The sequence below is a fragment of the Marinobacter sp. genome (genome assembly GCF_041984545.1).
Lineage (GTDB): Bacteria > Pseudomonadota > Gammaproteobacteria > Pseudomonadales > Oleiphilaceae > Marinobacter.
Genome location: NZ_JBHIXV010000029.1, coordinates 1 through 53,156, shown reverse-complemented (window position 1 = coordinate 53,156; position 53,156 = coordinate 1). Strand labels below are relative to the sequence as shown.

The 53,156-nt window shown below is 59.8% G+C and carries 45 protein-coding genes and 1 tRNA gene; 27 read left to right on the top strand and 19 right to left on the bottom strand.

Annotation, left to right across the window (positions count from 1 at the left end; all coding sequences use genetic code 11):
- Both ACFC20_RS13540 and ACFC20_RS13535 read left to right on the top strand, forming a co-directional pair.
- On the top strand, nt 1-789 hold a 789-nt coding region (locus ACFC20_RS13540; protein ID WP_375193480.1), incomplete at its 5' end, for an RHS repeat domain-containing protein.
- Complete coding sequence (locus ACFC20_RS13535; protein WP_036207232.1) at nt 779-1,012, top strand: Imm32 family immunity protein; 234 nt, start codon at nt 779-781, stop codon at nt 1,010-1,012. The genes ACFC20_RS13540 and ACFC20_RS13535, both read left to right, overlap by 11 nt.
- A 267-nt stretch (nt 1,013-1,279) precedes the next feature.
- Here the strand turns inward: ACFC20_RS13535 and glgP (ACFC20_RS13530) are convergent, their stop codons facing one another.
- The 5 genes from glgP (ACFC20_RS13530) to glgC all read right to left on the bottom strand — a co-directional run bounded on the left by glgP (ACFC20_RS13530) (nt 1,280) and on the right by glgC (nt 8,773).
- Entirely contained in the window at nt 1,280-3,817 is a 2,538-nt protein-coding gene (gene glgP / locus ACFC20_RS13530) for an alpha-glucan family phosphorylase (RefSeq protein ID WP_375193479.1), read from the bottom strand.
- A gap of 27 nt (nt 3,818-3,844) precedes the next feature.
- Nucleotides 3,845-4,207: a PilZ domain-containing protein gene (locus ACFC20_RS13525; RefSeq protein WP_375193478.1), complete on the bottom strand. Its 363-nt coding sequence runs from the start codon at nt 4,205-4,207 to the stop codon at nt 3,845-3,847.
- 99 nt (nt 4,208-4,306) lie between these two features.
- Entirely contained in the window at nt 4,307-5,788 is a 1,482-nt protein-coding gene (gene malQ, locus ACFC20_RS13520; protein WP_375193477.1) for a 4-alpha-glucanotransferase, read from the bottom strand.
- Between the two features lie 2 nt (nt 5,789-5,790).
- On the bottom strand, nt 5,791-7,518 hold the full coding sequence (locus ACFC20_RS13515) for a glycoside hydrolase (RefSeq protein WP_375193476.1): 1,728 nt from the start codon (nt 7,516-7,518) through the stop codon (nt 5,791-5,793).
- Nucleotides 7,508-8,773 (bottom strand): glucose-1-phosphate adenylyltransferase, encoded by a 1,266-nt coding sequence (gene glgC / locus ACFC20_RS13510; protein ID WP_375193475.1) that lies wholly within the window; start codon nt 8,771-8,773, stop codon nt 7,508-7,510. The genes ACFC20_RS13515 and glgC overlap by 11 nt, the downstream gene beginning before the upstream one ends.
- Before the next feature lie 202 nt (nt 8,774-8,975).
- Here glgC and glgB point away from each other — a divergent pair, with 202 nt between their 5' ends.
- Genes glgB through glgP (ACFC20_RS13495) form a run of 3 tightly spaced genes read left to right on the top strand, consistent with a single transcriptional unit; the run spans nt 8,976 to nt 14,907 of the window.
- Nucleotides 8,976-10,862, top strand: a complete 1,887-nt coding sequence (glgB, locus tag ACFC20_RS13505) for a 1,4-alpha-glucan branching protein GlgB (RefSeq protein ID WP_375193474.1) — start codon at nt 8,976-8,978, stop codon at nt 10,860-10,862.
- Nucleotides 10,859-12,322: a glycogen synthase GlgA gene (glgA, locus tag ACFC20_RS13500; protein WP_375193473.1), complete on the top strand. Its 1,464-nt coding sequence runs from the start codon at nt 10,859-10,861 to the stop codon at nt 12,320-12,322. The genes glgB and glgA overlap by 4 nt, the downstream gene beginning before the upstream one ends.
- A 32-nt stretch (nt 12,323-12,354) precedes the next feature.
- Complete coding sequence (gene glgP / locus ACFC20_RS13495) at nt 12,355-14,907, top strand: alpha-glucan family phosphorylase (RefSeq protein ID WP_375193472.1); 2,553 nt, start codon at nt 12,355-12,357, stop codon at nt 14,905-14,907.
- Between the two features lie 18 nt (nt 14,908-14,925).
- Here glgP (ACFC20_RS13495) and ACFC20_RS13490 read toward each other — a convergent pair whose 3' ends face one another.
- Both ACFC20_RS13490 and ACFC20_RS13485 read right to left on the bottom strand, forming a co-directional pair.
- The gene (locus tag ACFC20_RS13490) at nt 14,926-15,585 is read right to left on the bottom strand and encodes an alpha/beta hydrolase (RefSeq protein WP_375193482.1); all 660 of its coding nucleotides are present in this window, start codon (nt 15,583-15,585) and stop codon (nt 14,926-14,928) included.
- A gap of 46 nt (nt 15,586-15,631) precedes the next feature.
- Nucleotides 15,632-16,819, bottom strand: coding sequence for a 1-acyl-sn-glycerol-3-phosphate acyltransferase (locus ACFC20_RS13485; protein WP_375193471.1), 1,188 nt, complete (start codon nt 16,817-16,819; stop codon nt 15,632-15,634).
- A 281-nt stretch (nt 16,820-17,100) separates the two neighbouring features.
- Here ACFC20_RS13485 and recQ point away from each other — a divergent pair, with 281 nt between their 5' ends.
- Nucleotides 17,101-18,981, top strand: coding sequence for a DNA helicase RecQ (gene recQ / locus ACFC20_RS13480; RefSeq protein WP_375193470.1), 1,881 nt, complete (start codon nt 17,101-17,103; stop codon nt 18,979-18,981).
- Between the two features lie 3 nt (nt 18,982-18,984).
- Here recQ and ACFC20_RS13475 read toward each other — a convergent pair whose 3' ends face one another.
- Nucleotides 18,985-19,539, bottom strand: coding sequence for a PaaI family thioesterase (locus ACFC20_RS13475; RefSeq protein ID WP_375193469.1), 555 nt, complete (start codon nt 19,537-19,539; stop codon nt 18,985-18,987).
- Between the two features lie 283 nt (nt 19,540-19,822).
- Here ACFC20_RS13475 and ACFC20_RS13470 point away from each other — a divergent pair, with 283 nt between their 5' ends.
- Entirely contained in the window at nt 19,823-20,701 is an 879-nt protein-coding gene (locus ACFC20_RS13470; protein WP_375193481.1) for a hypothetical protein, read from the top strand.
- 10 nt (nt 20,702-20,711) lie between these two features.
- Here ACFC20_RS13470 and ACFC20_RS13465 read toward each other — a convergent pair whose 3' ends face one another.
- Nucleotides 20,712-22,598, bottom strand: a complete 1,887-nt coding sequence (locus ACFC20_RS13465; protein ID WP_375193468.1) for a methyl-accepting chemotaxis protein — start codon at nt 22,596-22,598, stop codon at nt 20,712-20,714.
- A gap of 151 nt (nt 22,599-22,749) precedes the next feature.
- Here ACFC20_RS13465 and ACFC20_RS13460 point away from each other — a divergent pair, with 151 nt between their 5' ends.
- The 4 genes from ACFC20_RS13460 to selD all read left to right on the top strand — a co-directional run bounded on the left by ACFC20_RS13460 (nt 22,750) and on the right by selD (nt 27,885).
- Nucleotides 22,750-24,270: a carbon-nitrogen hydrolase family protein gene (locus ACFC20_RS13460; protein WP_091985295.1), complete on the top strand. Its 1,521-nt coding sequence runs from the start codon at nt 22,750-22,752 to the stop codon at nt 24,268-24,270.
- A gap of 167 nt (nt 24,271-24,437) precedes the next feature.
- Nucleotides 24,438-24,836: a hypothetical protein gene (locus ACFC20_RS13455; protein ID WP_375193467.1), complete on the top strand. Its 399-nt coding sequence runs from the start codon at nt 24,438-24,440 to the stop codon at nt 24,834-24,836.
- Between the two features lie 41 nt (nt 24,837-24,877).
- Nucleotides 24,878-25,609, top strand: a complete 732-nt coding sequence (locus ACFC20_RS13450) for a helix-hairpin-helix domain-containing protein (RefSeq protein ID WP_375193466.1) — start codon at nt 24,878-24,880, stop codon at nt 25,607-25,609.
- Complete coding sequence (selD, locus tag ACFC20_RS13445; protein WP_375193465.1) at nt 25,609-27,885, top strand: selenide, water dikinase SelD; 2,277 nt, start codon at nt 25,609-25,611, stop codon at nt 27,883-27,885. The genes ACFC20_RS13450 and selD overlap by 1 nt, the downstream gene beginning before the upstream one ends.
- On the opposite strand, the gene senB is transcribed toward selD, so the two are convergent.
- Nucleotides 27,882-28,856 carry a selenoneine biosynthesis selenosugar synthase SenB gene (gene senB, locus ACFC20_RS13440; protein WP_375193464.1) on the bottom strand — a complete coding sequence of 325 codons (975 nt, stop codon included), beginning with the start codon at nt 28,854-28,856 and terminating at the stop codon, nt 27,882-27,884. The genes selD and senB overlap by 4 nt on opposite strands.
- A gap of 213 nt (nt 28,857-29,069) precedes the next feature.
- On the opposite strand from senB, the gene ACFC20_RS13435 reads away from it, so the two are divergent.
- The 4 genes from ACFC20_RS13435 (at nt 29,070) to ACFC20_RS13420 (ending at nt 32,769) form a co-directional block, all read left to right on the top strand.
- Complete coding sequence (locus ACFC20_RS13435) at nt 29,070-29,918, top strand: putative selenate ABC transporter substrate-binding protein (protein WP_375193463.1); 849 nt, start codon at nt 29,070-29,072, stop codon at nt 29,916-29,918.
- On the top strand, nt 29,918-30,568 hold the full coding sequence (locus tag ACFC20_RS13430) for a phosphonate ABC transporter ATP-binding protein (protein WP_375193462.1): 651 nt from the start codon (nt 29,918-29,920) through the stop codon (nt 30,566-30,568). Before ACFC20_RS13435 ends, ACFC20_RS13430 begins: the two co-directional genes overlap by 1 nt.
- A gap of 16 nt (nt 30,569-30,584) precedes the next feature.
- Complete coding sequence (locus ACFC20_RS13425; protein WP_375193461.1) at nt 30,585-32,051, top strand: PhnE/PtxC family ABC transporter permease; 1,467 nt, start codon at nt 30,585-30,587, stop codon at nt 32,049-32,051.
- A gap of 154 nt (nt 32,052-32,205) precedes the next feature.
- On the top strand, nt 32,206-32,769 hold the full coding sequence (locus tag ACFC20_RS13420; protein WP_375193460.1) for a hypothetical protein: 564 nt from the start codon (nt 32,206-32,208) through the stop codon (nt 32,767-32,769).
- A 31-nt stretch (nt 32,770-32,800) separates the two neighbouring features.
- On the opposite strand, the gene ACFC20_RS13415 is transcribed toward ACFC20_RS13420, so the two are convergent.
- Both ACFC20_RS13415 and ACFC20_RS13410 read right to left on the bottom strand, forming a co-directional pair.
- Entirely contained in the window at nt 32,801-33,106 is a 306-nt protein-coding gene (locus tag ACFC20_RS13415; protein WP_091985310.1) for a hypothetical protein, read from the bottom strand.
- Nucleotides 33,107-33,221: 115 nt separating this feature from the next.
- Nucleotides 33,222-33,698, bottom strand: coding sequence for a hypothetical protein (locus tag ACFC20_RS13410; protein ID WP_375193459.1), 477 nt, complete (start codon nt 33,696-33,698; stop codon nt 33,222-33,224).
- A 133-nt stretch (nt 33,699-33,831) separates the two neighbouring features.
- Between ACFC20_RS13410 and ACFC20_RS13405 the strand changes: the two genes are divergently transcribed.
- Genes ACFC20_RS13405 through ACFC20_RS13395 form a run of 3 tightly spaced genes read left to right on the top strand, consistent with a single transcriptional unit; the run spans nt 33,832 to nt 36,063 of the window.
- Nucleotides 33,832-34,752 carry an ABC transporter ATP-binding protein gene (locus ACFC20_RS13405; RefSeq protein WP_375193458.1) on the top strand — a complete coding sequence of 307 codons (921 nt, stop codon included), beginning with the start codon at nt 33,832-33,834 and terminating at the stop codon, nt 34,750-34,752.
- 34 nt (nt 34,753-34,786) lie between these two features.
- Nucleotides 34,787-35,548, top strand: a complete 762-nt coding sequence (locus ACFC20_RS13400; RefSeq protein WP_091985314.1) for an ABC transporter permease — start codon at nt 34,787-34,789, stop codon at nt 35,546-35,548.
- Nucleotides 35,512-36,063, top strand: coding sequence for a DUF192 domain-containing protein (locus tag ACFC20_RS13395; RefSeq protein ID WP_375193457.1), 552 nt, complete (start codon nt 35,512-35,514; stop codon nt 36,061-36,063). The genes ACFC20_RS13400 and ACFC20_RS13395 overlap by 37 nt, the downstream gene beginning before the upstream one ends.
- Nucleotides 36,064-36,081: 18 nt before the next feature.
- Here the strand turns inward: ACFC20_RS13395 and ACFC20_RS13390 are convergent, their stop codons facing one another.
- Nucleotides 36,082-36,873 carry an enoyl-CoA hydratase gene (locus tag ACFC20_RS13390; protein WP_375193456.1) on the bottom strand — a complete coding sequence of 264 codons (792 nt, stop codon included), beginning with the start codon at nt 36,871-36,873 and terminating at the stop codon, nt 36,082-36,084.
- A 203-nt stretch (nt 36,874-37,076) separates the two neighbouring features.
- Here ACFC20_RS13390 and ACFC20_RS13385 point away from each other — a divergent pair, with 203 nt between their 5' ends.
- Together ACFC20_RS13385 and ACFC20_RS13380 are read left to right on the top strand one after the other, a co-directional pair.
- Nucleotides 37,077-37,220: a hypothetical protein gene (locus ACFC20_RS13385; RefSeq protein WP_375193455.1), complete on the top strand. Its 144-nt coding sequence runs from the start codon at nt 37,077-37,079 to the stop codon at nt 37,218-37,220.
- 41 nt (nt 37,221-37,261) lie between these two features.
- A complete protein-coding gene (locus tag ACFC20_RS13380; RefSeq protein WP_375193454.1) occupies nt 37,262-38,161 on the top strand; it encodes a DMT family transporter in 900 nt (299 codons plus the stop codon).
- Here ACFC20_RS13380 and ACFC20_RS13375 read toward each other — a convergent pair.
- Complete coding sequence (locus tag ACFC20_RS13375) at nt 38,135-41,593, bottom strand: EAL domain-containing protein (RefSeq protein WP_375193453.1); 3,459 nt, start codon at nt 41,591-41,593, stop codon at nt 38,135-38,137. The two genes, ACFC20_RS13380 and ACFC20_RS13375, sit on opposite strands and share 27 nt — an antisense overlap.
- Before the next feature lie 349 nt (nt 41,594-41,942).
- Between ACFC20_RS13375 and ACFC20_RS13370 the strand changes: the two genes are divergently transcribed.
- Nucleotides 41,943-42,746: an enoyl-CoA hydratase-related protein gene (locus ACFC20_RS13370; RefSeq protein WP_375193452.1), complete on the top strand. Its 804-nt coding sequence runs from the start codon at nt 41,943-41,945 to the stop codon at nt 42,744-42,746.
- On the opposite strand, the gene ACFC20_RS13365 is transcribed toward ACFC20_RS13370, so the two are convergent.
- Together ACFC20_RS13365 and ACFC20_RS13360 are read right to left on the bottom strand one after the other, a co-directional pair.
- A tRNA-Leu gene (locus ACFC20_RS13365) sits at nt 42,747-42,833 on the bottom strand.
- A gap of 98 nt (nt 42,834-42,931) precedes the next feature.
- On the bottom strand, nt 42,932-43,561 hold the full coding sequence (locus ACFC20_RS13360) for a class I SAM-dependent methyltransferase (RefSeq protein ID WP_375193451.1): 630 nt from the start codon (nt 43,559-43,561) through the stop codon (nt 42,932-42,934).
- A 182-nt stretch (nt 43,562-43,743) separates the two neighbouring features.
- Here ACFC20_RS13360 and ACFC20_RS13355 point away from each other — a divergent pair, with 182 nt between their 5' ends.
- The 4 genes from ACFC20_RS13355 to cydC are packed head-to-tail and all read left to right on the top strand — an operon-like array spanning nt 43,744 to nt 49,464.
- On the top strand, nt 43,744-45,174 hold the full coding sequence (locus ACFC20_RS13355; RefSeq protein ID WP_375193450.1) for a cytochrome ubiquinol oxidase subunit I: 1,431 nt from the start codon (nt 43,744-43,746) through the stop codon (nt 45,172-45,174).
- Nucleotides 45,175-45,176: 2 nt separating this feature from the next.
- Nucleotides 45,177-46,178, top strand: coding sequence for a cytochrome d ubiquinol oxidase subunit II (cydB, locus tag ACFC20_RS13350; RefSeq protein ID WP_375193449.1), 1,002 nt, complete (start codon nt 45,177-45,179; stop codon nt 46,176-46,178).
- Nucleotides 46,179-47,855 (top strand): thiol reductant ABC exporter subunit CydD, encoded by a 1,677-nt coding sequence (gene cydD / locus ACFC20_RS13345; RefSeq protein WP_375193448.1) that lies wholly within the window; start codon nt 46,179-46,181, stop codon nt 47,853-47,855.
- Entirely contained in the window at nt 47,848-49,464 is a 1,617-nt protein-coding gene (gene cydC / locus ACFC20_RS13340; RefSeq protein ID WP_375193447.1) for a thiol reductant ABC exporter subunit CydC, read from the top strand. Before cydD ends, cydC begins: the two co-directional genes overlap by 8 nt.
- Nucleotides 49,465-49,473: 9 nt before the next feature.
- Here cydC and ACFC20_RS13335 read toward each other — a convergent pair whose 3' ends face one another.
- Together ACFC20_RS13335 and ACFC20_RS13330 are read right to left on the bottom strand one after the other, a co-directional pair.
- Entirely contained in the window at nt 49,474-50,715 is a 1,242-nt protein-coding gene (locus ACFC20_RS13335; protein ID WP_375193446.1) for a saccharopine dehydrogenase family protein, read from the bottom strand.
- Between the two features lie 34 nt (nt 50,716-50,749).
- Nucleotides 50,750-51,166, bottom strand: coding sequence for a hypothetical protein (locus tag ACFC20_RS13330; RefSeq protein ID WP_375193445.1), 417 nt, complete (start codon nt 51,164-51,166; stop codon nt 50,750-50,752).
- 208 nt (nt 51,167-51,374) lie between these two features.
- On the opposite strand from ACFC20_RS13330, the gene ACFC20_RS13325 reads away from it, so the two are divergent.
- Both ACFC20_RS13325 and ACFC20_RS13320 read left to right on the top strand, forming a co-directional pair.
- Nucleotides 51,375-51,704, top strand: coding sequence for a hypothetical protein (locus ACFC20_RS13325; protein WP_375193444.1), 330 nt, complete (start codon nt 51,375-51,377; stop codon nt 51,702-51,704).
- 6 nt (nt 51,705-51,710) lie between these two features.
- Complete coding sequence (locus ACFC20_RS13320) at nt 51,711-52,178, top strand: hypothetical protein (protein ID WP_375193443.1); 468 nt, start codon at nt 51,711-51,713, stop codon at nt 52,176-52,178.
- On the opposite strand, the gene ACFC20_RS13315 is transcribed toward ACFC20_RS13320, so the two are convergent.
- Nucleotides 52,175-53,041: a putative RNA methyltransferase gene (locus ACFC20_RS13315; protein ID WP_375193442.1), complete on the bottom strand. Its 867-nt coding sequence runs from the start codon at nt 53,039-53,041 to the stop codon at nt 52,175-52,177. The genes ACFC20_RS13320 and ACFC20_RS13315 overlap by 4 nt on opposite strands.
- Nucleotides 53,042-53,156 lie beyond the last annotated feature (115 nt).

The window sequence follows — 53,156 nt, the reverse complement described above, 5'->3', positions numbered from 1 at the left end:
CTGGGCTCGCCCATTGCGGCGACTGACAGTACCGGGGCCGTGGTGTGGCAGCAGGCTTATGACCCTTGGGGATTCAAGCTGACGACCAACACAGACGAACGTGGCTATACGGGTAACTGGCTGGATGAAGAAACCGGCCTGGCTGACCACAAAGCGCGTTGGTATGGGTCCTCAATCGGGCGGTTTACCGGGATTGACCCGGTGACGTGGCAAGAATCCAACATTCACAGTTTTAACAGGTACGCCTACGCCAGTAACAATCCCTATGCTTTTGTGGACCGTGATGGGCGCAATGCGGTTACATTTCTGGGCGGCTTGGCTGTCGAATCCTATAACGCGCTGAGAGGAAACGGATTTAACGGGGCCAGAGTCCTTGGCGCTTTGGCCGATGGGTATAATGGCGACGGAGCTGGATTTGCTCGTTCTCTATATCAGGATGTCGAATCGCTTGTACCAATTGGCGCGGTTGCGGGAGCCTTCGTTAAAAGTGCGAGACTGGCCAAGGCGGCTATTGCAAAAGGGGGACTTGGTAAGAATGCGTTCAAAGGAAAGACGCCTGATCAGATTGACAAGATGTTCAAAGACAAAGGATTCCAGCCTAGGGGGCCAAATCCTGTGGGTGGGAAAGGCGGCTATGTTAACCCTAAAACAGGCCGCTCATACCATATTGACCCTGGCGGTAAATACAAAAAAGGCACTGAGTATCCACACGTGGATGTAAACCGCACAAACGGTTCTATATTACCGAAGAAAAAATATCCGCTGGGAGACAAGCTCAATGACAACTGATAGCTTTTTGTTAAGCTTTGAAATCTCCAAAGATGGTGATGAGTTAGATGTTCATTGTGACGATAATGGGCTAGAAAAACTGCTGTCAGTTCTTTCTCAGCTTAGGGGCAAAGTGCAACATGAGCATTTAATGACGCCTGGCTGGGGAGGCAATGAGCTTTCCGAAGAGCCGCAGTCAGAAAACAGCGAGCTTCTGAACAAAGTCACCGTCCACAAATGGTAGGCCCGCTTAGCCCCGCACTGCGGGGCTTTCATGTCTGGCTCTATCTTTTATGAAACACGCCCGGACGCGCAGGGCTGACAGACCCAGGCAACGCCCTACGTCTCGTCAGTGGATCGCCACCCCCCGTTCGTCAGTACCTAGTGCGCGGCCTTTTTTCACTTTTATCAAAGATTGATCAATCATCCTGAAAAAAAGGTGTCATAAGCTATTAATTTCAGCCCTTTACGGCTGTTTTTGAGGAATTTTTCACGTTTGTCTGCCAACCCTCTATTTCATCCATAGGACCGCCGGATTTTCGAGCGGCAGGTTCAGTCGTGCATCTCGGGGTCTGAGGCGGGGGGTGTAGTGGCCCTCCGGGCGCGTGGGCACCGTAGCCTCGAACAGAAAGGTGTTCTTGGAGCCACTCAACGGGTGCACCAACTTCATGATCGCAATGACCCGGGGTCCGAAATCAGACGCTTCGGCAACAAGTTCCACTGTAACGTGGTCCTGCTCAATGCCATCAAGGTAAACCTCCACGGTACAGCTCTGACTTTCGCCGTGGGTGTCGACCATAAAAGCCCCGAACCGTATGTGGGACCAGTGGAGGGCATGCGTGCGACTCTCGGCCACCAGTTGCCTGGCGATTTCAGGGGAACGCTGCGCTCCCAGTTCCACCATGGGCAGATAGAATTGAGCAACGTAGTCGCGCACCATCCGGTTGGCCGAGTAGGTAGCGGTAAGCCCGTCCATACTGGCCCGTACCATCGCCAGCCACTGTCGCGGAATACCCTCGGCACCTGCGTCATAGAACGCTGGAATGACGGACTTTTCGAGTAGATCGAACAGTTCATCGGCATCCTGAAGATCGTGATTGTTGTCGCTGCGCAGCTGCTCAACCGTGGCGCCTGGTCGTATGGCCCAGCCCACGGCCGGCTGCCACGCCTCGGCCCACCAGCCATCATACTGCGAAAGATTCAGGCCGCCGTTCACCAGAACCTTCATGCCACTGGTGCCACAGGCCTCCCAGGGATGCCTTGGGCAGTTCAGCCACACGTCAACGCCCTGAACCAACTGGTTCGCCACGCCCAGATCGTAGTCCTCGATGAACACCACTTTTCCCGCCACTTCAGGTCGGCGGGAAAAGACCTTCCACTGGCGAATCATCCGTTTGCCCTGGTCATCGTAGGGGTGGGCCTTGCCCGCAAGCACGATTTGCACAGGATGGTCGCGGCTGGACAGCAGGCAGACCAGCCTCTCCGGGTATTTCAGTAGGAGATCGGGGCGTTTGTAATCGGTAAAACGTCGGGCGAAGCCGAGGGTGAACGTTTCGCTATCCAGTAGCAGCCCGCAGGCCGCGTCGTGGTCAGCGCCCGGATTCTGCTCGCAGTGCTGGCCTGCCAGTCGATGTCTCAGGTAGCGGATAAGGCGTTTTCGTTGTGCCCGTCGCATGTCCCAGAGCTCCTGATCACTCACTTCAGCCATCGGGCATTGAAGCTCCAGCGGTCGGCGCCAGCGGTCCTGGCCGCAGGCCCGGGTCCAGATGGCGTCCGATTCCGGTGAATCCCAGGTGGGCGTGTGCACGCCGTTGGTGACGTAACCGGCCGGAATGTCCTCTGCCGGCCAGCGTGGAAACCAGGGCTGGAACAGGTTCTGAGTCACCGTCTGGTGAATGCGGCTTACGCCATTGAACTGCCCGCTCATGTTCAGGGCCAGTCTGGCCATATTAAGCCGGGTCTCGCCGTCTGCGTGGTCGCCGCCAGCGCCCTGGCCCGCTCCATTACCAAGGGCCATCAGGGAATTGATATCCAGGTCCCGGGAGGCAAGCCAGGGCGTAAGATAAAGCCTGAGGAGCGAGGCTGGGAAAAGATCAAAGCCGGATGCCACCGAGGTGTGGGTAGTAAACAGGTTGGTGGCCCTTGTGGCGCTGCGGGCAGTTTCAAAATCCTGTTGATTATCGTCCTGCCAGCCGAAGGCACGCTCAATCAGCGCCAGTGCGCAGTGCCCCTCGTTGAGATGACAGATCGCCGGCTTCCGGTCCAGTTGCCGGAGCAGTCGCCAGCCACCGATTCCGAGCACCATTTCCTGCTGAAGGCGTTTCTCCGGGTCTCCGGTGTACAGCTCGCTGGTGATGCCGCGGTCTCCGGGCTCGTTGCGCGGGTCGTTGCTGTCGAGGAGCAACAGTTCGCAGCGGCCCACCTGGGCTCGCCAGGCTCTCAGTCGCACTGGCCGCCCCGGCAAAGGTACCACCACCCTCACCCATTCTCCGTCGGCGTCACGCAGCGGTGAGACCGGCAGCATGGTGGGGTCGTTATAGGGGTAAAATTCAAGCTGCTCGCCGGTGCGGCTGATGGCCTGCCGAAAATAGCCTTGCTGGTAAAGCAGCCCGACCGCGGTCACCGGAATCCCAAGATCGCTGGCCGCCTTGAGGAAATCGCCGGCCAGCACGCCCAGCCCGCCACTGTACAAGGGAAGGGATTCGCTCAGTCCATACTCCATACAGAAGTAGGCGATACCCCGGTCGAGCGCCGGCGCGCACTCGTCGGAATACCAGGTGCCTGCGGATGAAAACGCCTGGTGGGCAGCAACCTGTTCACGGTAACGCTGCTGGAAGGCCGGATCTTGAGCCAGCGCCTCAATCCGGTCACCGGAAACACTGTTCAGTACCAGCCAGGCGTTGCGAGTGGCACTCCATGTGTCCTCGTCGAGGGTGCGCCAGAGCTCGTCGCTGCCATGATGCCAGGTCCAGTGCAGGTCCAGGGCGAGTGTGAACAGGCCGTGGAGAGACTCCGGCAGATAGCGCGGCGTATAGGCGGCCAGAGTCAAGCCACGGTTCCTCTTTACAGTCCCCGATCAGTACGCCTGCTGTCGGCGAACCGGGAAATAGCCGACCGATCTGTAATGCCGGGTCAGCCACTGAATGAGCGCTGAAATGGCGAAGCCGTCGTTGTCTACACCTTCGAAATCCAGGCCAATGCCGTCATCCGATTTGCGGACCACGTGGGCTTTCAGGCGGCGAAACTGCTTCTCCTGCTTTTCTGGAAAGCGGAATTCGAGTTCGAGGATCTGGTTCAGTTGCACGTCAGTATAGTCGGTGGCGATGAACAGTCCGCGTTTGGACGCATCGCGGATCTGGCCGGTAGCCACCGGCATGCCACGGCGATAAACCAGCAGGCCAAGTTTTCCCTGTACGCGTTGACTGAGTCTGTGTTCCATGGTCCCTCCCCGTGACTCAACAATAACGCTTGAATGTGTACTGCCTGATTTTTATATCCGAGTCTCCGGAACGCCTCTTTGACACTGATCAATAAATGCTCAACGCTCGGGGGCGCGCCGGTTTTGCTGAACGCGTTCAGCAATGTGTTTGGACAGTTCGTCGTTGCAAAGATTCCAGTCCAGTTGCCACACCCAGTTATTCACCACCGTGCCGGGGGTATTGAAGCGGGCTTCCGTGCCCAGCCCCAGCAGATCCTGCATGGGCACAATCGCCAGAAAACACACCGATTGCAGCGCAGCCTCAATGATTGGCCAGGGCATACCCTCGCCCGATGTCCTCAGGTAACTATTCACGTAGTGCCGTGTGCGCTCATCCAGGCTCCGATACCAGCCCAGCGTGGTGTCGTTATCATGGGTGCCGGTGTACACCAGGTCCCGCTCGTGATGGTTGTGCAACAGGTGCGGGTTATCCGGGCTGCCGTCGAAGCCAAACTGCATTACCGTCATGCCCGGAAGTTCAAAGCGTTTACGCAGGGCTTCCACATCGTCGCTGATGATACCCAGATTCTCGGCCACCAGTGGCAGGCCGGGCAATTGCCGGAAGCAGGCCTCGAGAAAATGCTCTCCCGGGCCTGGCACCCAATAGCCGAGACGTGGCTCCGGTGTGGCAGCGGGAATTTCCCAGTAGGCCTGGAAGCCCCGGAAGTGGTCGATGCGGATCAGGTCGAACAGGTGGCGCTGACTTTCGAGGCGCCGCAGCCACCACTGATAGCCGTCTCGGGCCATGGCTTGCCAGTGGTACAACGGGTTACCCCAATGCTGGCCGTCGGGAGAAAAGTAATCCGGTGGTACCCCGGCCACCACTGTCGGCTTGCCCGAATCGTCCAGTTTGAACAGCGAGCGATGGCTCCAGACATCGGCGCTGTCATGGGCGACGAAAATGGGGATGTCCCCGAACAACAGAATCCCGCGCGCATGGGCATACGCCCGAAGCGCCTGCCATTGATGGTGGAACAGGAACTGCTCAAAGCCGATCCGCTCGATTCGACCGCTTTCCTGCTCAGAAAACATCCGCAAGGCACCCGATTCACGGTTTTTCAGGGGTTCAGGCCAGTCCAGCCAGGATGGCTCGTTATGACATTCCCTCAGCGCGCAGAACAGGCAGAAATCATCAAGCCAGTCGGCATTATCCGCCCGGAACTGCTGATACGAAAGCCGGTCCAGGCCCGAACCGCCCTCTCCCATGGAAAACCGCTCCGCGGCCAACGCAATCAGACCAATCCGGTCCGGGCTGCCACGGGGAGTCAGTTCCCGTTCGTTCAGCAAGCCAGAATCCACCAACTCGGCCAGGTCAATCAGGGCAGGATTGCCTGCATGGGCACTCAGCGACTGGTAGGGAGACAGGTCCCGATGGGTTGGGCCAAGCGGCAGAGTCTGCCAGACCGTCATCCCGGACGCCGCCAGGAAGTCGACAAAGCGTCGTGCGCTGGCGCCCAGCACTCCCCAGGCTCCGGGTAAGGCGGTCGGATGCAGCAGTACCCCCGCTCTGCGGATACTGAACAGATCCGTGGAGCTATCCATGATCATGGCTCGTTGCCGGGCTCATGCCCCGGGCGCATGGTACCGCCCCTGGCGGGTTCACCGCTGCCCTGGCTCAACTGCTGGAACACCGAGGCCGGTGCCGGACAGCCAATCAGGTCGTACAGGTTGACCAGGTGGCGGCGATACAGGTGCTCGAAATCGCTGACAATCCGCGCGGGATTGTAGTCCCCGAACCACCAGAACCAGTCCGATCCTTCACAGATCGCCAGCTGTCGACTGGCGGCGGCCTTTTGCCCTGCGCTCAGGTCGCCATTGCCTGTGAGCCGGTCGTAGTGCCCCTTGGCCTCACACAGCAGGTCCCACGCCCGGTTTTTGTCCGGATCGCCTATCCAGGTCGAGAAGGTGCCGTAAATCCAGCTGCCGGCGACCAGATGCGGTAGATGAAGGGGTTCAACTCGCCCCTGGTCCAGCAGTTGGCGGTAGGTGGACAGTTCCAGCCTGGGGTGACTGGCCAGCACCCGGTATAGCTCGTTGAGAAAATGAAAGCCGTTCTGCGGAAAATACTCCCAGGCATTCTCGCCATCCATGATCACTGAAATGACCCGGTGGGGCTCATTCCGGGAGGCGCTGGCGATATTCTCCATGTGGTGCACCAGATCCCCAACCGCATCCTTTGCATGCCAGTCCGCGTAGGTGAACCCGATCAGATCGGACAGGCCGTCGTCGCGAAAGAACACGGGTATCTGGCTTTCGCCAAACCGATAGGGTCGATGGACCCTATGTTCCGGCAGCTCCGGGTTCTGCTGCCTGGCGCGGTTGAGACTGTTGTGAATGACCGAATCGCCACTGGCCGTCCAGCGAAACCCGTGCTCGTCCAACAGTGCCAGTGTCTGCTGGCTGAGACCGCCTTCAGAGGCCCAGCAACCGACGGCCTCCATACCAAAAAAGCGATGAAAAACCGCTCTGGCCTCGCGCATTTGCCAATCAGCCCTCTCAGCCCCCCCGGGGTAAGCCGGACGCGCTGGCAAAGGGATGTCCGGCATGGCCTCGCGCGCCGACTCCAGTTCAATCAGCAGCGGCAGCATGGCGTGGGCGTATGGGCTTACCGATAACTCAACCTGCCCCTTTTCGGCGAGACGGCGATAACGGGGTGCTATTCCGGACAGTATCTCGAAAATCACATCCAACAGCGCTCGTCGGTCGTCCAGGGAGAAATGCTGGGCTTTCTCCTGCAGGCTCTGGATGCAGTGGTTCTCCTTGCGGATGGTCTCCCCCATCCAGCCGAGGTGGTACCACACCAGTAAATCGGCGAGGAAGCGATCGGCCACGTAACGCTGAAGTTCGGGTTTCTGGTGGTAGAAGTCAGCCAGATCGGCCAGACGGTTGTACGCCGGGTAACGGCGAATGATGCGCTCGGGATTGGCCCGCAGACATTTCTCCACAAGCACCGTGTAGGCAGGCGTCCCGGCTTCAGGCAGTTGCTCAGCTACCAGTCCGGCCAGCAATGGGTCACCGATCGCACCGGCGCCGTGGCGCCAGCGTTCAATCTGCACCAGGTAACTTTCTATCTGCTCCAGCAGAATCGGTGCAAAGTTGACCACGGCCTTCGCCCGGGGCTCCTGCTCCAGGTGCGCGGCCATGTCGCTGTAGTCCTTGATGGTGTGCAGGTAGACCCACGGAAACAGGAATTCTCCGGTTCGGGCGTCCTGGTAAGACGGCTGATGCATGTGCCAGCACAGCACCACCGGGGTTCGGGCGTCAGAGGCCATGGGGATAGTCCTGCCCGAGCATCTCGGGCGTGATCAGCACAATGCCCTTGGGCGAAACGTGAAACCGCTTCTGATCCTCGGCGTGATCGAACCCGATCCGCGTGCCTTCGGGAATACGGCAGCCGCGGTCAATCAGCGCCTTGCGAATGTGGCAACGGCGGCCGATATCCACATCCGGGTAGATAACCGAATCTGATATTTCACTGTAGGAATGAACTTTAACCTGCGAAAATAAAAGGGAATGCTTTACCTGGGCACCCGAGACAATACAGCCTCCTGCCACCATCGAGTCGACCGCCATGCCCCGTCGGTGGTCGTCATCGAAAATGAACTTGGCGGGCGGTAATTGCTCCTGATAAGTCCAGATTGGCCAGTGGGCATCGTACAGGTTCAGCTCAGGGCTGATGCCAATCAGCTCCAGATTTGCCTGCCACAGGGAATCAATTGTGCCCACGTCTCGCCAGTAGGCCGGCTTGTTATTGACCGGATCACGGAATGGAAAGGCCTGAACCCGCAGCCGTTTGATGACCGATGGGATGATGTCCTTGCCGAAGTCGTGTGACGAGCCACCGTCCTTCTGGTGATCACGCATCAGCTCGTCGAACAGTACCCGGGTGCTGAACACATAAATGCCCATGGAGGCCAGTGATCTGCCGGGATTGCCGGGCATGGAGCGCGGCTGCTCGGGCTTTTCCACAAATTCGGTAATGCGGAATTCCTCGTCCACAGACATCACACCAAATGCCGAGGCCTCCTCCTTTGGCACCTCGATGCAGCCGACGGTTATGTCGGCGTCGTTTTCCACATGCGCGGCGAGCATGGTGCCGTAGTCCATCTTGTAGACGTGGTCGCCGGCCAAAATCAGGACGTATTCCGGGGTATGGCTGCGAATGATGTCGAGGTTCTGCAACACGGCATCGGCGGTGCCCTCGTACCAGGAGGTTTCTATCCGTTGCTGCGCCGGCAGCAGCTCCACAAACTCGTCAAGCTCGCCCCGCAGAAACCCCCAGCCGCGCTGAATGTGCCGAATCAGCGAGTGAGATTTGTACTGGGTGATAACGCCCACCTGCCCGATCCCTGAATTGATGCAGTTGGACAGTGGAAAATCGATGATCCGGAACTTGCCCCCGAAAGGCACTGCCGGTTTGGCTCGCCAACGGGTCAGATCGTGCAGGCGGGAGCCCCGCCCTCCGGCAAGAACCAGTGCGAGGGTCTGACGTGTGAGACGACTGACGAAACGCTTGGCCGTTTGCATAGCTGCTTCCCTGAAGAAACCCTTCCCTGGAACGGCGATACTCCGGTCAGGAATGCCACGTTTTTGACGCCTTAATCTATATTAGAACAGTAGCAGACATTAATGACGTAAAATTGTCTTGGGTCATTTTTTGAACAGCCCGTGTGGCGTTCAATGACAGAACGCCGCTTAGCGCGACATCTGGCCAGGAAGCTCATGATCTATGGACAGCCCCACCCTGAGCGACTTCGATCTTCATTTGTTCTCCGAGGGACGGCACTGGCACATCTATAACGTTCTGGGAGCCCATCTCTGCCGGAGCAAAAGTGGCGAGGGTGTCCGGTTCGCGGTCTGGGCGCCTAACGCCCGGGAAGTCAGCGTGGTTGGCGATTTCAACGGATGGCAGGCGGGTGTCCACACGCTCGTGCTTCAGGGTGAGGCCGGCGTCTGGTCGGGCTTCGTTCCCGGCATTGGCGCGGGCGCACTCTACAAGTTTTCAATCTGCACGGCGCAGGGCGAGCGGCTCCTGAAAACCGACCCCTACGGCCAGGCATTCGAACTGCGCCCCGACACCGCGGCGGTGGTGACGCAACGCGGAAGTTTTGGCTGGGGTGATGGCGACTGGCTATACCGACGTAGCCACTGGGAGTGGCAACATGCGCCCGTAGCCATCTACGAAGTTCACGCCGGTTCCTGGCGCCATCATGGATCGGGCCGGTGGCTAACCTATCGTGAGCTGGCGGATCAACTGGTGCCGTATGTGGCCGAGATGGGCTTCACCCACCTAGAGCTCCTGCCTGTTACCGAGCACCCCCTGGACGAATCCTGGGGTTATCAGACTACCGGCTATTACGCACCCACAAGCCGCTTTGGCTCGCCGGATGACCTCCGCTACCTCGTCGATCAGTGCCATCGAAATAACATTGGTGTCATTCTGGACTGGGTGCCTGGCCATTTCCCGACCGACGAACACGCCCTCGCCCGCTTTGATGGCAGCGCCCTGTATGAACATGAAGACCCCCGAAAAGGCCGTCATCAGGATTGGGGCACGCTCATTTACAACTACGGTCGCCACGAAGTCCGTAATTTCCTGATCGGTAGTGCCCTGTTCTGGCTGGATGCCTTTCATGTGGACGGCCTGCGCGTGGATGCCGTGGCCTCCATGCTTTACCTGAATTATTCCCGTAAAGACGGCGAGTGGCTGCCCAATGAACACGGTGGCCATGAAAACCTCGAGGCGATCGGTTTTCTCCGGGAGCTCAACAGCGTATGCCAGAGTCGGTTTCCCGGGGTTCTGATCTGTGCCGAGGAGTCCACGTCCTGGCCGAGGGTAACGCGCCCGCCGGAAATAGGCGGTCTGGGCTTCAACCTCAAGTGGAACATGGGCTGGATGCACGACACCCTCGATTATCTGGGCCAGGACCCGGTGTACCGACAGTACCATCACGAAAAGCTTACTTTTGGCCTGCTGTACGCGTTCTCCGAGAACTTTTTGCTGCCCCTGTCTCACGACGAAGTGGTACACGGCAAAGGTAGCCTGATCAACAAGATGGCTGGCGACAGCTGGCAACGGAAAGCCTCCCTGCGTTTACTGCTGACCTATCAATACACCTACCCGGGCGCCAAGCTGTTGTTCATGGGCGGTGAGTTTGGCCAGTCCCGGGAGTGGAGTGAATCCCGGGAGCTGGACTGGTCGCTGCTCAATGACGCGGGCCATGCCGGCATCCGCTGGCTGGTCCGGGATCTCAACGGGCTTTACCGGAAAGAGCCCTCGTTGCATGGCCATGGCTATCACAACGACGGATTCGAGTGGATCGACTGCCACGACTCTCCGCAGTCGGTGATCAGCTTTATGCGCCAGAGCCATGGCGAAACGACGGTAGTGGTGGCCAACTTCACCCCGGTGCCCCGGGAGCACTATCGCATTGGGCTGCCTGGCGGCGGTATCTGGCGCGAAGTGCTCAACTCCGACTCGGAATACTACGGCGGCAGCAACCTGGGGAACCCCTATCCCTTGCAGGCCGAGCAAGGGCGATGGATGAACCGTGACTGGTCGGTGGCGCTCACGCTGCCTCCGCTGGCAGCGCTGATTCTGAGGCCAGCGCCATGATCCGGGTGCTGTTCGCCACCAGCGAGGTGTATCCACTGGTCAAGACCGGTGGCCTGGCAGACGTGTCCGCGAGCCTCCCGGAGGCCCTGTGCCGGCTTGATTACGACGTCCAGATTCTGTTGCCCGGCTATCCCGCCGCGATAGGCGCCGCCCGCCGGGCTGGTTCACGGCGCAAGGCGCGCTTCCGGCTTGGCCAGTACGGCGTCAGCCTCTGGCAAACCCGACTGCCCGGAACGGCGGTTACCCTCTGGCTGGTGGATTGCCCACCCCTGTTCGAGCGCCCCGGAGATCCCTACCGGAACGAGGAAGGCGCCGACTGGTGGGATAATGCGCACCGTTTCCAGCTGTTCTGCAAGGTAGGCGCCATGATTGCCAGGGGCGAAGCCGGCCTGACCTGGAAGCCGGACCTGGTGCACTGCAACGACTGGCAGACCGGCCTGATCCCGGTGTTCCTGGAGGCAGGCAACGGTCGCCCCGGTACGGTGTTTACCATCCACAACCTGGCCTACCAGGGACTGTTTTCCCGGGAAACCTTCCGGGCTCTGGGGCTGCCCGATGCCTTGTGGCGCTGGGACCGCCTCGAATTCCACGACCAGCTGTCGTTCATCAAGGGCGGCCTGGTGTTCAGTGACCGACTGACCACGGTGAGCCCCAGTTACGCCCGGGAAATCCAGACACCGGAGCTGGGCTACGGCCTGGACGGTCTGCTGCGGCACCGGCAACAGGCCCTGACCGGCATACTCAACGGTATCGACATCCGGGTCTGGAACCCCGAAAGCGATCCGGAACTGGCCTTCCACTATGGCCGCGATCACCTCAAGAACAAGGCACTCTGCAAAGCCGGACTGCAACGGGAGTTGGGGCTGGAGGTCAAGGGCGCTCCGGTTCTGGGTTTCATCGGTCGTCTCGTGGAGCAGAAAGGCGTCGACTGGCTGGTTGAGGTGATTCCGGGTTTGCTGGATCAGGGCTGCCAGCTTGTATTGTTGGGTTCGGGAGAGCCGCGCTACCAGGATCCGCTCAGGGCGTTGGCGAGGCAGTCACCAGAGCAGTTCTCCCTCACCCTGGGGTACAACGAGGGCTTGTCGCACCGGATTACCGCCGGGTGCGACCTGTTCCTTATGCCGTCCCGTTTCGAGCCTTGCGGGCTGAATCAGATGTATAGCCTGCGCTACGGCACGGTGCCTGTTGTGCACGGTGTCGGAGGTCTGGCTGACACGGTGTTCGATCCCCTCGACGTGGGCCTGGACCAGGCGAATGGGTTCTGTTTCCGGCACGCCAGCGCCGAGGGCCTGAGATCCGCCATTGACCGTGCCCTGGCAGTGGCCGGCCACCGACGGCACTGGCGACGCCTGCAGGAAAACGGAATGGCCGGCGACCATTCCTGGCGCCAGCGGGCCAGGGTTTACGGCGAGCTTTACCAGAGCATTCTTAAACAGCGCCAACCACTACCGCAGGATTAGGGCGAGCACTTGCCCGCCCGGAGGCTGACACCATGAAAAAGGCAACGGAGTTCCGACTGGAAGCTAACCCCCGTATTCCCGAGGCCCTGGCGCGGCTTGAAGAACTCGCAAACGATCTATTCTACAGCTGGGACCACGGCGTGCGCAGCCTGTTTGTTCGGATGGATATGCGCCTCTGGGAAAAAGTGGAGCACAACCCCAAGCTGTTTCTTCGTCGCGTGGCCCAGGAGCGTCTGGACGAGGCCGCCGAGGATCGCGCTTTTCTCGCAGAGTATCGGCGGGTGCTCAGCACCTACGATGCCTATCTGGAGGCGGGTCCGGGGCCCGAAGTCACCGAGCGCCTGGACCCGGACCGGGAACTGGTGGCCTATTTCTGCGCGGAATTCGGCTTTCACGAGAGCTTTCCGATCTATTCCGGCGGCCTCGGAATTCTTGCCGGTGACCATTGCAAAGCAGCCAGCGACCTTGCCTTGCCGTTCGTGGCCGTGGGATTGCTGTACCAGCAGGGGTACTTCATCCAGACCATCGACGCCCACGGCCATCAGATTGCCCGTTACCGCTCCCACGCCAGCGACGAGCTGCCCATTGTGCCCGTTGAACACGAGGGCACACCATTGAAGGTATCCGTGCCCTTCCCCGGCCGACTGGTGTACGCACGGGTCTGGGAGGCACGGATTGGTCACATCCGCCTGTATCTGCTGGACAGCCACACCGACGAAAACAGCCCGGAGGACCGGGAGCTGACCCTTCAACTCTACGGCGGTGACGAGTCCACCCGCATCAGTCAGGAAATGTTGCTCGGAATTGGCGGCACCCGGGTGCTGGAGGCTCTGGGCCTGAAACCGACCGTCTGGCACATCAACGAGGGACATGCGGCGTTTCAGATTCTCGAGCGCTGTCGACAGGCCATGGAAACCGGGCTGGGGTTCCGCGGCGCCTTGGAGGCGGTGGCGGCGGCCACCCTGTTTACCACCCACACCCCGGTTCCTGCCGGTCACGACATTTTCCCGAGAGATCTGCTCGAGCATGCCCTGGGGCCCTACCTCGAACAGGCGGGACTGGACTTCAGCGAGGTGTTCGCGCTGGGTGCCAAGAACGCTGGTGACAGCTTCAACATGACCAGTCTCGGCCTGCGCGGGTCGCGTTTTCATAACGGAGTAAGCCGGATTCACGGGAGGGTTGCTTCGCAGATGGAAGGCGACATCTGGCCCCAGATTCCGCCGGAAGAGAACCCGCTGGGTTACATAACCAACGGTGTTCATGTGCCCACGTTTCTCGCGCCGGAATGGGCAAGCCTGTTCGACATCCAGGCGCCGACCTGGAAAAGCGAGTTGCGTAATCCCGATTACTGGCAGTTTATTGAACAGATCCCGGATTACCACTACTGGAGTGTGCACAAAGCACTTAAGCAGCAGATGACCGACTACATCGTTCGGCGTCTCAAGCGGCAGCATAAGCGCAACGGCATCGGCCATTCGGTGACCGAACGAATGACCCGCCAACTGGCCTCGGTGCACACGGATACCCTGGTGATCGGGTTCGCCCGACGCTTCGCGACCTACAAGCGGGCGACGCTGATTTTCTCCGATCTGGAGCGGCTGGAGCGGATTCTGACTGACGCGGACCGACCGGTGGTGTTGGTCTTTGCAGGCAAGGCCCACCCCAAAGACAAGCCGGGGCAGCAACTGATCAAGGTGATCCACGATCTGTCCATGCACCCGGCGCTCATGGGCCATCTGATTCTTCTTGAAGACTACGACCAGGCCATGGCTCGCCGGCTGCTGGCCGGGGTGGATGTGTGGCTGAATACCCCGGAATATCCCAAGGAAGCCAGTGGTACCTCGGGCGAGAAAGCCGCCCTGAATGGCGCCCTCAACCTGAGTGTGCTGGATGGCTGGTGGGGCGAGGGCTACGACGGCAAAAACGGCTGGGGTATCGTGCCACGGGATACGGGCCTGGATCCGGAATTCAGGAACCAGGAGGAGGCCCGGGACCTGCTCGACCTGCTGGAATTTGAGGTGGTGCCGCTGTATTACGAGGGCGCCTCGCAGGGCTATTCCCGGGCCTGGGTCAAGCGTTCAAAGGCGTCCATGATCTCTATCACTCCGCGTTTCAACGCCCAACGCATGGTGATGGATTATGTCACCGACTTCTACCATCCGGCCGCCACGCAGGGCGCGCAAATGGCGGCGGATAACGGCAAGATGGCGGTGGCACTGGCCGACTGGAAAGCCCGTGTCCGTGACGCCTGGCCAGGTGTGGAGTTGAACATTCTGGGCTGCGTACAGGCCAGATGCGCCAACGATGAGGCTGTCGAACTGCGGGTGGAGGCCTTCCTGAACGGGCTGGGTGCTGGCGATGTGCGGGTGGAGTGCCTGGTGAGCCCGGAGTGCACCGGAACTCACAGCGAACCCGGCCCCGGCAGCTTCCTGCTTGACATGGAAAGCGAGTCGGGCGGACGAACCGTGTTCGCCACCCGGATACCACCGCCCTTTCCCGGTCTGCAGACGCTGCGGCTAAGAATGTACCCTTATCACGAGGCGCTCACCCATCCCCTGGAGATGGGCGCCATGCTCTGGGTGTAGGTTAGTGTCCCGTCTGCCTCAGAGCACGTGACGGCGAATGAAGCGGCCAATGTCCACCACCTCTTCCAGGCACACGCTGTGCTCCATGGGAAAGGTCTGGTAGGAAGGATCGTAACCCATGCCCTTCAGGGTTTCGACGCTACGGACACCGAGGGCTTCGGGTACGATGGGGTCGAAGGTGCCGTGATAGACGCTGATCGGAATCTCCGCGTTGGCCTCTGATCGCTGCACCGAATCGGCGGTGGCAAAGTAGGTGGACAGCGCCAGAATACCGCCAAGCCGTTCCGGGTAGCTCAGGCCCAGCTCGTAAGCCACGGCGCCACCCTGGGAAAATCCCGCGATGATGATGTTCCTGGCCGGGATGCCACGTTCGATTTCCTGCTGCACCAACTTGCCTACCGCCTCGGCTGACGCCCGCAATTGCTCGGTGTCCACCACCCGGTCTATATCCATGGCCTTGATGTCGTACCAGGCAGGCATGGTCATGCCGCCATTGATCGTGACCGGCAGCTCCGGGGCGTGGGGGAAAATGAAGCGCACCCGGGCGTCTGCCGGCAACCCCAGCTCTGGCACCACCGGCTCAAAGTCGTGACCACTGGCGCCCAGGCCATGAAGCCAGATAACGGCGGCGGTGGGCTGATCTCCCGTTTCAATTTCGATGGTTTCAAGGTCCTGCACGGAATACCCCTTGTTCTGGTGGTCGGTCTGATAACGAACGGTTGTGTTACCCGTGTTGCTCGGCATTCGCCTCCAGGGCGGTCACCACGGGATTGGCGTACATGTCCAGCAGATAGGGCCTGATAGCCGGCTCACACGCTTCCAGACGACGCTCCATTTCTGCTTCGGCGGCTTCCATCTCGGCCGGCGACCAGGTCTCTGCCGTAACCACTGCATCGCTCACGGTCTCGGGCGTTGAGTGGGCCTGCGGGTGCAGACCCCGGCGCTCGTAGCACACGAGGTTGGAAGCATGGAGGTGGTAATTCGAGTGAATCTCCCGATCAATCCGGGCGGCCAGGTCCTTGGGGTTGTCCGGCGCGTCGTGGATCGGCGCTCCAAAGTGCACGTGCACGTGCCCCTTGAAGCCCGTCAGCCCCTTCATGATCTGTTCGGTGTCCTCGCCTTCGCGCTTGATGTACTGGCCGGTACGGGCACGGGTTTCCAGTTCCTTGGCCTTGTCGGCGTCACAAGGGTCATACTCGTAGGCAATGGACACTGGAACGATATGCAGGCGGTTCATGGCCTCGTCGAAACCCAGACCGCTCTTCTTGCGACTCATGTAGAACATCTTGACGATGGCGGGATCTGTGTAGTCCAACCCGTCTTTGGCGCGCCCTTCCCGCTGGGCAATCCAGATGCTGTGGTTGGTATCGATGCTATGGTTGATGAACCCCGACAGGGTTATGTAGGCATCCCTCATTTCCCGTGGACTGGTCATGCTACGACGAACCACAAAACTTTTGTTCAGGCGCATCATTTCAGCAAACACGCGGTTGGCCAGCAGGTTGTCGCCAATGGCGATGCGCGTGGTGTGAAAGCCGTTCTGGAACAGCAGGTAGTTCACCACCATGGGATCAAAGACGATGTCCCGATGGTTACAGATGAACAGATGTGCATGCTGCTTGCTGAGGTTCTCCAGGCCGCTGGCGGTGACCCGGGATGTGGTGTTCTCAACCAGTTCGCCAACGTAGCCGGAAAGCCCGGCCTGTAGATCGTCCACCCGGGTGTAGTGGCCAAAATGGCTCAACAGCCAGCGCCGGGTCATTACCCGGAGCACCGCAGGCGCCCACCGAGCCAGGGTGGGTGATTTGAATCGGCCGATCATGTCCAGAAATTCCCGGTCGTTGACCAGGCGGTGAATTGCAGCGCCGGTTTCTTCGTCCGAATAGGGACGGATGGCATCAAATTCCTGCATGTAAGCCCTGTTATTATCTGTGTCTGTCACGGTATGGCGTGAAACGGAGGTTTGAAACCGCGGTATTGTAGCGTTTCTTCCACTGCTTTGCCTCCATCTGCGGTTCGGCTTTCCGGTACTGTCACCCTTCACCGTACACGCCAGTCAATCGCACGGAGGCGGCCGCTTCTGGTATCATTTGCGCCGCGCCCGAGGGCGCAATCCCGGCCAGCACCTATCAGGCTCCTATATTCAAAAGGCCCGGCACACCAAGAGCCCGGCGCCGACGAACCGGTTAGTTTATGCATTCACACCAGGACTACCACCAGGATTACGACCAGCTATCGACGGAACGCCCAACGACATCCGGCAGGGATCCGGAGCAGGTGCTGCATGAGGTCTTCGGTTATGAGACCTTCAGGCCCCTGCAGGGCGACATTGTGCGCGAAGTAGTGGCGGGTCGCGATGCCCTGGTGCTGATGCCGACCGGCGGTGGCAAATCCCTGTGTTATCAGGTGCCGGCGCTGGTGCGCCCGGGTACTGCGATTGTCATATCCCCGCTCATCGCCCTGATGCAGGACCAGGTGGCGGCTCTGAATGAACTGGGCGTGCGGGCAGCCTTCCTGAATTCCACCATGGATTTCGAGCAGGCACGGGCCACCGAATACGCCCTGATGACCGGCGAGCTGGACCTGCTCTACTGTGCTCCGGAACGGCTTATCCAGCCACGGACCATCGAGCTGCTGCACAACGCGTCCATCGCCCTGTTTGCCATCGACGAAGCCCACTGTGTGTCCCAGTGGGGGCACGATTTCCGCTCCGACTACCTGCAACTGAGCCTGCTCGCCGACGCCTTTCCGGATGTGCCGAGAATCGCCCTGACGGCGACGGCCGATGAGCGGACCCGGAAAGAAATCGCCGAACGCCTGTCTCTGACATCGGCCCGGCACTTCATCAGCGGCTTCGACCGACCGAACATTCAATATCGGATTTCTCCGAAAACCAATGCCAACAAGCAGTTACTCGATTTTATTAATGCGGAGCATGAGGGTGACTGCGGCATTGTCTACTGCCTGTCGCGGAACAAGGTCGACGCCACCGCAAAAGCCCTGGCCCAGAAAGGCTATACCGCTCTGCCCTACCACGCGGGTCTTTCGGCTGAGGAGCGGGCCCGGCATCAGGAGCGCTTCCTGCGGGAAGACGGGGTGATCATCGTTGCCACCATTGCCTTTGGCATGGGCATCGATAAGCCCGACGTGCGCTTCGTGGCCCATCTGGACCTGCCCAAGAGCCTTGAAGCCTATTATCAGGAAACCGGTCGCGCCGGGCGGGATGGCAAGCCCTCCACCGCCTGGATGGTGTATGGCCTGCAGGACGTGATCAAGCTTCGGCAGATGCTGGAAAGCTCCCAGGGGAACGATCAGTTCAAACGGGTGGAACGCCAGAAGCTGGACGCCATGCTCGGGTTGTGCGAGGTAACAAGTTGCCGCCGGCAAGTGCTGTTGCGGTATTTTGGCGACCAGCTCGACGAGCCCTGTGGGAACTGCGACACCTGCCTGAACCCGCCGGAAACCTGGGATGGCACGGTGGCGGTCCAGAAGGCGCTCTCCTGCGTTTTCAGGACCGGCCAGCGCTTTGGTGTGACCTACTTGATCGACGTGCTTCGGGGCTCCGAAAACGAGCGGATTCTCCAGTCCGGTCATCATCAGGTATCGACCTACGGCATCGGCACGGAACTCAGCGCCAATGAATGGAAATCGGTGTTTCGTCAGCTGGTGGCAAACGGTTACCTGCGCGCCGATCCTGACGGCTACGGGGCCCTCCAGCTCACCGAGCAATGCCGACCATTGCTGAAAGGCCAGCAGACCATCGAATTGCGCAAGGACCCGGTGGTCAAAAAAGCCCCGGCACGAGCCCCAGGCGGCCGTGCCAGCGCCCCGGTCCGGGACCAGATTACCGATCAGGCAGGCTGGGATGCGCTGCGGGCGTGCCGGAAAGCGCTGGCGGACAAGCAGGGGGTCCCTCCCTACGTTATTTTCCACGACACCACCCTGTTCGACATGCTGGAGCGCCGGCCCAGAACCCTGGATGAGCTGGCGGAAGTGAGCGGAGTGGGTGCCGCCAAGCTTGAAAAATACGGCGAGGTATTCCTCGAAACCATCGCGGGCCTCGACCCGGCCTGACGTTCAGTCCGCGGCCTGGAAGCCTTTCTTGCGCACCCGGTAATGGGCGATGGAAGTGGCCACGTGGTTGCCCTCCGCATCAACCAGCTTGCCTTCCAGCACGAATTTCGCCCTGCCCGTGGCGTCGGCGTCCGCCAGGATTTGCGCCACGGTTTCCGGAGGCAGGCGAAACTCCACCGTTACATCGGAATTGGCAGGCTGCAGGAACTGCAGCGTCATTTCCTTGAGGATGGGAACGTAGGCCGGCCCGAGATCAAACAGCGTAAGCACCCCACCGGGTATTTCCGCAACCAGGAAATAGGCGCCAGCGTACAGGCTGCCGAAGTGGTTCTTGTTGCCCTTCAATCGTATTTTCGCCCGCACGTAGCCCGGCTGGACCTCCTCCACTGAAAAACCATTACGTGGTGCGAACGGGATGGAAAATCCGATGATGCGGTTCACTGCTGCGTACCCGCCCGTTTTCTTCAGCCAGGCCAGAGGGCTCGCCAGTGTGGCCTTGGGGTCAGTGCTGGCCACCCACTGGCCAGTCGCACCGATGAGGTTGTCAATGAACGCCATAACTGTCATCCGGTTAGGTGGTAAGGTGAAGAGTGGAAGCCGATCATTACAACGCGGATTCAGCGTCGCAAGAATCTTTTACAATTTTTTTGGAATCTGTCCGATTTATTTCGGGGTATCTGTTCTAGAGTGAATGGTGCCTGTACGCTGCCCCTGCCAGGAACGGGCTTTCCCGGATTAAGAAAGGATTTCTGATTTGGACACCTATTTTTTCTGTCGCGCCCTCCGCGTCGTGGCCCTGAAACTGGCTCACATCCTGGCCATCCTGATCGCCTGCCTTGTCATGGCCCCACTGGCCAGCGCAGCGAAGCTGGAGCCGGACACCGGGAAAAGCGCACTACCGGCCACCCGGGAATACGTGCTCTGGTACCGTAATTACGACAGCCCCGCTATCCGTGCCCTGGTGAAACTCGCTTTGGGGAAGACTCCGGAATACGGGGATTTCACACTGATTCGCAGCGAGGAGCTGAGCCAGGGTCGAGCCCTCAGGGAACTTGCGGACCACCAGTCACGGCTGGTGGATATCGCCAATGTGGCAACCACGGAGGAGCGGGAGAGCTTTCTCACCGCCGTGCCCATACCGGTTGATGGTGGTCTGCTCGGTTTCAGGGTATGCGTTGTGCTGCCCGAGTCCCTTCCGAAGTTCGAAGGCATACACAACCTGGAAGACCTTCGCGCCAGTAACATCCGTATCGGCCAAGGGTCCCACTGGCCAGACACCCCCATCCTCGAATCCAACGGCATTCCGGTGATCACGCACTCCCGATACGAAATCCTGTTCGGGATGCTGCGCAACCATCGGTTTGAATGCTTTGCCCGAGGGGTCAGCGAGGTTCTTTACGATCTGGAAGTGGAAAAAGACCCCGACCTGGTGATCGAGCCTAACCTCCTTCTCGCCTACCCCATGCCCTCTTACCTGTTTGTAGCGCCGGGTGATCAACTCACCGCTCATCGCCTGCAACTGGGTATGGAGCGTGCCATTCACGACGGCAGTTTCGCGGAATTTCTCCGGAACTACTATGGCGCAGCGGTGGCGGCCCTCGGTCTGGACCGGCGCACCGTCATTACCCTCGACAACCCCTACCTCAGCGAAGAGTCTCGCTACGTGAGCCGCCAGACGTTCAGCAACCTCCGGCGGCGCCTGGACATCCTCAGTCGCTGACGCGTTTGCTTCAGACCCGGAATCTGGATGCGTTCTGGTTCAGGGCTGTGCCGATCCGTTCAATCTGTCCGCTGTAGACATCGTTCTCGCTGGCAGCCGCTGCGGCTTCCTGTCCCTGGTCGGCAATGCGGGTAATCGAGGCGTTGAGCTCCTCGGTCACCGAGGTCTGTTCCTCGGATGCCGTCGCGATCTGCGAGGTCATCTGGCTGATGGAGCTGATAGCCTCGGCAATTCGGTTGAGAGCGTCCATGGCGTCCTGGGCTTTCTCCATGCTGACGTTGGAGACTGCCGTTGACGCTTTCATGACTTCAACCGCATCGTTGGCGCCCTTCTGCAGGCGCTCGATCATGTTGTTGATCTCTTCAGTGCTGGACTGGGTGCGCTGGGCGAGGTTGCGTACCTCGTCGGCCACCACCGCAAAGCCACGGCCTGCTTCTCCTGCCCGGGCCGCCTCTATCGCAGCGTTCAGGGCCAGCAGGTTGGTCTGCTCGGCGATTCCCTGAATGACTTCGAGAACGGAAGTTATAGACGTGACGTCCCGGCCCAGGGTGTCGATGACCTCAGCGGCCGCGTTGACCTCCTGGGACAGCTTTTGCACGGCATCGCGGGAAGCGGCGACAGTCTCCAGGGAGGCCCGGCTGTCCTCGTCCGCCGTATTGGCTGCATCGGCGGTCTGCTGGGCGTTCTGGGCTATCTCGCCCGCAGCAGCGGACATTTCGTTGATTGCCGTCGCTACCATGTCAATTTCAGCCTGCTGGCTCTCCACACTGGAACGGCTGCTGCTCGCGGTCTCGCGAAGGGACACCACATTCTCGCCCAGCTCGGCGCTGCCCTGCTGCACATCGCGCACCACCGTCTGGATATTCTCGACGAACTGGTTGAAGCTGCGCGCCAACTGGCCGAATTCATCGCTGGCGCTGGCATCCAGGCGCTGGGTCAGATCGGCGTCGCCGCTGCCGATGTCAGCCATGGCGCCGTTCAGACGGCGCACCGGAGCCATCAGCACCTTGATGCCCAGATGCAGGAGTACCAGTGACACGATCAGACCGATCACGGCCATCACCAGGCCGGTCAATCGGGCGCTTTGCACCGGAGCGTTGATCTTGTCGGCGTTCACGAAGGTGCCGAGGTACCATTCCACACCCCGTGCGTCACTGATGGAATGAAAGCTCGCCTCCCACTGCCCGTCGTCGGAGGCATACTCGTGTTCACTGCCGTCCAGATTTGGCTGCCCGCCAATCAGCTGGGCAATGTTCTTGCCCACCAGCTCCTGCCGGGGATGGAACAGCACTGTGCCCTCGCCGTTGATCAGCGCCGCGTAGCCGGTTTCCGCCAGGGTCACCGTTGACAGGGTCTTGGCAATGGCACCCAGGCCGATATCGGCTCCTGCCACACCTTCGTACTCGCCACGCTTCACGGGTGCCAGAGTGGAGATGATCATGTCGCCGGTACTGGCGTCCTGATAAGGCTCGGTGAAAGAAGCACTGCCCAGCGCCATGGCTTTCTGGTACCAGGGCCGTTTTCTCGGATCGTAGTCTGCCGGCAGCGTTGCGTTGGCCTCCGGTGACTTCATCAGCATGTAGCCATCCGTGCGGCCCACGTAGACATCCCGGAAACCGCCGCCGGTGGTCATGGCCTGCAGGATCACTCGGGCCTGCTCATCATTTTCGGCCTGCTCCAGCGCCGTGGCGGTTGCTTCCGTCATTTTCAGCCGGGTATTGAGCCACTGCGCAATACTGGACGTACTCTGCTGCACAGTGTCGTCGATCAACGCTTCTACATAGGTTTCGGTGGTGTTCTGCAGGCGAAGATCACCGGAGAGTGTGAAAGCACCCATTACCAGCAACAGCAGGATACCGAAGGCGGTCAGGAGCTTTTGCCCGAATGTCATTTGCACAGTCGTGTCCTCTGGAATATTTCCTGATATTAATCAATATCTGTTTCGGCCCGTGATGCGAAGTCTTTAGCGGCTTCTGTTAAACTTCTTAAGTATTGGCGGGTTTCAGCCTTTTGTCCTCTTCTCACAAAACCGACGGGAGCCGAACTGAATGGCGCACGAAGAACTGCACCTCAACCTGCGAAATCTCAGGCTCGACGACTACGAACAGCTTCAGGTACTGATGGACCGCGTGTACGACGACATCGGTGGAGCCTGGCCCAAGGACACCATCAAGGCTCTGGTAGAGCAGTTCCCCGACGGTCAGATCTGTATTGAGGAGAGCGGCCAGCTTGTGGCTGTGGCGCTTACTGTGTGTGTGAAATACGAGCGCTTCAGTAACCCCCACACCTACGACGATCTGATCCTGCGTAACGAGAAGATCTGGCACAACGCCAACGGCGACTCCCTTTACGGCCTGGATGTCTTCATCCACCCGGAATACCGGGGTTATCGCCTCGGCCGTCGCCTTTACGAGGCCCGCAAAGAGCTGTGCCGCTCCATGAATCTGCGCGCCATTCTGGCCGGCGGTCGAATCCCCAACTACTTCAAGTACGCCGATCAGTACACCCCGGCGGAGTACATCCAGCGGGTGGACCGCAAGGAAATCTACGACCCGATCCTGAGCTTCCAGCTCTCGAACGATTTCCAGGTTACCCGGCTGATGCACAAGTACCTGCCGGAAGATGAGAAATCCCTCGGTTACGCCACGTTGCTGGAATGGCGGAATATCCTGTACACGCCGCCCTCTCCCGTGCTCAGCGTCAAGAAAACCCAGGTGCGCCTGGGCGCCGTTCAGTGGCAGATGCGGGAATTCACGTCCGTGGAAGAGGTACTCAAACAGGTCGAGTACTTCGTGGATGCGCTGTCTGATTACAAGAGCGACTTCGCCCTGTTCCCGGAGTTTTTCAACGCGCCGCTGATGGGCCTGACCGACCAGCTCGACCAGACCCGGGCAATTCGATTCCTGGCGGGCTTTACCCAGCAGTTCCGGGAAGAAATGTCGGAGATGGCGGTCAGCTACAACATCAACATCATCACCGGCTCGATGCCCCTGATCGAGAACGACCGGGTATACAACGTTTCCTACCTGTGCCATCGCGATGGCCGCGTGGACGAGCAGCGCAAGATTCACATCACGCCCCACGAGCGTCGAGACTGGGTTATCGAAGGCGGCAACCATTTCCAGGTGTTCGACACCGACGCCGGCCGGGTGGCCATCATGATCTGCTACGACATCGAGTTTCCGGAACTGGGCCGGATTGCCGCCAGCCAGGACGTGGATGTGATCATGGTGCCGTTCTGGACGGATACCAAGAACGGTTATCTGCGGGTTCGCCACTGCGCCCAGGCCCGGGCCATCGAGAACGAATGCTACGTGGTCATCACCGGCAGTGTTGGCAACCTGCCCAAGGTCGAGAACCTCGACGTACAGTACGCGCAGTCGTCCGTCTTCTCGCCGTCGGATTTTGCCTTCCCGCACGATGCGGTAATGGCGGAAACCACACCCAATACCGAGATGATCATGTTCTCGGATATGGACCTTGAGAAACTCAAACTGGTTCGAAACGAGGGTTCTGTCACCAACCTGAAAGATCGTCGGGTTGATATGTACGAACTCAAGACGAAATAACGCGATCCGCCCGGCAGGCATCTGAAAAACTGCGTGAGGGGTCGGCGGTATGGCACTGACGGCGTTGCAAAAGCGAAAGTCCGTGTCTATTGTTTAACCAATATCCAGCCTGTCCTCCCAATGGGCAGGTTGCAGTGGATACGGACATCATCAGAGAAACAGAATTCATGAACGAAGCATTACCAGACCTGGTCGCCCGCTTTCGGGTAAAGCAGGGACTGTTCCGGAAGGAAACAGTGGAAGCGGCCCTGTATGAACTGGACGGCTACGGTTGTGTGATGAAAACCGACAAGGTGTTTAATCCGGGAGACACGGTGCTGCTGGATCTGGTCATGGATATGCCCTTTGACGAGATTCGGGCGGAAAACCTGTCCGGGCTGGTCACCGAGCGCAGGAAACACTGTAGCAATTTTTTCTATTCCATTGATTTCGTAGAGTCCGATCCGAACGGTACCTCTTCCACATCGGAAAAACTGCGCCGGATCCGGGAAGTCCTCTCGAAAAAGCAGTCCCTGAAATCACGTCGTTCCTCAGGCTCCATTTCCGGTTTTCGGCAAATGGCCTGATTCTGCTCACTCGTTGAACCCTGTCCGCAAGGAGACATTCCATGGCGAAGAAAGCCAAGCAGAGCGTTGACAAGATTGTCAAAAAGGTGAACAAGGAATTCGAAAAGACGTCGTCACAGATTGAAAACCTGGTGAATGACGCCCTGAAACAGTTCGACAGCCTGCAGAACCAGGTGCAGGAGCCCGTGCGCAAGCTGCTCAAGGAAATCGACGAGCTGCGCGACCGGGAAATGAAGCGATTCCACGAGGAGTTCGAGCGTCGTCTGAACGAATTCCACGAATTGCAGAGCAACATTCTTGAACGGCTCGGTGTGGCTTCGAAAGAAGCTGGCGACGAGGTGAAGAAACTCACCGATGAAGCCAGCCAGCAGGCCAGAACGGCCGCCCGGAAAACGGCACCCGCCAAAACCGCCAAGACACCAGCCAAGCCGAAGGCCAAAGCTTCCACCAGCACCAAAGCACCGGCCAAGGCAAAAGCCGCGGCCAAGCCGAAACCGGCGACCAAATCCGCCGCGAAAAAGCCGGCCGCCAAAACCAGCAAGGCTGCTGCCAGCAAAACCTCCGGGGCCAAGGCTGCGAAACCGGTCAACAAGAGCGACCTCACCCTGGTAAAAGGCATCGGCCCTGCCACCGCCAAGAAAATGAAGGACGCCGGCATCACCTCCATTGATCAGATTGCCAATCCGTCGGCGGAAGATCAGGAAAAGCTCAAAGCTTTCTCAAACGTGAAGGGATACAGCCAATTTACCGTTGAAGCCAAGAAAATTATCTGATGCGAACGCCTGACCAGCCTGTTTTACGGGACATTGTCCTGATTGGCGGCGGGCACAGCCACGTCGGGGTACTGAAACGGTTCGCCATGAACCCGGTACCCGGCGTGCGCCTGACGCTCATCTGCCGTGACACCCATACCCCCTACTCTGGCATGTTGCCTGGCTACGTGGCCGGCCACTACAGCTACGATGACGTTCATATCGACCTGAGCCGTCTTGCAGAATACGCGGGCGCACGGTTTTACCGTGCCGAGGCCATTGGTATCGACCGGAATCGAAAGCGCGTGATCTGCCGTGGCCGACCCGATGTGCCCTACGACATACTTTCCATCAATATCGGGTCATCGCCCCGGGTGAACGAGGTGGAAGGTGCCGCCGACCATGCGGTCCCGGTTAAGCCGATCACCGGTTTCAACAGTCGCTGGCTGGCCTTGCTTTCCCGTATCGAGAATCACGACGGACCGCTGACGGTCGCCGTGGTGGGCGCGGGAGCCGGTGGCGTTGAGCTTACCCTGGCCATGCAGTACCGCCTTCGGAGAGAACTGGAACAACGGGGCAAAGACCCGGACCAGCTGCATTTTCACCTGTTTGATGCCGCCAACGAAATTCTGCCCACTCACAACCCCAAGGTACGGGAAGTTTTTCGCAGTACGCTTTCAGAGCGCGGTGTAAAACTGCACCTCGGCGCACCTGTCTCAAAGGTTGAGGCGGGCGTTCTGGTCACCGAATCCGGTGAGACCCTGCAAACCGACGAAGTGCTCTGGGTTACCCGCGCCGGGGGCCCCGAATGGCTCAAGGATACCGGGCTGGCTCTGGATGACGGTCTGTTCCTGCGTGTGCGGGATACCCTTCAGGTAGAAAACGACGACAGTATTTTTGCCGCCGGTGACATCGCCAATGTGATCAATCACCCCCGCGAGAAAGCCGGTGTGTTTGCGGTTCGTCAGGGGCCGCCTCTGGCCGACAACCTGAAGCGCCTCGCTACCGGCAAACCCCCAAGGGATTTCCATCCTCAGAAGAAATGGCTTGCCCTGATCAGTACAGGCGACCGTTATGCGGTGGCGTCCCGGGGCGAGACTGCCTTTGACGGCGCCTGGGTGTGGCGCTGGAAAGACTGGATTGATCGCCGCTTCATGAAGAAATTCAACGATCTTCCGCCCATGGAGGAATCGTCTTCATTGCCAGATACCGCAGCCGCCCAAAGCCCGGAGGAAGCTTCCCAGGCAATCTCGGCGGTCGCCATGCGCTGCGGGGGTTGCGGCGCCAAGGTAGGCAGCACGGTACTCTCCCGGGCCCTGGGTGAACTGAAGCCCATTGAGCGCGACGACATCCTTATAGGGCTGCATGCACCCGATGATGCCGCTGTTCTGAAGGTTCCACCCGGCAAGGCGGTAGTGCACACAGTGGATTTCTTCCGCGCCTTCATCGACGACCCCTACGTATTCGGCCGGGTGGCCGCCAACCACAGCCTGGGTGATGTGTTTGCCATGGGTGCGGAGGCCCAGAGTGCCACGGCGGTGGCCACCGTGCCCTACGGTATCGAGTCCAAGGTTGAGGACGTGGTGTACCAGATGATGTCCGGTGCGGTGGAGGTCCTCAATGAGGCCGGATGCGCACTAGTGGGTGGGCATACCGGCGAAGGCAAGGAGCTGGCTCTCGGGTTTGCGGTGAACGGACTGATCGACCCTGATGAGGTCATGAGCAAGGGCGGCCTGAAGCCCGGTGATGCGCTCATCCTCACCAAGCCAATTGGCACCGGCACCCTGTTTGCTGCCCATGCCCGTCTTGCCGCCAAGGGCCGGTGGATTGATTCCGCTCTTGCCTCCATGGTCCAGTCCAATAAAGCGGCTGCCGTTTGCCTTCGCAAGTACGGTTCCAGAGCCTGTACCGACGTGACCGGTTTTGGCCTGCTGGGTCACCTGGTGGAGATGACCAAACCCTCGGGCGTGGACGCCGAGCTGGATCTCTCCGCCATTCCGGTTCTGCCTGGCGCGGAGGAAACCGCGGCCGCCGGCATACTGAGCTCGCTCCAACCGGCCAACATCCGGTTGCGGCGTGGTATTCGCGATCAGGAGAAATGGGTGAATCACCCCCGGTACCCCCTGATCTTCGATCCACAGACCGCCGGCGGACTTCTAGCCAGTGTGTCGGCGGATCAGGCCGAAGCGTGCGTGCGGGAACTGCGGTCTCTGGGTTATCCCCACACGGCCATTATCGGCCGCGTAATGGCCCAGGATGAATCCGGGCCCATCGAACCGATAGCCCTGCGGGATTAAGCCCGCTGTGAACGGCGCTGGACGGCAAGAGCCAGCGCCTGCTCCAGTGAGGCCTGTTCCCGCTCCGGCGTGAAACGATCGGCCAGCCGGGAGACAGCGCTTTTCAGGCTGCCAAGGAATGTCGGATCGGTTTCTGCGCGGTTGAGCAGGTCAGCCAGCGCCCGTTCGTTCTGCACCGGGAAATAACCGGGATAATCCTCTCCCAACAACCCAAGGTTGCCCGGAATATCGGAGGCAATCACCGGCAAACCGGCACGGCACGCCTCGGACACCACATTGGCGCCGCCTTCCATTACCGAACTGATGACCATCACCTTGCTGTTGACCATCAGCTGCCGGGTCTGCGCCTGATCCAGCTCGCCCAGCCAGCGGAAGCGGTGGTTTTCCCCCATTTCCCGCTCGGCCATGGCCTGCCACTGTTCGTTGTGAGGTTTGCCGGCGCAGAGCACCCGAATACGGGACTCCGGGGGCAGCAGCCTTGATGCGCAGGCAGCCCGCAGGGAGTCTTTCTCTTCCCGCAGATGCCCGATGACGCACACGTTGAAGTCCGCACCCGCCACCTCAGGCTGCACTTGCGGGAAGTCCTCGGGGCCCGCAGCAGACTGGTAAAGGGTTACCAGCTTGTCGGAAAACCCGGCGGGGATGTCGGCGGCCAACCGATCGTGCAGGCCGATGAGGGCGTCCGCCTCCGCCATGGAGTATCGCGTGTCCTCAGGGTACTCGCGCTGGTGACGATAGATGTCGGTGCCCGTCAGGGCTACGATCAGCGGCCGCTCAGGCCAGGATGACCGGAAACGTCGAACCGCTTCCACGCTGCGCCAGGCGTGCAGGGCGATGAACGCGTCGCAGGGCTCCCCGGCGTATTCGGTAACCACCGTCACCCGGTGGCCCGCCCGTTGCAGCAACCACTGCCAGCGCTCAGCGGTGGCCCGGTTGCCGGCTCTCGAGCCCGGCTTCGCAGGTGTGATCATGATTATGTGCATCGCGCTCGCCTGGAGAAAAATTTCCTTCGATCAGTGAGATGGCCCTGAGCCAATCAAACCTACAAATCGTATAGCTGTTCAGAGTTAACGTAAATCAAGGTATCCTCCTCGATACCAGTAAACGTTGATTCTCAACGACGTCCCATCAAATCCTCTGGTAATCAAGGAACGCACATGGCCTGCAATCTTATACGGAAATTGATGATTTCCAGCCTTTTCTGCTTCACCGCAGCTTCCGCCTCCGCCGAAACCTTCGTGTTCACCGCCATTCCCGATGAAGACGAGACCAAGCTGGTGGAGCGGTTCCGGGGTGTTGCGGACTACCTGGAAAGTGAACTGAACGTGGATGTTCGCTACATCCCCGTGAAATCCTACGCCGCTGCCGTTTCGGCTTTCCGGAATAACCAGGTGCAGCTGGCGTGGTTCGGCGGACTTTCCGGCGTACAGGCCCGGCGCCTGGTTCCCGGCTCCGAAGCCATCGCCCAGGGCGTGGAAGACGAGGCCTTCCAGACCTACTTTATTGCCAATACCAGCACCGGCATTGAGCCCGCAGGCGAATTGGCGGAACTGGAAGCAGACCTCAAGGGCAAGACCTTTACCTTTGGCTCCAAGGGCTCCACATCTGGCCGCCTGATGCCGGAGTTTTACATCCGCGAAGTGTTCGGCCAGAAGCCGGAAGACTTTTTCAGCCGGGTTGGCTTCAGTGGCAACCACACACGGACCTTGCGGCTGGTGGAAGCAGGAACCTATGAGGTAGGCGCCCTGAACTTCCAGGTGTGGGAGAAAGAACTGGCAGATGGCAACATTGATACCGATGCCGTTCAGGTTATCTGGGAAACGCCACCGTACCCCGATTACCAGTGGACCATCCGTGGTGACGTGGATGAGCGGTTTGGCGAAGGCTTCAAGAAGCGGGTTACCCAGGCTCTGCTGAATCTTGACGACCCTGCCCTGCTTGAGAGTTTCCCGCGGTCTGGCTTTATTCCCGCCTCGAACGACGACTACGAGCCGATTCGCCGGACAGCGGAAGAGATCGGAATCCTGGATTGATGTCAGGTTTCGACTTTTCTGGTCTTACGGCTTCCTTCAGCGGAGAGCGGGTCATAGGCCCGCTCTCCCTGAGGGTTGAATCCGGTGAACAGGTTGCCCTCGTGGGCAAGAGTGGCGCCGGTAAATCCACGCTGATCCGCCTGATCCACGAACGGGTAAACCGGAATGCCTCCCTGGTACCACAGGAACTGGGCCTGGTTAACGCGTTACCCGTCTTCCACAACGTGTTCATGGGGCAACTGGACCGGCACGCCATCTGGTACAGCACGATAACCTTGATCCGGCCCTTTGCCCGCAATCGGGCCGAAGTCAGCGGGCTACTCAAGACGCTGGGCATGTCCGAGAAAATCTGGATGCCGGCCGCGTCATTATCCGGAGGTCAGCGCCAGCGCGTCGCCATTGCCCGCGCACTCTACCGGAACGCCCCCATTTTGCTTGCAGACGAGCCCATTTCCGCTCTCGACGGCCCTATGGCCCATATGGTGATGGAGCTGCTGAAAGAACGGTTTTCCACCAGCGTGATTGCACTGCATGACGTCGACATGGCACTGAAATACTGTACCCGCATTGTCGGCATTCAGGACGGACAGGTGGCCCTGGATGAGCGCAGCGATCGGCTGACGTCCGCCGACATCATGTCCTTGTATTAGGGAACGGAGCGGCACCATGCTTTCTTCCCCCACGGTACGCACCAGTCTGATTTTCCTGGCGATCGCTCTCGTCGGGTTGCTGTTTGCCGACATTGCCATCACCGCCTCCAACCCCTGGCGGGATCTCGGCAACTTCTTTCTGGGCGTGATTACCCCGAATTTCTTCAGCAGTGAAGGCCTGATGACGGCGCTGTTGCGGACCGTTGCCTTCGCTTTTGTGGGCGTAGCGCTGGGTAGCATTTGCGGCTTCCTGCTGTCACTGGTGTACCGCTTTCTACCGGTCCGTATCTTCTGCGCCTTTATCCGCGCCATCCACGAGCTCTTCTGGGCACTGATCTTTCTTCAGTTCTTCGGCTTTCACCCCCTCACGGGTGTTCTTGCCATCGCCATTCCCTATGCCGGGATCTTCGCCAAGGTCTATTCCGAAATCCTCGATGAGGTCGATCCCGAACCCGCACGGCTATTGCCGCCCGGCGCCGGCGTGATCGCAACCTTCCTCTACACCCGGATTCCGGACTGCTGGGTGCAACTGAGAACCTACACGGCCTACCGGCTGGAATGCGGCTTGCGCTCGAGCGCCATCCTGGGGTTTGTCGGTTTGCCCACCCTTGGCTTCTACCTGGAGTCGTCGTTCTCCCAGGGTCTCTACTCCGACGCAGGCGCCATGCTGATCCTGTTCTATGTGCTGATCGCAACCATTCCGCTCTGGGTAAAACCACGGCTGCTGCCCGTTTACATCCTGGGCGCCCCGTTTTTCCTTGGCGAGGGGCTGCCCATCGTATGGGGTAACGTCGAGCGCTTTTTCACACAGGACATCATTCCCAGCCCGCTGCGGGGCGGCGAAGGGCTGGCCGGTCTGCTCCCGTGGCTGAACGATCTGATGATCAATGAGGCGCTGCCGGGCATCTGGAACACTGTTGTCCTCACTCAGATTGCCCTGGTGGCCACTGGCATTCTGACGTTGCTGGCCTTCCCACTGATTTCCAATCATTTTGGTGGGCCTGTGCGCCGTACTTCAGGCCATGTTTTTCTGGTGATTGCCCGCTCCACCCCGGAATACATCCTGGCCTACATCCTGCTCCAGCTTTGGGGGCCCTCAATGCTACCCGCTGTGGTGGCGCTGGCCCTCCACAACGGCGGCATTATCGGCCACCTGATTGGCCGGCAGACAAACGGCATTCGCCTTCGTCCCGACGCGCCCACCGGCTTCAATCGTTACAGTTGGGAGCTTGTGCCCCGGGTGTATCGTTCCTTTCTCGCTTTCCTGTTCTACCGCTGGGAAATCATCATGCGGGAAACGGCCATTCTCGGGATTCTTGGGATATATACCCTGGGCTTCTACGTGGACAGCGCCATCCAGAACATCCGGTTTGATCGTGCCATGGTGCTGATCCTCATCACCGCACTGCTGAATATCGGAATCGATGCCCTCGGCCGCTTCATCCGACGGAAACTGGCGTTGCAGACGATGCCCACCTGCTGAGCAAAGCGCGCCAAAAACCGGTGCGATACCCGTCACAGTTCCGTCATTTCAGTCAATGCCAGTGCGAATCTGTTGAACGGTAGGCGTTCTTGTTGAGATACATTCCGTTACACTCCGATCACGTTTTGCAACATTTCGGATGTCGGTGAACACTGTGAACGGATTGATACTTCTGACCCAGGCGGGGCTCCTGGCGCTGCTTTTTCTCCTGGCCTTTCGGGTATCGGCCCTTGTGCGCAGTGAACCCATGGCGGCGGGCCACCCTGCACCGACACCGTCATTTCGGGAGCGCGCCCCTGAGGTTGCCCGGCCCCCGGCTGAGGTCGCGCCAGACCGAACCGAACTGATCACCCAATTGCACATTCTGGCGGGATTGCAGGAGAGGGATTGTCGCGTACGGGGTCTGGACCTGGCCACCGCACCGGAGACGGTGCGAGGTTATTCAGCAGCCTGGCTGTATGGAGCAGCTTGTGCCCTGTGCGACCGGCAGGCCCGGCACACGGACAGGCTCGCGGCAACTGTGGCGCACATTATCAGCAGGAAGACCGGGATCCGTCAGACGGAAGCGTTCCAGGCCCTGGCCACTCTTACCTCGAGTTCGGTGTTACTGGCCTGCTATCGATCGGGGCTCGAGGGCGCGGAGTTCTGGCGGTACAGCCATTACGTCCCCCCGACCTCCAGCCTCTACGAAGCGATTACCAGTAACGCGTTCATCTGAGGGCCTCTGGCACCCGTCATGTGCCCTCAGTTCAGCTCCGAACCTGAGAACCTTCCAGCACCCAGTCGGTCCCCAGGTCCCGGGTCTGGCCCTCGTCCTTCCCTTCCGCCGGGCTGCCGGTAATAGCGGGGCGGGTGAAGCCACCATCGTCGGCGTGGGTCATGGTGTCGACGTCTACCGAACGAACCACGTACACCTCACCATTGGCCAGCACACGGGCCCTGTGGCTCAGGCCGAACACAAACCGGCAATAATCCAGCTTCAACTGCATCAGGTCCTGTTCGGCCTTGCGAATCTTTCTGAGCAGTACTTTCTGAACGCTATCTCCGTAATCCATCACGTTGTCCCCGGTTGGGCGGTGTTGTCGTTAGAGTTGGCCTTTGTCGGCCGGATTTCGTGATTTTACACGTTCTCCAATGGTTGTCAGCGGGTTGGAGCACGCTTTGCGGGCCTCATCGACCGGCAGCCTCGAACACCAGGATTAGCGGCACGTCTTCGATTGAAGCCTGGCCTTCCTGCAGGTCGATCCGCCAGGTCATGGAGGCGTCGACGCTGCAGATTGGCGCAGTGAACTGCGCGGTGTAGAGATTGTCAGCCTCCTGGCCGAGGGCTACCGGATACTCTCCCATATACATGGATTCGCCACGCAGGACAGCCAGGAACCGTTCGGGCGCTTCCGGTGCACTTACCTCAAGGCGGTAGGCGGTTCCATCGCTGGTATCGCGAACCATCTCCAGATTGGCCGACCATCGGCCGGCATCGGTGTTCCAGACGCACGGGCCAGCTTTCAGCAGATCGCAACGTGCCGCCGCCGGTTGCGAACCTGTGCCGTCATCGGCCGGGCCGAACAGGGCCACCACCAGCATCAACAGGGTCATCAGCCCTACCAGAAATCCCAGAATGATCACTGCGCGTACCAGATACTTCACGTAATGCCCCTGTTTTTGGTCTTCGCGGCATTATGGTGGTTTCCGCGAACAAGGCAAAGGTTTCTAAACCGGCGCCAGTCATGAGAAAATACGCGGCCTTCTCTCAGACCCAATCTGACTACAGGAAACGCCCGTGCAGCCGGACATCTCCGTTAAGCACCTCAGCAAGTTTTATGAAGACGGCTTCCAGGCCCTGAAAGACATAAACCTGGAGATCCAGCGTGGCGAAATCTTCGCCCTGCTCGGCCCCAACGGCGCCGGCAAGACCACCCTTATCAGTATCATTTGCGGCATCGTGAACAAGTCCGAGGGTGAGGTGAAGGCCGCAGGATACGACATCGTGAAGGATTACCGGAAAGCCCGGGAAACCATTGGCCTCGTGCCCCAGGAACTGAACACCGATTCCTTTGAAACCGTCTGGGACGCGGTGTCGTTCAGCCGTGGCCTGTTCGGCAAGGCACCCAGGCCGGCGCACATCCAGAAGGTGCTGAAGGATCTTTCCCTCTGGGATAAGCGCAACAACCGCATCATGTCGCTCTCCGGTGGCATGAAGCGCCGGGTGATGATTGCCAAGGCCCTGTCCCATGAACCGCAGATCCTGTTCCTGGACGAGCCCACCGCAGGCGTGGATGTGGAGCTGCGTCGGGACATGTGGCAGATGGTGCGTAAACTTCGCGAGAACGGGGTTACCATCATCCTGACGACCCATTACATCGAGGAAGCCGAGGAAATGGCGGATCGCATCGGCGTGATCCGTCAGGGCGAAATCATCCTGGTGGAAGACAAGGACCAGTTGATGACCAAGCTCGGCAAGAAGGAACTGCGCCTGCAGCTGCAACAACGGCTCGAGAAAGTGCCCGGCGAACTGACCCTGGAGCCGGTGGAGCTGTCCGATGATGGCTACGAGCTGATTTTCACCTTTGACTCACAGCAGGAGCAGGCCGGCGTGGCCCGGCTGTTGCGCACCCTGAGCGATCTGGGCATTGAATACCGGGATCTGCAGACCCGCGAGAGCTCCCTTGAGGAAATCTTCGTGGGACTGGTACACGAGTAAGCCCGCCAGTAAAGCTAACGGATAAGGAACGGCAATGAACCTTTACGGCGTTCGCGCTATCTACAAGTTTGAAATGGCCCGGATGAGACGCACAGTGATGCAGAGTGTCCTCTCCCCGGTAATCTCCACCTGCCTCTACTTCGTGGTTTTCGGTTCGGCCATTGGCTCTCGCATGGGCGACATCGACAATATTGCCTACGGTGCCTACATCATTCCGGGCCTGGTCATGCTCTCCCTGTTGATGCAGAGCATCTCCAACGCCTCCTTCGGTATCTACATGCCGAAGTTTTCAGGCACCATCTACGAGGTGCTGTCTGCGCCGGTCTCCTACGTTGAGGTGGTGCTTGGTTACGTGGGGGCCGCTGCCACCAAATCGGTGATCCTGGGCGTGATCATTCTGGCCACCGCCAAGTTCTTTGTTGATTACGACGTATTGCATCCATTCTGGATGTTTTCTTTCCTGGTGCTCACCTCCATTACCTTCAGCATGTTCGGTTTCATCATCGGCATCTGGGCAGACGGATTCGAGAAGCTGCAGATTGTGCCCATGATGATCGTGACCCCCCTGGTGTTCCTGGGTGGTACGTTCTACTCCATCGACATGCTGCCGGAGGTATGGCAGACCGTAAGCCTGTTCAATCCCGTGGTGTACCTGATCAGCGGTTTCCGCTGGGCCTTTTACGGCGTATCGGATGTGCATGTGGGCATCAGCGTGGGTATGACCCTGGTGTTCCTGGCCGCCTGCATGACAGCCATCTGGTGGATCTTCAAGACCGGCTATCGGCTGCGCTCGTGAACATCGCCGCCACATCGCCCCGGTCCTTACCCTGGCTATGCCTGCTGTTGGCGTTCGCATCGCTGCAGGGGTGTCGCACCGGCATTGCAGCACCGCAGGAAAGCCTGCCTGAGATTGAGGCGTGTTTTATCGGCGGCAACCCGGTAGTACCGGTAATCCTGGAAGTGGCCTCCACCCCGGAACAGCGCCGCAAAGGCCTGATGGGAAGAGACTCTCTCTCTCCGAATCACGGCATGCTCTTCCAATATGAACAGGAGCGCGATGCCAGCCACGGTTTCTGGATGTACAGGACACGGATTCCGCTTGATATCGCATTTCTCGACGAAAACGGCATCGTGGGCAGCATCCGCCACATGGTGCCCTGTGCGTCCGCCTCGGGATCAGGTTGTCCCACCTACCCGGCCGGAGTGCCGTTCATCAGCGCGGTGGAGATGAATGCGGGGTTCTTCAGGAAGCACAATATTGAACCGGGCGATCGGCTCAGGCTGGGCGCCGCAAATTGCCCTACCCTCTGAGCCGCGGCACCGGAAGACTCAGCGGTCCTGCCAGTCCGGTTTGCGCTTCTCCAGAAACGCGCAAATACCCTCCTGGGCGTCGTTTGCCATCATGTTATCCGCCATGACTTTCGAGGTGTATTCGTAGGCATCTGCCAACGGCATCTCCAGTTGGCGGTAGAACGCTTCCTTGCCGATCTTCAGGGTGAGCCCCGATTTATCGGCGATGGTGCGAGCCAGCTCGTAGACCATTTCGTCAAGATGCTGTTCGTCAACCACCTGGTTCACCAGCCCCAGCCGCTCCGCCTTGACCGCGCCGATCATCTCGCCAGTCAGCAGCATTTCCATCGCGTGTTTGCGGGACACGTTGCGAGACAGCGCCACCATGGGCGTAGAACAGAAAAGACCAATGTTGACCCCGGGCGTGGCAAAACGAGCGGTATCAGCAGCCACCGCCAGGTCGCAGCTTGCCACCAGCTGACAGCCGGCCGCAGTGGCCACGCCCGCCACCCGAGCAATCACCGGCTTGGGCAGATTAACGATCTGCTGCATCACCTTGCTGCACTGGTTGAACAGTGCCAACTGGAAGTCGTGGCTGTCGAACTGCTCCCGCACTTCCTTGAGATCGTGCCCGGCGCAGAACACATGGCCGGCAGCAGCGAGCACCACCACGCGGGTATCGGTGTCCGAAGCGACCTCGTCGAGTGTCGCTGACAGCGCCTCCAGCATGGCCATGGACAGGCTGTTCCGCTTCTCGGGCTGGTTCAGTGTGAGCGTGGTAATGCCGTTTTCACTGTATTTCCGAACCAGGGGTTCCGACTGGACTGTCATGGCGTGCCTCCTCAATGCCAGGCAGTCGTCTGCGGGACCGCCCGACTGCCTTCTCTGAACGTCTGGTTTCAGTATTGCTGACTGGCGCTATACTGTCGAAGCGACTTTTGTAGGATGCTCAGTTTCTCCGGCCTTGCCGTTGTGAAAAGCCCGTCCCGCCCATAGGCATAAGGTACAGGCTTTTAAAAGGAGGCGAAGAGCGCATGTCGAAATCGATTATCCTCAAAACGTTGTTTGCCATCGCTGTTATTGGTGGAGCAGTGTTTGTCATCTACCAGGATGAACCGGCGGCCCCCACCGGCGATATTAACCGCATCGAGCCACTGCCCGAGCAGGACAAACCTTAAACCATGGGCCCAGGGGCCCCATCAGCCAAGGCGAACGCAGTTTGCAGACCACCCGAATCAAAGGACTGACCATCGCCGCCCTGGGCGTACTGTTCATCGTACCGGACGCGCTCCTGGTGAAAATCACCTCCGTTGAACCGGTGGTTTTCCTGTTCTGGCGAGGGCTCTTGCTGGCCCTCAGTTTTCTGGTCATCAGCTGGGCCCGCTACCGGGCCAGACTGATACCCGAGATCCGCAAATGCGGTCGCAAGGGCCTGTTCTGCGCGGGTGCGTTTGCCGTCAGCACCCTGGGCTTTGTGGTCGGCATGAAAAACACCGCCGCCGGCAACGTGTTGGTAATCCTGAATACCGCCCCGGTCATCGCTGCCCTGATTGCCTGGGCGATCTGGAAGGAAACACTGCCGCTTCGAACCTGGCTGGTGATCCTGGTGTGCGTGGCCGGCGCCACCCTCATGGCCGTGGGCGAATTCGGCAAGGGCGATCCACTTGGATTGTTGATGGCGGTGGTTGCCGCCACCGCACTGGCATCCAACCTCAACGTGGCCCGCTCAAAGCCGGACAGCGACATGAGCGTGATGCTGATGTTCGGCGCCCTGGTTCTGGCCGGCGCTGCAGCTCTGATGGGCGGCGCCCAATGGCCCTCCACCCGGGATTTCTTCTTTATTGCCCTGCTCTGCCTTGTGTTCCTGCCCACCGCCTGCATCCTGATCCAGATTGGCCCACGCTATATCCCGGCGGCGGAAGTCAGCCTGATGCTGTTGCTTGAGACGGTGCTGGGTTCTTTCCTGGTGTGGCTGTTCCTCGGAGAAGTACCGCCACAGCTCAGCCTCGTAGGTGGCGTGATCGTGTTCTCGGCCCTGGCGGCACACGGGTGGCTGGAGGTGCGACGCTACCAGCGCGCTAAACGGTTGCAGCTAGACCGGGCCGACCAGGTTTCCTGAGACCGCCGCCACCCCGGGCAGCGCCTCCTGCCACTGCGCCATCCAGGCCTCTAGGTCCTCGCCCGAAACGGGGCGGGACAGCCAGTAGCCCTGGCCAAACTCGCAGCCAAGCGACATGAGCTTGTTGCGGTGTTGCAGGGTTTCCACGCCCTCGGCGATAACCGGCAGGTTCAGGGAGTCGGCCAACCCCAGCACGCCTTTCACAATGGCAAGATCGTCCGGGTTCTCGAGCATGCCCCGAACAAAACTCATATCAATCTTGAGATAGTCCAGGGGCAGTTGACGCAGGTATGTCAGGGACGAATACCCGGTGCCAAAGTCGTCGAGCCCGAACCGGACACCCAGGGTTCGGCATTGCTGAATCATCTTGTTCACCGCATTGAAGTTTTCCAGTGACGAGGTTTCCACGATTTCGATCTCAAGGTCGCCCGGCCGGGTCTCGGGGTATTCACCCAGCAACCGTTGCAGGCGCTCGGCAAAATCCTCCCGAACAAGGTGGAAGGGATCGATGTTGACACTTACAGGCAGGCGCAGACCGTTCTTGCGCCAGCGTCGCACCTGAGCGAGCGCTGTGCGAATGACCCACTCGCCAATACCAACGCTCAGAGGATGGCGCTCGGTTACCGGAAGAAAATCGGCGGGGCCCAGCAGCCCCCGAATCGGGTGCCGCCAGCGGATCAATGCCTCCACACCGATAACCTGACGGGTTCTGAGGTTGACCTTGGGCTGATAGAAAAGCTCGAACTCCTCATTGTTCAGCCCTTCCTCCACCCGCTTCAGGTCTTTGAACAGATCGCGAACGGCGCGTTCGTTGTCGGCGTCGTAGAAACAATACTGGTTCTTGCCGCCCTGCTTGGCCAGGTACATGGCCTGGTCGGCCTGGCGCAGCAGCTGCTCGGCATCGAGCGGATCGGCCTGAGGATAGAAGGTTACGCCAATGCTGGCCGTCAGCGCCACCGGCTTGCCAAGCACCCGGCTCTGCTGGGCCACTGCAGACAGAATGCGGTCCAGCAGCACCGGGCAGGATTTCACCTCCGATTCCACGGGAGCCACCATCACAAACTCGTCGCCACCGAAACGCGCCAGGGTGTCTCCTTCCCGCATGATGGATCGCAGACGGCGCGCGAGGGAGCGCAGCAGTTCGTCGCCCACCGCATGACCGTGGCTGTCGTTGATCTCCTTGAAGCCATCAAGATCGATAAACAGAACCGCCAGTTCCGATCCGTTGCGTTCACAGTTGATCATGGCCTGCTGTAACCGGTCGCTCAGCAGCGTCCGGTTGGGCAGTTTGGTGAGAGGGTCGAACTTCGCCATGCTCTCAAGCTGGCTCTGGTACTCCTTCAGCTCGCTGATATCGTTGAGGATGTAGATATAGCGGTGAATATCCCCGTGCTTGTCCCGCACAAGGCTTACGCTTCGGCGCACGCAGGAGGTCTTGCCATTGCGATGGCGGATCCAGGTATCCCGGATTCGCTGGTCGTCGGTTGCCGGCACGTGTAACTCGGTACCCGGTTCCTGCACCGCTTCCATTTCCCAGAGCAGGTCCAGGGCTGGCCGACCACGCACCTGCTCCGTGTCAAGACCGGTGATGTCAGTGAATGCCTGGTTGCAATCCAGAACCACGCCGGACGCATCGGCAACCACCATGCCCTCATTGGCGTGTCTGAAAACGCCGGCTGCCTCCGCCAGGCGGTAGTCTGCGTAATAACGCTCAACAATGATCGCCACAATATGGGCGGCGCGCTTGAAGACCTCGCAGTCATTCTTCGAAGCGATGTCACCACCACGGTAGAATACGTTCAAGCGCCCGATGGCGTTCTTCGCAGGATCAAGAATCAGCGGCGACACTGCCTCACAGTATCGATAGCCAGCCATCGAACCGCCGCTGACATCGAAGTAACAGGCAGCATTCAGATCACAATGGTCACCCAACAATGAGGCGGACAACTCGATGGAGCAGCGGATGTCGGGCACAAAGTCCTCCACGCTGCTGGCAAGGGCAAGCAGTGTGTCATCGAGCCTGCCGTTCTCGGCAATCCGTTCAAGCGCCTCGCTGCCCACGTTTTCAAGATGGGCGATTTTTCGTTGTTCGGTGATGTCCGTTTCCACGGCGATGTAGCCGGCCAGTCGTCCGTCCTCTGACAGCAGTGGCTCGCAGTTGATACGAATCCAGTAAGACCAGCCCTCCCGATGGTAGTTCAGCAGCTCCTCTTCGAAGGGCTCCTGCTGGCTTAGGTGCCCGCGAATTCTTTCAACGGTATCGGGATCGGTGTCGGGCCCCTGCAGGAAGGAGCCCGGCTTGCGGCCCCGGATTTCGTCCAGCTCATACCCGCTGAGGCGCACGAAACCGTGGTTAACCCACTCAATTCGGCCCTGAATGTCGGTGGTGACAATCCCGTTGGTGGAACTGTTGAGCAGGGTCGACAAGCGCCAGATGGGCCGGGTTAGCAGGTTGCTCACACCGCGGGAGACCACTATGGCTAGCGCCAGCAACGCAGCCATGTAGCCCAGAAATTCAAGGCTGGCCGCATCCATTTCCATCGACACCGACCGTGCGCTCCGACTGATAACAACGCCGGTAGTTGGGTGCGTCTCAAGAACGCCAGACAGCTGGTAGGTGCCTTCCTGCCAGCTCTTGATCACAGAGGGCTGGTTCGTGGACCGTACATGATCCACCCGGAACCCGCTCTCCGGAGTGCCGCCCAACCTGTCGGGCGCGGCGGCAACGGGGTAAAGGAAAATCCGGGTGTCCGGGCCCATGGAGTCTTTCAGGGCCCGCCATTCATCCTGGGAGTAGTCCGGGTTCGCCGCAAAGAATCGGGCTACCCGCTGAAAGCTCTCGGCCAGCTCCCGCTCGAGCTCCCGGGCCTGGATCTGTTGTTTGGTTTCGGCCAGTTGCAGGACCGGAACGGACCCAGACACAAGGGCCGTCATCAGAATGGTATGGAACAGAATGCTGCGAATCTGGGAGCTCACCAGATAACCGGTGGAGATGCGGTTTTTCAGGAGGTAGTAAAGGCAAAGGATGAGCCCCGCCATGGCCGCATTGAAGATACCGTTCAACATTTGCTTCACGGCGATCACGAAGGCGGTTTTAACCGGGATATCCATGCCCAGGTGGTACAGAGTAAGCGTGGCCGGAATGCCCAGAAGACACCAGAACAGGCTGTCGGCCAGAAACAATGAACGCCTCGTGCGCTGGCTGAACGCCAGCACGAACAGACACTCAGCCAGGAACACTATCACCGCGTAGTAGTGTTCCCAGAGAACACTGGTGTAGAGCGCTCCCGCCATTCCGACCACAACCGCCTGCCGGGCACCAAGCGTGCGGATGGCCACAAGCACAAAGATCGAGCCGAAGATGAAATGAACGCCGTAGTAAAGCTGGATTGCCAGGGCGTTACCCGCAATCGCAAGAACGGCGAGGAGCAACGTGGCTGGCCACAGCGGAAAGCGGCGGTTCAAGCGATCAAGAGGCGCAAACAGAGGGTACGGAGAACTGGATCTTCTCGAAGATTCGGAACCTGGAGAGCGCGATAAGACTGGTTTATCGGCCACTTTAAACACCCCGGTAAAGGCGCTGGAGCGACCAGAAACAGACTGTTCCTGCTATCCATGAAATCGGTCCGCAACGGCTACAGTATAATGCACCTGCCTCAAAAACGCGCAAGCGATATTTCCATCGCGCGACGCACGGATAGTCGATAGGCCCCCTGCGGTTGATAAAACCAACGGCTCCGCGCGAAGATACCGCCCTACCGATAACAAGGATCAGAAAGCCATGACCAACGTCCCGACGCTCACCGATGCCCTGCTTACCCTGGAAAACCGGGTAGCCACCCTCACCTTCAACCGCCACGACCTGCGCAACGCTCTGACAGGCTCGAACCTGATTGAGGACATTGTTACCACGGCGGAATGGGTGAACGCATGTGAGGATGTGTCGGTGCTGGTGATCACAGGCGCCGGTTCCGCCTTCAGCGCCGGCGGCAACATCCGTGACATGGCCAACCGCAGCGGCGATTTCGCGGGCGATCCGGCCGAATGCGCCGACCGTTATCGGAAGGGCATCCAGCGCATTCCGCTGGCGTTACAGAACGTCGAGGTGCCGATCATCGCCGCCGTGAACGGCCCTGCGATCGGCGCAGGCTTTGATCTGGCCAACATGGCCGACATCCGCATCGCCTCTGAAAACGCCAGATTCGGCGAAACCTTCCTGAACCTCGGCATTATCCCCGGCGACGGCGGCGCCTGGTTCATGCAGCGACTGATCGGCTACCAGCGGGCATTCGAACTGACCCTCACCGGCCGGGTGATTGATGCCAACGAAGCCAGGGACCTGGGCATCGTGCTGGAGGTTGTACCTGCGGAAGAATTGATGACTGCCACCAACGCCATGGCAAACCGCATCGCCAGCCAGCCACCCAAAGCGACCCGGCTTACCAAGCGCCTGATGAAAATGGCACCCCGGATGGACCTGAAGGACTTCCTGGATGTGTGCGCGAACTTCCAGGGCCTGTGCCACAACGAGCCGGAGCATCTGGAGGCGGTGAATCGGATGCTGGAGGCGATGTCGAAGAAGTAATGGTGCCCGGAGCCGGAATCGAACCGGCACGGCCTTGCGGCCGAGAGATTTTAAGTCTCTTGTGTCTACCAATTTCACCATCCGGGCAATCGGAGGGGGATTTGACGGGCGGAATTGTATAAGTCTGCGTGGGGTAACGCAATTCGCATTCCGCCCGCTGCAGCAGCGTGCTTTGCGATGTGTGATCAGGCATTGGCCGGCTTGATTGCCCTGCCCTTGTAGATATACCCGGCAATCCTGGGTGCCCTGGGGATGTAGAGGTTTTCCAGTTCCTCGATCTGGAAACCGCCCTGGCGGATCAGGTCGGCGATGTGGCGGTTCAGGTGGCAGCCGCCCGCCAGTTTCTTCCATCCTGGTGTAATCCGGTGCTGCCATTTGCGGGTGCGCCCATCGGGCGATTCACCGTGCTCCAGGAACAGCAGTTCACCGCCCGGCTTCAGTACCCGCCACATTTGCTCAAGGGCCGCATGCCAGTCGGGAATGGTACACAGGGTAAAGGTGAGCAGGACCGTGTCTACCGAATCCTTTTCCAGAGGTATCTTTTCGCCGGGTAAGTCCAGCCACTCCACCGTTACCGGCGATTTTTCCAGGTTTGGGCGGGCCTTTCGGCGCATGCCTTCGGACGGTTCAAGCCCGTACACCATTTCCACCTGGTCAGCCCGGTAGAACTGCAGGTTGATGGCGGAGCCCATGCCCACTTCTAAAACGCGGCCCCTGGCACGCGGCACCACCTCGCTGCGAAGCTTCATCACCTGGCCCATGGAGCAGGCGCAGTCTATGATGTGCGGCAGGATCCGGTCTTCGTAAAAGCTCATTGGCTTCACCATACTTGTTTTAAATCAAGGAGGGAGCAATCCGTTATACCGGTGAGCCCCTAAAGTTTAGTAGCATGTTAACGATCTGCCGGCAGTACAACACAACAAAATGAGCGAAGGCAGCGGATGAACGGGTTCGCTGGGCCCGTGTCTTTTGATGTGAACGTAACCGGAGGGTTCCCATGGAACTTGATCCCCTGATGCTCTCGCGAATCCAGTTTGCGTTTGTAGTGTCATTTCACGCCATTTTCCCGGTGTTTACCATCGGCCTCGCCTCGTTCATTGCCACCCTGGAGGCACTGGCCTTCAAAACCGGTAACCCGGTGTGGGTGAAACTCTCGGGTTTCTGGACCAAAGTGTTTGCGGTTGTGTTCGGCATGGGTGTGGTGTCGGGCATTGTGATGTCTTTCCAGTTCGGTACCAACTGGAGCAATTTCGCCCAGGCCTCCGCCAACTTCCTCGGGCCCATGCTGAGTTATGAGGTAGTGACGGCGTTCTTCCTGGAGGCGGCCTTCCTGGGCGTTCTTCTGTTCGGGCGAGACAAGGTGCCGGCAGGCATTCACCTGCTTGCGGCGATTATGGTGGCCACCGGCACCTTCATTTCATCGTTCTGGATTCTTTCCGCCAACAGCTGGATGCACACGCCGGCCGGCACCGAGCTTCGAGATGGCGTTTTCTTCGTCACCTCCTGGAGCGAAGCCATCTTCAACCCATCCTTCCCCTACCGCTTCAGTCACATGCTGCTGGCATCGTTCCTCACGGGCGGGTTTGTGGTGGCCGGTGTCAGTGCCTGGTACCTGCTGAAAGGCCGAGAGGTGGAAGCCAACCGCAAGGCGTTGTCCATCTGTTTGTGGCTCCTTCTGCTGCTTGCGCCTACTCAGGCGGTGATGGGCGACTTCCATGGCCTGAATACGCTTGAGCACCAGCCCATGAAGGTGGCAGCAATGGAAGGCAACTGGGAAACCTCCCGTCATGTGCCGCTGCTGCTGTTTGCGATTCCGGATCAGGAAAGCCAGCGTAACCTTTACGAGATCGGCATCCCCAGCCTGGCCAGTTTCATCCTCACGCACGAGTGGGATGGCGAAGTGCCCGGGCTCAATGAGGTACCTGTGGCTCAGCAGCCGCCGGTGGCCATTGTGTTCTGGTCGTTCCGGGTGATGGTCGGCCTTGGCCTGTTGATGATCGCTGCCGCCGTTACCGGCCTGGTGCTGCGGGCCGGAGGGCGCTACTGGCAAACCCCCTGGTTTTTGCAGGCCATGCGCTTCATGAGCATTACGCCATTCATTGCCGTTCTGGCCGGCTGGTTCGTCACCGAGATCGGCCGGGCGCCCTGGCTGGTTTACGGGCAGATGACCCAGGCTCAGGCGCTGACCCCGTCACTGACAGGCGGTATGACACTGTTCACACTGATTGGCTATATCGTGGTGTATGCGCTGGTGTTCTCAGCGGGTGTCTATTATCTGATGCGGGTGCTGTATGTGGGCCTCGAAGATCGGCCCGAGGAAGAGCATGAAACGGAGCGTCCTAAGCGGCCATTCTCTGCGGCCCACGTGCCCTTCGAGATCGAGCACGATGAGCAACGCGGCAAACCGGCAAGCCAGGGAGGTCACTGATTATGGAACTGTTTGATCTGCCACTCATCTGGGCCTTTATCATTGGCTTTGGCATCATCATGTATGTGCTGATGGACGGCTTCGACCTCGGCGTGGGTATCCTGTTCCCGTTTGCGCCCAATGAGGAAGGCCGCGACACCATGATGAACTCGGTCGCGCCGGTGTGGGACGGTAACGAAACCTGGCTGGTACTGGGCGGCGCCGGCCTGCTGGCGGCGTTCCCGATGGTGTATTCCATCTTCCTGCCGGCGCTGTACATCGGCGTGTTTCTGCTGCTTGCCGGTCTGATTTTTCGGGGCGTGGCGTTCGAGTTCCGGTTCAAGGCGAGAACGTCTCGCTACCTCTGGAACTGGGCCTTCGCAGGCGGCTCCACCGTTGCCTCCTTCGCCCAGGGTGCCGTGGTGGGTGCCTACATCCAGGGCTTCGAAACCGCCAACGGTGTCTACGTCGGCGGCGCACTGGACTGGCTCACGCCGTTCACGGTGCTGACCGGGCTAGGCATGCTGGCCGGTTACGCCCTGCTGGGCTCAACCTGGCTGATCATGAAAACCGAAGGCTATCTGCAGGAGTGGGCCTACCGGATCTCGCTTCCCCTGCTGGGCGCCGTCCTGGTGGTGTTCGGGATTATCAGCGTGTGGACGCCGTTTGTGGACGACATGGTACGCGAGCGCTGGTTCTCCAATCTCTCGGTGATCTGGATTCTGCCGGTGCTCACGCTTCTGTGCGCGTTCCAGATCTTCCGTTCCGTTCGCAACCGCTTCGAAGGCATGCCGTTTGTGGCCACCATGGGGCTGTTCATCTTCACCTATCTCGGGCTGGTCGTGAGCCGCTGGCCCTATGTGGTGCCACCGGAATACACCCTGTGGGACGCCGCTTCCGCCTATGAATCGCAGCTGTTCCTGCTGCTCGGGCTGCTGTTCGTGATTCCCATTGTGCTGGCATACACCGCCTGGACCTACTGGGTGTTCCGGGGCAAAGTCCGCGCGGGCGAAGGATACCACTGAGTGGCCGAGGCGGATCCGCAGGAGGTTCGTCGCTGGCTTGCCGATCTGGCCACAGGCAGCCGCCTGTGGATTCGCAGTACGGTCATTGCGGGTACGGTGGCTGGCGTTGCCACCGTTGTCCAGATGGTGCTGCTGGCGCGAATCGTTCATCTCGGGGTGATCGAAAAGGTCCCCGTTGCTGAACTTGCACCCCTCTTTATCAGCCTGATTCTTGCCCTGGTTGTCCGGACGTTGGCGCAAGGCGCGCAGACCCGTTTCGCCGCGCTGAGCAGCGAGCGAGTACGGCGGGATGTCCGTCGTCAGCTGCACCATCACTGGCAGGCCACCGGGCCGGTCGAACTGGCCCAGTTCTCGGCAGGCACCCTGGCCCGGGAGTGGATAGACCACGTTGAAGCGCTGCATGGCTACTTTGCCCGGTTCCTGCCCCAAACGCTCCTGGCGGTTATTGTGCCGTTGGTTATCCTGGTTCTGGTCTTCTGGCTGGACTGGCTTGCCGGTCTTTTTTTGCTGGCCTCGGCACCTTTGATTCCCCTGTTCATGGCCCTGGTGGGAATGGGCGCTGAAAAGCTCAACCAGCAGCATTTCATCACCATCAGCCGGCTGTCCGGGCAGTTCCTCGACAAGGTACGCGGCCTCACCACCCTACAGCTGTTTGGTCAGACGGCCTGGGCATCGGAGCTCATTCGAGAGCGCTCCGACCAGTATCGTCGGGTCACCATGAAAACGCTCCGGGTTGCCTTTCTGTCGTCGGCGGTTCTGGAGTTTTTTGCCTCGGTCGCCATTGCCGTGGTCGCGATTTATATCGGCTTCGGCCTGTTGGGTTACATCAGCTTCGGGCCGGCGGATGAGCTCACCCTGTTTTCCGGGTTGCTGGTGCTCCTGCTGGCGCCGGAATTCTTTCAGCCGCTTCGCACGCTCTCACAACACTATCACGACCGTGCAGCGGCCCTTGGCGCCAGTTCTGAAATCCTGGCACGGCTGGCCTCTCAGCCAGCCCCCAGGCAACCAGAAAACGCACCGGCTCCTGTCGGGAACCCGGAGCGCATCGAACTTCGGGCAGTCCACAAAAGCTATCGCCCGGAGCAGCCAGTGCTCCAAAACTGCAACCTCACCATAAACCGGGGCGACGTGGTCGCCCTCACCGGTCCGACGGGGGGCGGCAAGTCCACCCTGCTGCACGTGCTGGCCGGGTTCACTGCGCCCGACAGCGGCACTCTGAGTGTATTTGGGCAGGTACCGGGCGAATTCCGTTTCGGCTGGCTGGGCCAGAAAGGCTTCCTGGTTCATGGCACCTGGGCCGACAACCTCAGGCTGACCTCGCCCGAAGCCTCGGATATAGCCATCGAATCCGCATTGTGTAATGTCGGGCTGGGCGCACTGCTCGCGACCCGCCAGGACGGTTTGTACAGCCCGGTTTCCGAAGAAGGCCAGGGCCTCTCCGGGGGCCAGGCCAGACGCCTGAGCCTGGCCCGTATTTTCCTGGCCGATTACGACCTTGTTCTGCTCGATGAACCCACTGCGGGCCTCGATAGCGACAGCGAAGTCTTTGTGCTCGAAGCGCTGCACAAACTGGCGCTGGCTGGCAAGACTCTGGTTTTCTCAACGCACCATCAGGCCTTGCTGACTCTGGCAAACCGGATTTTGCTGGTATCCGGCGGGGAGGTGCGCGATGCGTGAACTCAAACCCTGGCTGCAACTGATCTTCAAGCGCCCGGTTCGTCTGTTGGCCGGCGGCGCGCTGATGTTTGGCACCCTGGTGTCTGGTCTGGCGCTGTTAGCGGTTTCCGGCTGGTTTATCACCGAAACGGCAGTGGTTGGCTTGTTACTGGCCGCCGGGGCGGCCGCCACCATAAACCTGTACGTCCCGGGCGGCGCCATCCGCTTCTTCGCGGTGTCGCGCACGGTTTTCCGGTATCTGGAGCGGGTTTACAACCACGACACCGTGCTGCGGCTGCTGACCGACATCCGGGTTGCGCTGTTCCATGGGCTGGCCGGCACCCATGGGCTGGGCCGCAGTGGTCTGAGTGGTGCCCAGTGGCTTTCCAGGCTCACCTCGGACGTCGACGCGCTGGACACCCTGTACCTGCGTCTGATGGCGCCCACTGCCCTGGCGGGTCTGACGACCGTGCTGGTGCTGATCCTTGCCGCTGCACTTTTCGATGCCCGCACAGCGCTCTGGCTGACGCTCGTGCTGCTGGTGGCACTGCTCATGGCCACTGCCTCGGTGTACCTGGCTACCCGTAACCTTTCGGCAAGGCAGAGCACCCGACAGGACGAACTGCGCACAGCGGTGATTGAGCATATTGAGGGATTGCCCGAGCTCACTGCCGCCGGGCGTACTGGCAAGCATGCCGCCTGGCTCATGCGGCAGGCGCATCAGGCGAATGCCGAGCAGGCCCGTGTTGACACTCGGGTTGGCTGGCACCTGGCCGGCTCGCACCTGCTCATCCATCTGGCCACCGTAGTGGCGCTCTGGCTGGGTCTTGCCCTCTTCCAGGCCGGAACGATTACCGGCCCGGTGCTTGTATTGCTGCCCATTGCCCTGCTCGGCCTGGCCGAAGTATTCGCCATGTTGCCAGACGCCTTCGGTAAACTCGGTGCTACCCTGGCCTCTGCGGCACGGCTGAATCGGGACTGCCGGGAAGGTCAACGGCCGCAGGTGGGCGCGGTTGGGAAACTCACCTCGGGCACGGCTCTCCAGGCCGATAACATCACGGTAAAACATGCCGGCTACGCGCCACTGTTCAGCCACTTCAGCCTGACCCTGCGGTCGGGCGAGCGGGTGGGCGTGATTGGTCATTCCGGTAGCGGCAAGTCTTCCCTGGCCGATGCGCTGGCCGGTCTGCTTCCGTTGCCCCACGGCAGTCTGGCACGCGAGGCGTGCGCCTATCTTACCCAGAAAACCGTGCTGTTCGACGACACCCTTCGGGCAAATCTGTTACTGGGCGCCCCGAACGCCTCGGATACAGAGCTCTGGCGAATTCTCGAGCAAATGGAACTGGCAGATCGCTTTGCGACGGAACCGGAAAGGCTCGATACCTGGCTGGGAAGTTCGGGGAGCCGTCTCTCGGGCGGCGAGGCGCGGCGATTGGCCCTGGCACGGGTGCTACTGAGCCCGGCGCCACTGCTCATACTTGATGAGCCGTTCACGGGGCTCGACATGGAAACCCGGGCGAGGATCGCGAAGCGCCTGGAAACGCTGCTGACAGGGAAAACCGTGATTGTGCTCGCACACGGGCCGGATGCCCTCCCGGGCACCGACCGTGTGATCTCTCTTTCCAGCTAGGAGGCCCCGTTAGCGGGTTTCAACCACTTCGAAGGTCAGGCCGGCTTTACTGGTCAGGCGCTCCAGGAGCTTGCCGTCCAGCAGTGAGGCCGGCGTCCAGAAGCCTCCGGGTTGATCAGCCGGGACATCGAACGCCAGGCACATGCCCGCCTCGCCGAGCATTTTCCCGGTGGAGCCGTAGCCGGGGTCCTGGTCTCCCGTTACCCTCGTGATCAGCGTTTTGCCGTCCTCAGTGCGACCGACGAACCTCAGGTCGTAGAAGCCCGCTTTCTGGGCCTCAGGACTGGGCCCCTCACCGGGCTTTGGCACAAACTTCTCTACCAGCCAGCGGGTCGGTTTGATCGCGGAAGCGGTAAAGAACGCGGCCAGACCGCCGGTGATGGCATAGGCGGCAAGCCGGCCCTTGGTGCCACGGCCTGTCATCATCGCCTCGTCGTAGGTAAATTCCTGGCCGTATCGGGCGTTCTGCAGGGCATTTGAACGGTGCACCACGCGGGTGTTGATCGCCCCCATAACGAACGGCGCCAGCCAGGCATTGAACGTCTTGTCATACTCGGCGCCTTTCAGGCTTGGCTGCCGGGTTTTGGAACGGTGCTCCGGCGGGCAGATGGAGAACGGATTGGCCAGCTCTTTTCTCAGCTTCGGGTCGGCCGCCGCTTCCTTTGCCACGTTGATCATCGAGGCCACCGTGCCGCCGGAGAACTCCCCCTTCGCGGTCTTCACGCGCATGCGAACGTCCTGACAGGGCTTGCCGAAGGTCTGCTCGGCCTGGTTCTGCAGAAACCAGACGCCCATATCCGAGGGAATGGAATCAAATCCACAGCAATGTACGATCCGGGCCCCGGAGGCTTTGGCCTCTTCCTCATAACGTTCAACCATCCGGCGGATCCATTGCACTTCGCCGGTGAGATCACAGTAATCGGTGCCGCTGCGAACGCAGGCCTGCACCAGGGGCTCGCCGTAAAGTGCGTAGGGGCCGACCGTGGAGATAATCACACGGGTCTGCTCGCACATGGACTGCAGGGCCGCTTCGTCTGATGCGTCGGCAAGAATGACGGGTATGTCTGTCGCCTTCTTGCCAAGGCCGGTTTTAAGAGCCGTCAGTTTGCTCTCCGACCGCCCTGCGATGGCCCACTTTACCTGGTCATCCACGCCGTAGGTTTCGAGCAGATATCGGGTGAGAATCTGGCCAACAAAGCTGGTGGCACCGAAGACCACGAGGTCGTAGGCCGTGTCTTTGGATTTGGTCATTGCTCTTCCTTAATCAGCCGTTTGAATTGACAACTCAGCGGGGCGCGGTGGCCGCACGGGCACCCATCAGGCCCATGAAAACGGCAACGCCAAGGCCCCAGAAACCATTCAGGATCAGGCCGCCTACCCAGGTTTGCGCGGACACGTCCAGTCCCTTCATGGGAAACACCACCAGCATGGCGACAACGGTGGGCCCTATCGCACCCACAATGACATGGCCGAGCCAGAAGGTCACCCCCGCCAGGCGCCCTAGAAGCAGCCAGAGCACCATGCCCCAGAGACCGCCAAAAAAGGCGAGCGATACCACCTGGGGCACACCCAAAGGCGGAACCGGCGAAAGGTTGAACGGAGCCGCCGGCACTACGCCCGCCAACCAGAACAGGGCAAACAGGCCCTGGTGAAACACCAAAGTTGCGAGAAAGCCGCTTGCAAACGCCTTCAACCAGACCATGATTTCATCCTCTAATGGTGTGACTAGTTCGCTTTAACCCGTTGATTCTGCGTGGTGCACTGCCCGACTGCAAACGATGTTAGCGGTTTTGAGCGCCGGTTCCACTTTCCTGATAGAACAAAGAATACCGTCGATAGGGCCAATCGTTTGTCATGATTCCTCGGGCACACTGCCTGCACGTGTATTAACCGAATTCCGGAGGTTCGCCTTGACCACCTTTCTTCTGGTGCTAAGCCTGCTGTTGGTGCTGTTCAGTGCCTTTTTGTGCTGGCAAGTGGTGGAGCAGCGCAAAATGATCGCCCGCATGATGGAAAATGACGATATCCCGGGCAACGCACAGGAACCCGAGCTGGTGCTTACGCTTCGGGTACTGGATCCGATTGCCCTGGCGAAACGGGAATCCCGCTCTGCCCGGATCCTGGCGGATAAACTCCCGGTGATGGTGCGCAAGATGGTGTACCAGGAAGTGATGAAGGAGCTGGAGTCGGAGTTGGCCGAGCGGGAAATCGACGTGGAAATGCACATCGAGTATCGGTGATCGACCATGGAAACCTTTCTTGTTGCTTTGATCGGAGTGTTAGAGCTGCTCGCACTGGCGGTGCTTTGCCAGGCTTTCCGCCTGCTCATACTGGGCCGGCGCGAAGCCCGGATTCTCAATTCCCATCGGGTGGCCGCAAATAGCGCCATACAGAAAAGCCGGATGGACCTGCTGGAAGTCCGTAACCGGGCGCGCCTGCTGGAAGACTCGGTAACCGGGGGCGCCACCGCCGTGGAAAAACTGCATAAGGCGATTTCCAACACCACGTTCGGGCTGATTGACCTGTTTTCCAGCGACGAGGAATTCCGGAGCAGTGCCCGCAAGGCGAGAGCCAGTCACGATGAGACCAGCCAGGAAATCTACCGGACGGTCCGCACCACCAACCGGGCGCTGCACATTCTGGCGGACACCCTGATCATCGGGCAGGCAGAAAAACGTCTGGTGGCACGCAAGCGCCGCCCCGGCTCCTCCTAGAGGCTATCTGCCTGCCTCTCGAATTCACGAATCACGACGTCTACTGTCACCGTCAGGGTGCTAAGGGTTGCAGCCCTCTCCAGCCCCTCGGCACTGCCCCGGTACAAGTGTGGTGTCATGGCAAGAAGATCGGCAATCGCGTCCTGATCGCCAAGCACTGCTGTGAACCGGAGCGTGCTGGACGCGAGTTCCTCGAACCCTTCAGGCGCCGACGAGGTTCGTTCCCTGGTTGGCTTCAACTCCGGATAGATGATTTCGCGCAGCTCCTTCAAGTGATCAGCACCTGCATCCACCTGAAGAATGCGGCCGCCAGGCTTCAGTACCCGAGCGAATTCGCCGTAGGACGGGAAGCCGAAAAGGCAAAGGATAAGATCCACCGACGCCGGCAGCACCGGCAGGTTGGCATTGCTCCCGACCGCCCAGCGACACGCCCTTTCCCGCTTGGCAGCAGAGAGTACGGCCCACTTGGAAATGTCCACGCCAATCATCGCAAGGGGCTGCTCACCCGCGGCCGCGTCAAGATGGCGAAGGTAATAACCCTCACCACATCCGGCATCCAGTATCGCTGGAACGGTGCTCCCGGACCTGACCATCGAGCCAAGGGCCGCTATCGCCCGGTGACTGACAGCTTCGGCAATCCCGTCATAGTATCCGGTCTCCAGGAAGCGCCTGCGGGCGGCCACCATGGGTTTGCTGTCGCCGGGATCGAGAGAGCGTTTCTTCTGCACCGGCAGCAGATGCACATAGCCCTGCCGGGCAACATCAAAACTGTGGCCGTGCTCGCAACGCCAGACTCCGTCGGTGTGCATGAGCGGAGAATGGTCCAGGGGACAGGCAAGCGCATCGAAAGGAAGGGTGGTCATTGTGGGTTTGTCTTGTCCGGAATGGTGTTGCCTATGATCGCAGGTAATGGTGGTCGGCCCAAATCGGGATAGGGGGGAGCCATGAGGCTCCACCCCTCCCACACCACCCGGCATG

Excerpts from the sequence above, each read along its gene's own strand:
- ACFC20_RS13515 (WP_375193476.1), bottom strand. The coding sequence starts at position 7,518 with ATGGCCTCTGACGCCCGAACCCCGGTGGTGCTGTGCTGGCACATGCAT.
- glgP (WP_375193472.1), top strand. The coding sequence starts at position 12,355 with ATGAAAAAGGCAACGGAGTTCCGACTGGAAGCTAACCCCCGTATTCCC.
- ACFC20_RS13335 (WP_375193446.1), bottom strand. The coding sequence starts at position 50,715 with ATGACCAAATCCAAAGACACGGCCTACGACCTCGTGGTCTTCGGTGCC.
- selD (WP_375193465.1), top strand. The coding sequence starts at position 25,609 with ATGCGAACGCCTGACCAGCCTGTTTTACGGGACATTGTCCTGATTGGC.
- ACFC20_RS13400 (WP_091985314.1), top strand. The coding sequence starts at position 34,787 with ATGAACCTTTACGGCGTTCGCGCTATCTACAAGTTTGAAATGGCCCGG.
- ACFC20_RS13415 (WP_091985310.1), bottom strand. The coding sequence starts at position 33,106 with ATGGATTACGGAGATAGCGTTCAGAAAGTACTGCTCAGAAAGATTCGC.
- senB (WP_375193464.1), bottom strand. The coding sequence starts at position 28,856 with ATGATCACACCTGCGAAGCCGGGCTCGAGAGCCGGCAACCGGGCCACC.
- malQ (WP_375193477.1), bottom strand. The coding sequence starts at position 5,788 with ATGGATAGCTCCACGGATCTGTTCAGTATCCGCAGAGCGGGGGTACTG.
- ACFC20_RS13485 (WP_375193471.1), bottom strand. The coding sequence starts at position 16,819 with ATGCAGGAATTTGATGCCATCCGTCCCTATTCGGACGAAGAAACCGGC.
- ACFC20_RS13330 (WP_375193445.1), bottom strand. The coding sequence starts at position 51,166 with ATGGTCTGGTTGAAGGCGTTTGCAAGCGGCTTTCTCGCAACTTTGGTG.
- ACFC20_RS13435 (WP_375193463.1), top strand. The coding sequence starts at position 29,070 with ATGATTTCCAGCCTTTTCTGCTTCACCGCAGCTTCCGCCTCCGCCGAA.
- glgA (WP_375193473.1), top strand. The coding sequence starts at position 10,859 with ATGATCCGGGTGCTGTTCGCCACCAGCGAGGTGTATCCACTGGTCAAG.
- ACFC20_RS13470 (WP_375193481.1), top strand. The coding sequence starts at position 19,823 with ATGGCCCCACTGGCCAGCGCAGCGAAGCTGGAGCCGGACACCGGGAAA.
- recQ (WP_375193470.1), top strand. The coding sequence starts at position 17,101 with ATGCATTCACACCAGGACTACCACCAGGATTACGACCAGCTATCGACG.
- ACFC20_RS13430 (WP_375193462.1), top strand. The coding sequence starts at position 29,918 with ATGTCAGGTTTCGACTTTTCTGGTCTTACGGCTTCCTTCAGCGGAGAG.
- ACFC20_RS13525 (WP_375193478.1), bottom strand. The coding sequence starts at position 4,207 with ATGGAACACAGACTCAGTCAACGCGTACAGGGAAAACTTGGCCTGCTG.
- glgC (WP_375193475.1), bottom strand. The coding sequence starts at position 8,773 with ATGCAAACGGCCAAGCGTTTCGTCAGTCGTCTCACACGTCAGACCCTC.
- ACFC20_RS13315 (WP_375193442.1), bottom strand. The coding sequence starts at position 53,041 with ATGACCACCCTTCCTTTCGATGCGCTTGCCTGTCCCCTGGACCATTCT.
- ACFC20_RS13370 (WP_375193452.1), top strand. The coding sequence starts at position 41,943 with ATGACCAACGTCCCGACGCTCACCGATGCCCTGCTTACCCTGGAAAAC.
- cydC (WP_375193447.1), top strand. The coding sequence starts at position 47,848 with ATGCGTGAACTCAAACCCTGGCTGCAACTGATCTTCAAGCGCCCGGTT.
- ACFC20_RS13450 (WP_375193466.1), top strand. The coding sequence starts at position 24,878 with ATGGCGAAGAAAGCCAAGCAGAGCGTTGACAAGATTGTCAAAAAGGTG.
- ACFC20_RS13475 (WP_375193469.1), bottom strand. The coding sequence starts at position 19,539 with ATGGCGTTCATTGACAACCTCATCGGTGCGACTGGCCAGTGGGTGGCC.
- cydB (WP_375193449.1), top strand. The coding sequence starts at position 45,177 with ATGGAACTGTTTGATCTGCCACTCATCTGGGCCTTTATCATTGGCTTT.
- ACFC20_RS13535 (WP_036207232.1), top strand. The coding sequence starts at position 779 with ATGACAACTGATAGCTTTTTGTTAAGCTTTGAAATCTCCAAAGATGGT.
- ACFC20_RS13360 (WP_375193451.1), bottom strand. The coding sequence starts at position 43,561 with ATGAGCTTTTACGAAGACCGGATCCTGCCGCACATCATAGACTGCGCC.
- ACFC20_RS13385 (WP_375193455.1), top strand. The coding sequence starts at position 37,077 with ATGTCGAAATCGATTATCCTCAAAACGTTGTTTGCCATCGCTGTTATT.
- glgB (WP_375193474.1), top strand. The coding sequence starts at position 8,976 with ATGGACAGCCCCACCCTGAGCGACTTCGATCTTCATTTGTTCTCCGAG.
- ACFC20_RS13460 (WP_091985295.1), top strand. The coding sequence starts at position 22,750 with ATGGCGCACGAAGAACTGCACCTCAACCTGCGAAATCTCAGGCTCGAC.
- ACFC20_RS13390 (WP_375193456.1), bottom strand. The coding sequence starts at position 36,873 with ATGACAGTCCAGTCGGAACCCCTGGTTCGGAAATACAGTGAAAACGGC.
- ACFC20_RS13320 (WP_375193443.1), top strand. The coding sequence starts at position 51,711 with ATGGAAACCTTTCTTGTTGCTTTGATCGGAGTGTTAGAGCTGCTCGCA.
- ACFC20_RS13455 (WP_375193467.1), top strand. The coding sequence starts at position 24,438 with ATGAACGAAGCATTACCAGACCTGGTCGCCCGCTTTCGGGTAAAGCAG.
- ACFC20_RS13425 (WP_375193461.1), top strand. The coding sequence starts at position 30,585 with ATGCTTTCTTCCCCCACGGTACGCACCAGTCTGATTTTCCTGGCGATC.
- ACFC20_RS13355 (WP_375193450.1), top strand. The coding sequence starts at position 43,744 with ATGGAACTTGATCCCCTGATGCTCTCGCGAATCCAGTTTGCGTTTGTA.